The following is a 55563-nucleotide window of genomic DNA, read 5'->3' on the forward strand; positions in this document are numbered from 1 at the left end:
CCGCTCGTCGTGGATCACGTCGGCGAAGAACGGTCGCCACGGGGTCAGCACCATGACGTCGCCACCGAAGGCGGCCAGCGCAGCGGGCACCTCGGCGTACGTGCCGACCGCGATGACGTCGAGCCCGAGCTCCTTGGCCTCGGTGGCGAGCAGGTCGCGGCCGAGACCGTAGCCGTTGCCCTTGATGACCGGGACGATGCCGGGCGTGCTCTCGACGACGGCCCGCAGGCCGCGGCGCCAGCGCTCGGCATCGATGTCCAGCTCGAAGGTCACGTCATCGCCTCTTCATGTATTGGGTGAAGCCGAGGTGCAGGGCGCGGTTGAGCGGCAGGTCCCACTCGCCGACGTACTCGACGGCCTCGCCACCCGTGCCGACCTTGAACTGGATCAGTCCGACGTGCGGGTCGTCGGGGTCGAGCGTCTCGGTGATGCCACGCATGTCGTACGCCGTCGCGCCGGCGGCCATGGCGTCGCGCATCATCTGCCACTGGACCGCGTTGGAGCCGCGGACGTCACGCTTGGCCGTGGTCGAGGCGCCGTAGGAGTACCAGGCGTGCTGGCCGACGCGGACCATCGTGGTCGCCGCGACGAGGTCGCCCTCGTGGCGCGCGAGGTAGAGCACCAGGCGGTCGGGCTCCTCGGCGGTCAGCGCATCCCACATGCGCTCGAAGTACGACAGCGGCCGGGGCGTGAAGTGGTCGCGCTCGGCGGTCTCGGCATACACCTGGTGGAACTCCGCCAGGTCGCCACGCTGACCGCGTACGACCTCGACACCAGCCTTGGTGGCCTTCTTGATGTTGCGCCGCCACTGCTGGTTCATGCCGGCGAGGACGTCGGCCTCGGACCGGTCGGCCAGGGGGATCTGGAAGTTGAACTTCGGCTGGCCGGCGGAGAACCCGTTCTCGGTCGGGAGCTCCTTCCAGCCGAGCCCGGCCAGGGTCGTGGCGACCGCGAGGGCGTCGTCGTCGCGCACGTCCGCGGGTACGTCGGACAGTGTCGTCAGCACGGGATCGGCGATGGCCTGCTTGATCGTCGCGGCGTGCCAGCGGCGCGAGACGACCGGGGGGCCCATGCGGATGCCGAACGCGCGCTGCTGCTTGAGGTGCGCGGCGAGCGGCGTCAGCCAGCGGCCGAGGTCGGGGTCGGTCCAGTCGATGTCGGGACCCTCGGGCAGGTAGGCGAGGTAGCGCTTGACCCGCGGCAGCTGCCGGTAGAGCACGAGTGCGGCCCCCACCAGGGCGCCGCCGTCGAACCAGCCGATCGACTCGCCCCGCCACTCGTTCTTGACCGTTGCCCACGCGGGGGTCTGCAGGAAGCTCACCGACGCCCGGCTCCGGATGAAGTCGAGGTGCTCCGAGGAGCTGATGGGCCGGACACTGAGGGGCCCTGGGCGGGGAGCTGACGTCACCCGGCCACGCTACCAACCGGCGGTAAGTTAGGCTGACCTAAGTTTGTGCAGCCGACGAGGGGACCGACAGTGAAGACGTACGCCGCCACGGTGCTGGGCCGCCGCCGACTCTCCGCCCACCTGGTCACCGTGACACTCGGTGTCGAAGGCTTCGTGTCGACCGGCGTGCCGGACGAGTACGTGCGCGTGCTGATCCCGCCCGCAGGTGCCGAGCTGGCGATCCCGGAGATCGACGAGGACTGGAACGTCACGTTGCCCGAGGGCGGCGTCGAGCCGGAGTCGAGGGTCTACACGGTCTCGGACCATCGAGTCGTCGACGGCGAGACCCGCATCGACCTCGACATCGCCCTGCACGACGAGGGCGTCGGCTCGGACTGGGCGCGCACGTGCCGGCCGGGCGACCGGGTCGGGCTGATCGAGCCACACGGGCTGTATGCCGCCCCGGCCGGGGTGGGCTGGCAGCTGCTGGTCGCCGACATCACCGGAGTGCCGGCGGTGGCGCGGATCCTGCGCGGGCTGGAGCCGGACCAGCAGGCCGAGGTCGTCATCGTGCTCCGCGACGCCGGCGACGAGATCCCGCTCCCGAGTCCCGCCGACGTGGAGATCACCTGGCAGGTCGTCGGCCGCGAGACCGACATCTGCGACGCTCTCGCGGAGGCAGTGACGTCGCGTGAGCTGCCCGCCGACGATCGCTACGTCTGGCTCGCCGGCGAGGCACGGGCGAGCCGCGCGGTGCGCCGCCATCTGCGTCGTGGGCTGGGCTGGCCGCAGGCCGACTTCTACACGTGCGGCTACTGGCAGATCGAGGCGGAGAAGTGGAACGCCCGCTATGAGCAGGTCGCCGACGAGGTGCAGGCCAAGGCCAAGGAGGTCGAGCAGGAGGTCGGCGACGACCAGGGCGCGTACCTCGATGCCCTCGACGACATCTACGAGAGCGTCGGGCTCTAGGCAACGACCAGGAACTGGGGTTGCCTCGGGGTGACCAGCAGGGTCATGCCCGCTTCGGCGGGGGTGCGGTCGGCCTTGCGGTGGTTGCAGCGTACGCACGCGGCGACCGCGTTGTCCCACGTCAGCGTCCCGCCGCGGCTGCGCGGCACGATGTGGTCGACGGTCTCGGCGCGGCCACCGCAATAGGCGCACATCTTGTCGCGGGCCTTGATCGCGCTCTTGGTGCACAGGTTGGAGCGTCGATGCATCCACCGGGTGACGACGTAGCGGACGAGGCGCAGGACCTTGGGGACGGGAAACGGCCCGAACGAGCCGCCGGCCTCTTCCTCGATGACCGCGACCTCGCGCACCAGCATCTTGATCGCGTGCCGCATCGAGACGCGCTGCAGGGGCTCGTAGCTCGCGTTGAGCACCAGGACGTATGCATCCGCCATCGGCCGGCCCCTTTCTGAGCGAAAGCGTAGCCGTCGTCGCAGGCAAATGGTCCGAAGAAGTCGAATCTCAACTAGTGTCGACCACTCGGAATGCCCGCCGAACGAGAGTGGTTGCACGTGGGCATGCCACGCCGGTCAAGAAATGTCTGACCCGCATGTCGAAATGGTGACCACTCATTCGTCGTACAGGTGAGGGTGGTCGACCGGCCCCCAGCACATCGAACCGAAGGACCAGCCATGACCGCGCACACCGAGGGCACTCCCGAGGCGTCGACAGGCCCCGAGCTCGACGAGTTCGAGGCCGACTTCGGCCCAGCTCCTGACGACACCGTCGACGTGGAGAAGACCCCGCTCGTCATCAAGCTCCTGGTCGCCGCCACGTTCGTCGTGATCCTCAACGAGACGATCATGATCAACGCGATGCCTCGCCTGATGGCGGACTTCGAGGTGACGGCGCGCACGGCACAGTGGATCTCGTCGATCTTCATGCTGACGATGGCGGCAGTCATCCCCATCACGGGCTGGTTCCTGCAGCGCGTCACCACGCGCACCGCCTACACGATCGCGATGACGACCTTCGGGATCGGCACGATCATCTGCGGCACGGCGCCGATCTTCGAGCTGCTGCTCGTCGGGCGCGCGGTCCAGGCCGCCGGCACCGCGGTGATGATGCCGCTGCTCATGACGACGGTCATGACCGTCGTGCCCGAGCAGGCCCGAGGCCGCGTCATGGGCAACATGATGCTGGCGATCTCGGTCGCGCCGGCGATGGGTCCGGCGGTCTCCGGTCTCATCCTCAACCTCGGAACGTGGAGGTTGATCTTCGCGTTCATGCTGCCCATCGCCGTCATCGTCTCGGTGCTCAGCCTGCGCCACCTCAAGAACGTCGGCGAGACCAACCGTGCACCGGTCAGCTGGTTCAGCGTCGTCGTCGCGGCGCTCGGCTTCGGCGCGCTGGTCTACGGGCTCAGCGAGGTCGGCGCCCGCAGCGCCGGCCAGCTGACGCTGCTGATCGGCGTCGGCGCAGCCCTCGTCGCGTTGTTCACGTTCTGGCAGCTCCGCCTGCAGCGCGTCGGCAGCCCACTGCTCGACCTGCGCGCGTTCCAGCACCGCACGTTCACCGTGACCCTCGCGCTGATGTCGACCGCGTTCATGGCGTTCCTCGGCTCGATGATCCTGCTGCCGCTCTACCTGCAGGACCTGCGCGGGCTGTCGGCGATCCAGACCGGGCTGCTCGTGATGCCGGGCGGCCTGGCCATGGGACTGCTCGGCCCGCGCGTCGGGGCGCTCTACGACAAGGTCGGCGCACGGCCGCTGGTGATCCCCGGCTCCATCCTGATGGTCGTCGCGCTGTTCACGATGAGCCGCGTGATCGACGCCGACACCCCCTATGCGTTGTTGCTCGGCCTGCACATCCTGTTGATGGTCAGCCTGGCGTCGATCTTCACCCCGGTGTTCACCCTCGGTCTGGGCGCTCTGCCGCCAGAGCTCTACTCGCACGGCAGCTCGATCCTCGGCACGCTGCAGCAGGTGGCGGGTGCCGTCGGCACCGCGGCCCTCGTGGTCATCCTCGAGAACCGCTCCAAGAGCCTGGCGTCCGGCGGGTCGACGGCCCACGAGGCGTTCGTGGGAGGCCTGCAGTGGGCGTTCGTCGCCGGCGCGGTGTTCGGCGTGATCGTCATCGCGCTGTCGCTGCTCCTGCCGGCCAAGGCCGACCAGCCCGCGGGTCCGGCGCACTAGGACCACCGGCCCCGGCCGGGCGGACGGCCGGGGCCGAAACACGCCGTTAGCAAATCTGTCCTACGGTGGACGCGTGGACATCCCCGAGCTCTTCGACGGCTACGGCCCGGTCGTCGGGTTCGACGAAATGATGGGTCCAGATCTCGACGGGCTGGGCTTCTCCACTGTTCGCGAGAATTACGGGACCATCCATGCGTCGTTCGAGAAGATGGGCGCCGACGAGATCCGGCTGCGCGCCGACTCGCTCGCGTCGTCCTACCTCGAGCAGGGCGTCACGTTCGGCGTCGCGGGTGAGGAGCGGCCGTTCCCGCTCGACATCGTCCCGCGCCTGATCGAGGCCGCGGACTGGGAGCACGTGGAGCGCGGCGTACGCCAGCGGGTGCTCGCGCTCGAGGCGTTCCTCGCCGATGCCTACGGGCCCGGCGAGCTGTTCGCCGACGGCGTGGTGCCGCGGGCGACCGTCATGACCTCGCCGCACTTCCATCGCGTCGTCGCCGGGCTCGAGCCGGCCAACGGTGTGCGTGTGCACGTCGCCGGGGTCGACCTGATCCGTGACGGCAACGGTGACTTCCGCGTGCTCGAGGACAACGTCCGGGTGCCGTCCGGCGTCTCGTACGTCATGACAAACCGCCGGGCGTTGTCGGCCGCGCTGCCCGAGGTGTTCGCGGACCACCGCATCCGCCCGGTGTCGCAGTACTCCCAGCAGCTCCTCGCGGCCCTGCGCAAGGCCGCGCCCGCCGGCGTCAGCGACCCGACGGTCGTCGTGCTGACGCCCGGCGTCTACAACTCGGCCTACTTCGAGCACACGCTGCTCGCCCGCACCATGGGGGTCGAGCTCGTCGAGGGCCGTGACCTCGTGTGCCGGTCCGGCCGGGTCATGATGCGGACGACCAACGGCCTCGAGCCCGTCGACGTGATCTATCGCCGCATCGACGACGACTTCCTCGACCCCGTGCAGTTCCGTGCCGACTCCGCGCTCGGCGTCCCCGGCATCATCAACGCCGCCCGCGCCGGTCACGTCACGATCGCCAACGCGGTCGGCAACGGGGTCGCCGACGACAAGCTGCTCTACACGTACGTCCCGGACCTCATCCGCTACTACCTGTCGGAGGAGCCGATCCTGCGCAACGTCGACACCTGGCGCATGGGCGAGCCGGAGCAGCGCGAAGAGGTGCTGGACCGCCTCGACGAGCTCGTGCTCAAGCCGGTCGACGGGTCGGGCGGCAAGGGCATCGTGATCGGTCCGGCGGCGTCGCGCGAGGAGCTCGACGAGCTGCGCGGCAAGATCCTGCTCGACCCGCGCGCCTGGATCGCGCAGCCGGTGATCTCGCTGTCGACCGTGCCCACGCTCGTCGAGGACGGCGTACGCCCGAGGCACGTCGACCTGCGGCCGTTCGCGGTGCACGACGGCGACGACGTGTTCGTGCTGCCCGGCGGCCTGACGCGCGTCGCGCTTCCTGAGGGCGAGCTGATCGTCAACTCGAGCCGGGGCGGCGGGTCCAAGGACACCTGGGTCCTGGCCAGCCCGACCGACCCGGAGGACGAGGGCGAGGGCGCACCCGCAGCGAGCCGCGTCGCCGGCACGCCCCAGTCCGCGGGACCCGCGATCGACGGTGACCCGACCGACCTCCAGGTGCAGGTGCAGGAACAACAGCAGCAGCAGGCACACGAGGACGAGGGCTCGTCATGCTGAGCCGCATCGCGCAGTCGCTGTTCTGGATCGGCCGCTACCTCGAGCGCGCCGACGACACGGCCCGCATCCTCGACGTCCAGATGCAGGTCCTGATCGAGGACCCCGGCATGGACGAGCGCACGTCGTGCGAACAGCTGCTCTCGGTCATGGGCGTCGAGGAGTACGTCGGCAACCCCAACCGCTGGATGATCCTCGACCTGCTCGCCCACAACGCCGACTCACCCGTCTCGATCGCCGCGGCCATCGGTGCCGCCCGCGAGAGTGCCCGGCGTGCGCGCGAGACGCTCTCGACCGACATCTGGGCCGCGATCAACACGACGTGGCGCGGCCTGCCGACGGCTCGCGCGATGCGCTCGCCCGACATGTTCGCGTGGGTTCGCAACCGCACCGCCATGATCTCCGGCATCGCCGACTCGACGATGACGCGTGACGAGGGCTGGCAGTTCTACATGCTCGGCCGCAGCATCGAGCGGGTCGACATGACCGCCCGCTTGCTCTCGACCGCCGCGCTGGCGTCCGGCCCGCAGGTCGCCTGGCCCACGACGCTGCGCGCCTGCGGAGCGTACGAGTCGTTCATCCGCGCCTATCGCGGCATCGAGGCCGACCGTCAGGCCGCCGAGTTCCTGCTGCTCGACCGCTGGTTCCCCCGCTCGATCGTGTCGTCCCTGGCGCAGGCCGAGAAGGCGCTGACCAAGCTCGAGCGCAGCGGCCAACGTACGGGCTTCAGCGACGAGGCCCAGCGCCTGCTCGGCCGGGCGCGCACCGAGCTGGAGTACCGCCCCCTCGCCGACATCGTCTTCGACCTCCCGGTGGAGATGGAGCGGCTTCAGCGCAGCTGCGCCGCGGCCAGCGATGCCGTGACGGCGCGCTACTTCGCCGAGTACGAGGAGCACACCTGGAGCGGCGGGGTGGTGTTGTGAGCCCGACGCAGCAGAGCATGCAGATGCGGATCCGGCACACGACGGGCTATCACTACGAGCGCGGCGCGGCGGCGTCGTTCAACGAGGCCCGCATGACGCCGATGACGACGTCGGAGCAGTACGTCCTGCGCTCGCGGCTCGAGATCAGCCCGACGCCGTGGAGCTATGAGTACCGCGACTACTGGGGCACCACCGTGACGTCGTTCGAGGTGCACGACCCGCACACCGACCTCACCGTCGTGGCCACGTCGACGGTCGAGACCCAGGACGTACCGGTCAGGCCGCACGGTGTCTCGTGGGAGGACCTGCCGGCGGTGCAGGACGACTACTGCGAGTTCCTCGAGCTCTCGTCGTGGGTCGCGCCGTCGCCGGCTCTGCTCACCGATCTTGCCGACATCCGGGCGTCGGCCTCGACGCCGGGCGACTACGCCCTCGCCGCGGCTGGCTTCCTGCACGACCAGGTCGCGTACGTACGCGGCAGCACCGAGGTCACCACGACCGCAGCTGACGCGTGGGACAGCAAGAACGGCGTGTGCCAGGACTTCGCCCACCTGACGCTCGGCGTGCTGCGCGAGGCGCGCATCCCGGCGCGCTACGTCTCGGGCTACCTGCACCCGTCGCCGGACCCCGTGATCGGCGAGGCGACCGCAGGCGAGTCGCACGCCTGGATCGAGTGGTGGGACGGCGAGTGGGTCGGCTGGGACCCGACCAACGCGATCGCGCCCGGACCGCGCCACGTCGTGGTCGCCAAGGGTCGCGACTACGGCGACAGCCCGCCCCTGCGCGGCATCTTCTCGACGTCGGGCGGCTCCGAGCTGTTCGTGGCGGTCGAGATCACCCGCTTGCGCTGAGCGGTGGATCTGCCACATATTGCGCCGGTCGGTGGCGAGACCACCGAATGACGACGCATTCGGTGGAAGATCCACCGCCCAGGCTGGGAGCCGCGTGGTGTCAGGGCTAGGTTCGGTGCATGGCCATCCTGCACGCCACTGCCGACATCACGCCGACCAAGCCCGAGCTGCTCGCGACCTGGCTGCCGACGCAGCCCTGGTTCGCCGGCGACGCGTCGGCGCTGGAGCATCTCGGCGCCTACCGGTTCGACGACCCCGACGGCGAGGTCGGCATCGAGACGCATCTCGTACGTGCCGGGGGCGGTCCCGTCGTGCAGGTGCCGTGGACCTATCGCGGGGCGCCACTCGACGGTGCCGAGTCGTTCCTCGTCGGCACGATGGAGCACACGGTGCTCGGACCCCGTTGGATCTACGACGCGGTGGGTGACCCGGTCTACCGGTCAGTACTGGCGACGACGATCCTCACCGGCGGCAGTCAGGCCGAGCTCGTGCGCGACCTCGGTGACGGCCGCACCCAGATCGTCGAGCCGGGCGTCCGCGTCACAGGCAGTGGCGGCGTCGATGGCGCCGTCGACCTCGAGGTACGGCGCGTGCTCGAGGGCCCAGCGCCCGAGGGCGACGCCGTGCTGACCGGCACGTGGGCCGAGGCCACCGACCTCGTCGTGCTCGCGGTCGCCCGCCTCCGCTGATCAGCGCAGCGCGGGCCGCTCAGTCGGCGCGAGTCGCAACCGCTGCAGATCGCCACCGGGCAGGCCGTCGCCGCCGAGGGCGACCACCACCCGGTCGTCGCGCACGGGTAGCCGGAAGGTGTTGGGGCCCGGGTGGGTCAGCAGCACGTCGCCGCCGGCGGCATCGATCGCCGTGACGAGCGACGCCTCGTCGAGGTCGGACCCGACGGTCCAGACCCGGACGGCGAGCTCGCCGAACACCGACACCGGCAGGCCCGGCTTGCCCGGCCGAGGTCGCAGCATCAGCACGTCGTCCGAGTCGATCAGGTCGGCGTTGGTCTCCGCACCCCACGCCGCCCAGACCGGCCCGCCGTAGAACGCGGCCAGCGACTGCTCACGCTCTTCGAGCGACGGGAATCCGCGGAACCACACGAACCGGTCGGCATCGTCGAGGTCGACGAACGTGCCGAGGACGTGGATGCCGACGGCCTCCTGCGTGTCGAGGAACTCGCGCTCGAACCGCGCGATGAAGCCGTCGCGGGTGCCGGGCTTGAGCGTGTACTGGCGGAGCTCGAGGATCTCGTCGGCCATGTCCCGAACGTACGCCGTCGCGATGACACTTCACGGCGGGACTAGCGTTGGTGTCATGACCGACAGCGCCTCGTACGCCGATCCCGTTCCCGAGATCCACCGCCCCTACGTGGCCGCGGAGGATCGCTACACGCACTGGGACTATCGCCGGGTCGGCCGGTCGGGCCTGTTCCTGCCGCCGCTGTCGCTGGGACTGTGGTGGAACTTCGGCGACAACTTCCCGTTCGACAACCAGCGCGCCGTGCTGCGCCACGCGTTCGACCACGGCATCACGCACTTCGACCTGGCCAACAACTACGGCCCGCCCTACGGCTCGGCCGAGGAGAACTTCGGGCGCATGATGCGCACCGACTTCAAGGCGTACCGGAACGAGCTGATCCTCTCGACCAAGGCCGGCTACGACATGTGGCCGGGGCCCTACGGCAACTTCGGGTCGCGCACGTACCTCTTCGCGAGTCTCGACGAGTCGCTCCAGCGGATGTCGGTCGACCACGTCGACATCTTCTACTCCCACCGCGCCGATCCGGGCACACCGCTCGAGGAGACGATCGGCGCGCTCGACGCGATCGTCCGGCAGGGCAAGGCGCGCTACGCCGGCATCTCGTCGTACTCACCCGAGCGCACGTCCGAGGCGGTCGCGATCGCCAACGACCTCGGCACGCCGATCGTGATCCACCAGCCTTCCTACTCGATGATCAACCGCTGGATCGAGCAGGGTCTGACGACGGTCCTCGACGAGCACGGTGTCGGCTCGATCGGCTTCGGCTCGCTGGCCCAGGGCCTGTTGTCCGACCGGTACGTCGAGAGCGCCGACCCCGAGCGCTCCCAGAAGCGCGGCTCGTTCAACCAGTCGATGGCCAACGACGACAACCGCAAGCGGCTCAAGGGGCTCGCCGAGATCGCGAAGCAGCGCGGCCAGACCCTCGCCCAGATGGCGATCTCCTGGACCCTGCGCCCCGGCGGGGTCACCTCGGCGCTGATCGGCGTCTCGTCGGTCGAGCAGCTCGACGAGAACCTCCAGGCCGCCCAGCGAATCGACTTCACCGACGAGGAGCTCGCCGAGATCGACTCGTACGCGGGTGAGGCCGGCATCAACATCTGGGCGGCGAGCTCCCAGGTCTAGTGCCGCACGAGGTCACACGGGGGCGCGACACTGGGACCGTGCACCGCGACCCGATCCAGCGCCTGCTGGACAGCCCGCCCGATCTGCCGGTCCTGGGCGGGCTGCCGGCACTGACCGCAGCGCTGCGCGATCGTGCGGTCGCCGTCGTGCAGGCGCCTCCGGGCACCGGCAAGACGACGTTGGTGCCGCCGGCGGTGGCTGCGATGGTCGCCGGCGACGGTCTCGTCGTGGTGACCCAGCCGCGCCGCATCGCCGCCCGGGCGGCCGCGCGTAGGCTCGCGGGCCTCCTGGGTGAGCGGGTCGGAGAGACCGTGGGCCACACGGTTCGTGGCGACCGGGCTGTCGGGCCTGGTACGCGGATCGAGTTCGTCACGACCGGCGTCCTGCTGCGGCGCCTCCAACGCGATCCCGAGCTGCCGGGGGTCGCGGCGGTCATCCTCGACGAGGTGCACGAGCGCCAGCTCGACGCCGACCTGACGCTCGCCTTCCTGGCGGACGTACGCGCCACCGTGCGCGAGGACCTGATGCTGGTCGCGATGTCGGCGACGATCGAGGCCGAGCGCACCGCCGCGGCAATCGACGAGAGGCCCGCCCCGATCATCGACGTCCCGGGCGCCCTTCACCCGGTGACCGAGCACTGGGCGCCCCCGCCTCCGGGCGTGCTGCCGACCGACGAGCGTGGGGTCCCGCCACGCTTCCTCGACCATGTCGCCGCCACGGTGCGCCAGGCCTTGGCGGTCAACCCCGGCGACGTGCTGGTGTTCGTGCCCGGCGTCGGCGAGGTGGACGGGGTCATGCGCCGGTTGTCCGGTCTCGTGGACGTCGACGTCCTGGCGCTCCACGGCCGGCTTCCTGCCCGTGAGCAGGACCTCGCCCTCGCGCTGGGTCCTCGACGACGTGTCGTGGTGTCGACGGCGGTGGCTGAGTCGTCGCTGACGGTCCCGGGCGTACGCGTCGTGGTCGACGCCGGACTGTCCCGTGAACCCCGCACCGACCAGGTGCGCGGGCTCCCCGCCCTCGTGACGGTGCGGGTCAGCCGGTCCGCGGCCGAGCAACGAGCCGGTCGCGCGGGACGCGAGGCTCCCGGCGCGGTGCATCGATGCTGGTCCCGCGCCGATCATGGTCATCTGGACGCGCACCCGGCCCCGGAGATCGCGGTCGCCGACCTCACCGGCTTCTGCCTCGAGCTCGCCGCCTGGGGTGACGTCGAAGGTGCGAGCCTGGCGCTGCTCGACCAGCCACCGGCGGCGGCTGTCGAGACGGCTCGGCACACCTTGGGCGAGCTCGGTGCGATCGACGAGGCCGGTGCGATCACCGACCGGGGCCGCGCGATGACGCAGGTTCCGGCCGACCCCCGGTTGGCCCGCGCGTTGCTCGACGGCGCTGAGGCGGTGGGCGCGCGCCGCGCCGCAGAGGTCGTCGCCCTGCTCGCCGATGACGTACGCGCCCCCGGCGGCGACCTGGTGGCGGCGCTGCGCACGCTGCGGCGGGGCGGTCGGACCACGCGGTCGTGGTCGGAGACCGTGAAGCGGCTGGAGTCGCTGCTGCCGGAGCAGACACCCCGGACCGGGCTGACCGACGACCTCGCGGTGGGTACGGTCGTGGCCCTCGCGCACCCTGGACGCATCGCGCGGCGACGGGCGGGCGGCACGTCCTACCTCATGGTGTCGGGGACCGGCGCAACGTTCCGTGCCGCCGACCCGGCCCTCGCTGGCGTTCGGTGGATCGCGATCGCCGACGCCGAGCGACGGCCAGGTGCGCGTGATGCCACGATCCGCTCAGCCGCCCCTGTCGACGAGGACATCGCACTCGAGGCGGCGTCCGGCTCGTGGCACGAGGCCGACGAGGTCACGTGGAAGAACGGGCGGATCGTGGCCCGCCGGGTCATCCGTCTCGGTGCGATCGAGCTGTCCGCCGTCCCGCTGTCCGATCCGTCCCCGGAGGCTGTCGCGGCAGCCGTTGCCCAGGGACTTTCGCGAGAAGGCCTCGCCCTGCTGCCGTGGAGCGAGGCGGCCGTCGCGCTGCGCCGCCGGCTGGCCTTCCTCCACCACGCCGTCGGCGACCCGTGGCCCGACGTCGGCGACGACGCGCTGGTGACCGGCATCGATGCCTGGCTCGGATCCGACCTCGCCCGCGTACGCGGCGGCCGGGACCTTGCCCGTCTCGATGTCCTGGGAGCGTTGCGCCGGCTTCTCCCGTGGCCTGCCGCAGGCCGCCTCGACGAGCTGGCACCAGAACGGGTGACCGTGCCGACCGGCGCGGCAGTGCGGGTCGAGTACGGGACGTCCGGCACGGAGCAGCCTGTCCTCGCGCTGCGGCTCCAGGATGCGTTCGGCTGGACCGCGACGCCACGGATCGCCGACGGCCGGGTGCCGTTGCTGCTGCACCTGCTGACCCCGGCCCGCCGGCCGGCCGCCGTCACCGCCGACCTCGAGTCGTTCTGGGCGGGTCCCTATCGCCAGGTGCGCGCCGAGCTGCGCGGGCGCTATCCCAAGCACGCGTGGCCCGAGGACCCGGCTAGCTCGTCGGCGCGGCCTTGATGCGGCGGGTGAGCTCCTCGGGCGGGATCGGCGCGATGTCAGCGATCGTCGCCGGGCCGACCGACAGCTCACCGTCGTCGAGCGGCTCGCACCGGATGCCGCCGTGCCCACGCAGGGCCTGGTGCGCGCCGGGCGCATAGACCGTGTTCATCCAGGCGCACGGGTTGGCCGGCGTCATCGACCGGAACCGGATCGGCCCGTGACCGGCGTCGAGCGTGAAGGTCGTACGCGCGAGGGCGTCGACCTCGAGGCCGCGGGTGACCAGGTTGCGCCGGGCCAGGGCCGGGTCGAACGGCGTGTTGGCCGCCGGGAAGAGCCCGTCACCGGCGATCTCGCGCTCGAGCTGCTCGATGCTCTCGGCGGCGATCATCGTCATCGTGGCGAACGTGAACCGCGTGTTGAAGTAGCGGTCGCCGACGAGTCCCTTGTGGGCCCGCACCCGGACAGAGTCGACCAGCTCGTCCGCGATCTCGTACGGCTCGGTGCCATCGGCGGGCCGGCCCTCGTAGCGGCGCACCCGCGACACCAGCAGCGAGACGATCTCGAAGTCCACGACATCGACCGTACCCGGCCGATCAGCGGCCGTATGCTCGGGCGATGACTCACCCGAGCCTCGACATCGCGTTCCACGGAGACGTGGCAGAGATCGCCGCCGTCGCGGCCGAGGCGGAAGCCCGCGGGGTCGGTGGACTGTTCGTCGCCGAGGCGGCCCACGACCCCTACATCGCCCTCGCCCTGGCCGGCACCGCGACGAGCCGGATCCGCATCGGCAGCTCGGTCGCGATCGCGTTCGCGCGCTCGCCGATGTCGACCGCCTACTCGGCGTGGGACGTGCACCGGCTCAGCGGTGGCCGGCTCGTGCTGGGTCTCGGCACGCAGATCAAGCCGCACATCACGCGCCGCTTCGCGATGCCGTGGTCGAGTCCTGCGCCGCGGATGTCGGAGTACGTCGAGGCGTTGCGGGCGATCTTCGACAGCTGGCAGACCGGATCGAAGCTCGACTTCCAAGGTGACTTCTACGCGCACACGCTGATGCCGCCCCTCTTCAACCCCGGGCCGATCGACGGCGGGCCCCCACCGATCTGGCTGGCCGCAGTCGGCCCTCGGATGCTGGCCGCGGCGGGCGCGGTCGCCGACGGGCTGATCTGCCACCCGCTGCTGTCGCGCAGCTACCTCGACGAGGTGGTCGCACCGGCCGTGGCCGCGGGACGTACGGCCGGACAGCACGCGGGCGAGCCGTTCACGACCGCCGTGATGTGCATGGTCGCGACGGGTCGTACGGAGGAGGAGCTGGCGGTGGCGATCGCCGGCACGAAGCGGCAGATCGGGTTCTACTCCTCCACCCCGGCCTACCTGCCGGTGCTCGAGCATCACGGGTGGGGCGACCTGCACACCGAGGCGCACGCGTTGACCAAGAGCAACCGCTGGGCCGAGCTCGGCGACCTGGTCGACGACGAGGTGCTCGCGGCGTTCGCCGTGGTCGGCGACCTGAGGGCTGCGCGCGCGGAGTTCCGCTCCCGGTTCGCCGGCTCGGCGCAGCGGGTCATCACCTCGATCCCCTACGACGCCGACAACCTGCTCGCGCTCGACCTCGTCAGCGACTAGCCGCCATCCGGCGTTCGATGTGACGCCGGTCAGCAGCCGGCGGAGTGCAGGCGAGGGCGGACTCGTAGGCCGCCGCCGCTTGCTCGATGCGCCCGAGCCGAGCCAGCAGCTCGGCCCGGCAGGCGTGCCACAGGTGGAACCGCTCGAGACCGGACAGCTGGTCGAGCTCGTCGAGTCCGGCCGCAGCACCGTCCCGTTCGCCGACGGCGACGGCGCGGTTGAGCCGTACGACAGCGGTCGGCGTCAGCCGGAGCAGCGCGTCGTAGAGCGCGATGATGTCGGTCCAGTCGGTCTCGTCGTAGGTCCGCGCGGTGGCATGGCAGGCAGCGATCGCCGCCTCGAGCTCGAATCGCCCGGCCCGGTGACGCGACCGCCGCAGCGCGCCGTCGACCAGCGCCGCGCCCTCCGCGATGCGAGTGGCGTCCCACTGCGACCGGTCCTGGTCGGCGAGCAGCACGAGCTCCCCGGCGGAGTTCGTACGCGTCTCGCGCCGCGCGTCGTTCAGCAGCATCAACGCCAGCAGCCCTTGCAGCGAGGACTCGTCGGGCAGGAGCTCGACCAGCAGCCGGCCGAGCCGGATCGCCTCGTCGCACAGCTGCGGTCGTACGGGCTCGTCGCCGCCGGCGACGCCTGCCGTGAAGAGGAGGTAGACCGTCGTGGCGACCGCGGCGAGCCGCTCGGGCAGCTCGGCGTCGGGCGGGATCCGGTAGGGGATGCCCGCGACGGCGATCTTGTGCTTGGCCCGGGTGAGCCGGCGCGCCATCGCCCCTTCGGTCGTCAGCATGAGGCGGGCGGTGTCGGCGACGCTGAGCCCGCACAAGGTCGTCAGGCTGAGCGTCGTCTGGTTCGCCAACGACAGGGCGGGATGACAGCACGTGAACACCAGCCGGAGCTCGTCGTCGCGCACGACCGAGTCGGGCACGTCGCCGGGATCGTTCGTCAGATCCATCGCCCGCACCTCCTTGTCGCCTCGCGCCGCCTCGCGCCGGATCGCGTCGACGGCCTTGCGTCGGGCGACCGTGGTCAGCCAGGCACGGGGGTTGTCGGGGACGCCGTCACGTGGCCAGTGCTCCAGTGCCGAGATGGCCGCCTCCTGCACCGCGTCCTCGGCGACCGTCATGCTGCCGGTCGTACGGATGAGGGTCGCCAGCACACGGCGACCCTCATCGCGTACGAGATCGGCCAGGACCGACGACGCCTCGGGCACGGTCAGAACTGGATGACGGGCCGCAGCTCGACCCCACCGTCCCACGCGCCGGGGATCTGGGCGGCGATCGCCACAGCGCTGTCGAGGTCGTCGGCCTCGATCAGGTAGAAGCCGGACAGGACCTCGCGGGCCTCGACGAACGGGCCGTCGGTCGTCAGGACGTCGCCGCCACGGCCGCCCTCGACCTTGACGACCGTCGCGGTGGAGGTCGGGTGGAGCGCTGCTCCGCCGCGGATCGAGGCGGCCTGGTTCTCGCTGAACTCGGCGTACATCTTGGTCGTCTCGGCCTCTTCGGGTGAGGTCCAGTCGCCGTCGTGGCTGTAGATGAGAGCTGCGTACTGGGTCATGGCAGGGCCTTTCGGGTGTCGTACGTTCCCTGTGAACGTCTCACCCAGGGGACGACCGAAACAGCCCCGATCGGACACCTGATGATGTGATCTGGGTCACACCTTGTGGATGATGTTCTCCGCGTACTGCTCGAGGTGCTTGATCTTGGTCTCGAGCGGCTCGGTGTCGGGGCCCTTGATGTAGGGGATCCGGAAGCCGACGATGCAGTCCGTGACCCCCTTGTCCTCGAGCCGCTTGATCCCGTCGAGGTCGTACGCGTCGTAGGAGATGACGTGCACCTCGAAGTCGTCGCGGGTGTCGCCCTCGGCCTTGCGGATCTCGGCGAGGCGGTCGAGCAGCCGGTCGAGCTCCTCGCCGTCGCCGCCGGCGTGCATCCAGCCGTCACCCTTGACCACGGCGCGCCGCAGCGCCTTGTCGACGTGGCCACCGACGAGCAACGGGATCTTCTCGGTCGGCGCCGGGCACAGCTTGAGCTCGTCGATGTCGTAGAACTCGCCCTGGTAGCCGAAGAACTCCCCGGTGGTGAGCCCGCGCAGGATGTCCATGCACTCGTCCATCCGCTTGCCGCGCCGCGCCCAGTCGACCTGCAGGTTGGCGAAGTCCTCCGGCCACGGCGAGATGCCGACGCCGAGGCCGAGCCGGTTGCCGGAGAGGAAGGCGAGCGACGAGGCCTGCTTCGCCACCAGCACGGGCGGACGTACGGGCAGCTTGAGCACGAACGGGGTCAGGCGCAGCGTCGAGGTGACCGCGAAGAGGTGCGCGCAGAGGATCATCGCCTCGATGAACTCCTTGCCCTCGAGGAACTCCCGGTCGCCGGTGTCGGTGTAGGGATACTTCGAGTCGGACTCCTTGGGGTAGATCAAGGAGTCCGCGACGGTCATCGACGTGTAGCCGGCGGCCTCGGCGGCCTGGGCCAACGGGGCGTAGTAGTCCGCCTGGGTCATGGCCTCGGCATAGGTGAAACGCATGCCGCTCAGACTAGAACGTGTTCTCGTTTTGTGCCAGAGTGCTCGCGTGGACCTTCACGAGATGACCGACCGACTTGAGATCGCCGACGTGCTCACGCGCTACACGCGAGCCATCGACTCGCACGAGTGGGACCGGCTCGAAACGGTCTTCACCCCCGACGCCCAGATCGACTACACCGAGTCCGGGGGGATCGCCGGGGCCTACCCCGAGATCAAGCCGTGGCTCGCGGAGGTGCTGCCGGCGTTCTTCCGCACGATGATGCACACCCTCGGCCAGGTCGAGGTGGCCCTGCGCGGGGACGAGGCGGACGTGACGGCCTACTTCCACAACCCCATGACGATGGACGACGGGGCGGGCGGAGAGAAGGTCGTCGAGATCGGCGGGCTCTACCGCCACACGATGGTCCGTACGCCCGACGGCTGGCGCAGCCGCAAGCTCCACGAGCAGGTCGTCTGGAAGCGCGGCCTCTGAGCCCGAGGGACGATTCGCCTCGCGTGGCGGTGTTCCCGTAGACTTCTGCGGTTGCCAGTTGGCAGCCCACTCCTGCTACGGAGGCCCCGTAGCCGTTTAGTCCGAAGGAGACTGAATGTCATTGCGCCCGTACGAAGTCATGATCATCCTCGATCCTGATCTCGAAGAACGTACCGTCGCCCCCAGCCTGGACACGTACCTCAACGTCGTGCGCCAGGACGGCGGCTCAGTCGACAACGTCGACGTGTGGGGCAAGCGTCGCCTCGCCTACGAGATCAACAAGAAGAACGAGGGCATCTACGCCGTCGTCCAGCTCCAGGCGGAGCCGGCCACGGTCAAGGAGCTCGATCGTCAGCTCACGCTCAACGAGTCCGTTGTGCGTACGAAGGTCACACGTCCCGACGTGAAGTAGGCCCGACCCCGGACAGAGATGTCCACAAGGACCGCAGACAGCCCCTCGCGGGTGTCGCACCCCTGCGGTTCACTGGAGTCAGACACCCCAATCCGAAAGGCTGCGCCATGGCAGGCGAAACCGTCATCACCGTCATCGGCAACCTCACCGACGACCCGGAGCTCAAGTTCACTCCTTCGGGCGCCGCAGTTGCCAACTTCACCGTCGCGTCGACGCCTCGTACGTTCGACCGTCAGACGAATGAGTGGAAGGACGGCGATGCGCTGTTCATCCGTTGCGCCGCATGGCGCCAGCTGGCCGAGAACGTCGCGGAGTCACTGCAGAAGGGTCAGCGCGTCATCGTGACGGGCGCCCTCCGCATCCGCAACTTCGAGCGCCAGGACGGATCGAAGGGCACGAGCGTCGAGATCAACGTCGACGAGATCGGCCCCTCGCTGCGCTACGCCACGGCCAAGGTCACCAAGGCCAACCGCTCCGGCGGTGGCGACTTCGGTGGCGGCCAGGGCGGCCAGGGCGGCGGCAACGCCGGTGGCGGCGGGGCTGCGCAGAGCAACCCGTGGTCCACGCAGCCCGCGGCACAGGGTGGGTCTGACGCCTGGGGCGGCAACGCCGGCACGACCGACGAGCCCCCCTTCTAACCACACGTCAGCATCAAGTTCAGGAGCAACATGGCAAAGCCAGTCGTCCGGAAGCCGAAGAAGAAGAGCAACCCGCTCACTGCGGCCAAGGTCACCGAAATCAACTACAAGGACACCGCGCTGCTGCGCAAGTTCATCTCGGACCGCGGCAAGATCCGCGCGCGCCGGGTGACGGGTGTCTCCGTCCAGGAGCAGCGTCTCATCGCCAAGGCCATCAAGAACGCCCGCGAGATGGCCCTGCTGCCCTACACCTCGACCAGCCGCTAAGGAGGTTCTGATGAAGCTCATCCTCACCCACGAGGTCACCAACCTCGGAGCCCCCGGCGACATCGTCGAGGTCAAGGACGGCTACGGCCGCAACTTCCTGCTGCCCCGCAACTTCGCCATCCGTTGGTCGAAGGGTGCTGCCAAGCAGGTCGAGTCGATCCGCGCGGCGCGCGAAGCCCACGCCGTGCACGACCTCGAGGAGGCCCAGAGCATCAAGGGCAACCTCGAGGCCAACCCGATCAACGTCCCGGTTCGCGCCGGCGTCGGCGGCCGCCTCTTCGGCGCCGTCACGGTCTCCGACATCGCCGACGCGCTCGCTGCGTTCGGCGTCAAGGTCGACAAGCGTCGCATCGAGGTCGGCAACCCGATCAAGTCCCTCGGGGCCCACACGGTCTCCGTTCGCGTCCACCCCGACGTGAGCGCGCAGGTCAAGCTCAACGTGGTCGCTTCCAAGTAGTCCACCTCAGGCGGGTCAGGGTCGGGGGTTCCCTGGCCCGCCTCGGGTGGTCGGCGACCCCGATCATGCGAATCCCAGCGGCTCCCACCGCCCTCCTCCTTGCCGGAAGCCTCCTGCTGTCCGGCTGCTCGGTGCTGTCCGGCGACGACAAGCCGTCGACCTCGAGCTCCAGCGCCAGTCTTCGGTTGAAGAACACGGCGTGGAAGACGGCCGGCCGCGATGCCGTCGCCAACGGCGGCAACCTTCGGCTCGGCACCACTGCCGTTCCGCGCAACTTCAATCCCGAGCATCCGGACGCCGTCAACACCGACGCCGCGCGCATCCTCGCACCCACCGTGGGCTCGGCCATCCGGATCACGCCGGCGGGCGGCTGGCAGGTCGATCACGACTACGCCGAGTCGGTCGAGGTCGCCGACAGCGATCCGCTCACGATCAAGGTCCGGCTCAATCCTCGTGCGGTCTGGCAGGGAGGCACGTCGATCACGGCTGCCGACATGAAGGCCTACTGGAAGGCTCTCAACGGCTCCGACGAGGACTATCAGGTCGCGTCGACCGAGGGCTTCGACGACATCGAGTCGGTCGAGCAGGGCGACACGAAGTTCGACTACACCGTGACGTTCGCGACGCCAAATGCGGAGTGGCCGCTCTACATCTACCCGCACCTGGCCGCCAACGTCTCGTCCTCGCCCAAGTTGTTCAACACCGCGTTCCGCACCCGGGCGATCTCCTCCAACGGCCCGTTCGTCGTGGCCTCGATCGACACCGTCAAGGGCACGATCATCGAGAAGCCCAATCCGCGCTGGTGGGGCCAACGACCCAAGCTCTCGCAGATCACGTTCCAGGTCGCCAGCCCGGCCCTCCTGGCCAAGGCGTTCGCCGCCGGCGGGCTGGACGCGGTCGACCTCGACGCCAACACCTACGCCACCGTCAAGAAGACCAAGGACTCCACGATCCAGCGCGCCGCGGGCATCGAGTGGTCGCAGATCACCCTCAACGCCGGCCGCGGCCCGCTCAAGGATCCCGACGTACGCCGCGCCGTGGCTCATGCGATCAACCGCGAGAGCATCGCCCGACTGGCGTCGTCACCGCTGGCCGCGTCGCCGAGCCCGCTCGGCAGTGTCATCTTCGTGCCGGGGCAGCAGGGCTACGTCGACTCGTCGAAGAGCATCGCCTACTCCCCGGACAAGGCCGAGTCGCTGCTCTCCGAGGCTGGCTGGACCAAGGGCTCCGACGGTGTACGTGTCCGCGACGGCAAGCGGCTGACCCTCGACATGCCGGTGCCCGCCAAGACGCCGACCAACAGTCGCCGGGCCTCGCGGATCGCCCAGGACCTGAGCAAGGTCGGCATCGAGGTCAAGGTCAAGAACGTCCCGGCCGCCCAGTTCTACACCCGTTCGGTCATCCCGCTCGACTTCGACCTCGTGACGTTCGTCCGCCGGGGCTCGCCGTTCCCGATCGGCGCCGCGGAGCCGCTGTTCTATCCCGCCGACTCGGCGCAGAACTACACCGGCGTCACGGAGCAGCGCTTCGGCACCGGCTGGAAGACCGTCACCAGCACGCTCGATGACACCCTGCGGCTCAAGCGCGTCGCCAAGCTCGACGAGTGGGTGTTCGACAACCCGACGGTCATCCCCCTCGCGACGACCCCGATCGCGGTCGGCGTGCGCAACGGTCTCGTCAACTACGGTGCGGCCCAGTTCGAGCAGCCTGACTGGACGCTCGTCGGTTTCACCAAGAAGCGCTAGCGACGATCTCGGCCACGCGTCGGCCCACCGCCACCGTGGCGGGGTCGTCAGCCGGCACGAAGCGGTCGATCTCGGCGTCGTAGCGCGTCATCGCGATCGAGCCGTGGTCCGCGTCGACCTCGGTCCACGTGGTCGGCCAACCCGCCGCCCTAAGGCGGGCCTCGAGTCCGCGTACGAGCTGGGGTGTGGCGATCTCGTCGTGCGCCGCGCTCACGACGTGGACCGGCCCGGCGTGCGGGGCTGAGGGGAAGGGATCGGGCAGCGGCGCCCCGGTGAAGGGGTCCAAAGCCCGCGGGCCGTCCCCCGGTGACAGCAGGACGATGGCAGCGATGCCCACGCCGAGCGACGGCGCCCGCCTCACGAGGCCGACTGCCGCGGTGCCGCCGAGGGACCAGCCGGCCACCACGAGCCGGTCGGGATCGAGGCCGGCATCGTGCGCGACGCCGCGGGCGTGCTCGAGCGACGCCAGCAGATCCGAACGCCCGCCGTCGGGTGCGGCGGAGTCCCAGTCGGGCACGACGACGCGCAGTCCGTGGCCGGCGATCTCGCGGGCCAGGTCGGCGACGACCGCGCGGGAGTCCGTACCCCGGCCGTGCCACAGCAGCACAACGCCGGCCGCACCGTCGCCGTGCACGTCGAGTCGGCGGCCCGGGGCGTACTCGCGCGTGTCCATGTCGTCAGTCTGCCGAACGGGTCGCGCCGAGGACCAGCCACGCGGTGCCGCGCTGTCGTCGCCACAGCGTGACGAGCCGGGCCGCGATGAACCCGCCGTACGCGACCCACAGCCAGGTGAAGCCGGCGCCCGACCACCCGACGGCGAGCACCAACGGGGCGTACGCGGCCAGGACGACCAGGCCGGCCTGTGCGAGGTAGCGACCGTCGCCCGCGCCGATCAGGACGCCGTCCAGCACGAACACCACGCCCGACAGCGGTTGGATCAGGGCGACGACGAGCAGGGCGGGCACGAGAGCGTCCTGCACCGCGTGGTCGGACGTGAAGAGTCGCGGCAGCCACGGCGCCGTCGCGGCGAGCAGGACCCCGGCCAGCACCCCGGTCGCCACGCCCCAGCCGACCATGCGGGTGGTCAGGGCTCGGGTGCCGTCGGCGTCGCCGGCGCCCAGCGTGCGACCGGTCAGCGTCTGCCCGGCGATCGCGATGGCGTCGAGCCCGAACGCCAGGAACGTGACGACGGCACCGGCGACCTGGTTGGCGGCGAGCGGGACGTCACCCAGACCCGCGGCCACGAGCGTCGCGAGCACGAGGGAGGCGCGCAGGGTGACCGTACGGACCAGCAGCGGGACACCCACGCGCGCGGCGTCGACGATCTCGGACGTACGCGGGCGGGTCGGCGCGCGGGCCGCGCGGGCCCGGCGCACGACGACCGAGACCAGCCACCCGGCGGCCAGCCACTGCGCCAGCACCGTCCCGACCGCGGCGCCACGAATGCCCCAGTCGAATCCGTAGACGAAGGTCACGTTGAGCAGGACGTTGAGGACGTTGGCGACGATCGTCGCGATCAACGGCGTGCGGAGGTCGAGGACCCCGCGCATCGCACCGGTGGCCGCCAGGATCAGCAGCATCGCCGGCACCGCGAGCGCCGAGACGACCAGGTAGTCCTGAGCGAACCCGGACACCCGCCCGGAGCTCGAGAGCGCATCTGTCAAGGGCCCGCTCGCGATCGCGGTGACCGACCCGAGCGCGACACCGAGCCCGGCGGCCAGCCACAGGCTGCTCACGGCGAGGCCCAGTGCGGTCCGCTCATCGCCCGCGCCGTGGTGGCGAGCGACGATCGCGGTGCTCCCGTACGCGAGGAAGATGCACAGACCGACGACGGTGCCCAGCAGGACGGAGGCGGCGGCGAGACCGCCTAGCTCAGCGGTGCCGAGATGGCCGATGACCGCCGTGTCGGCCAGCAGCATGAGCGGCTCGGTGACGAGGGCGAAGAACGCCGGCACGGCGACCCGGAAGATCTGCCGGTCGATGTCACGCATCAGGGGCATCGCGGGCCTTCCTGGAGGTGACGGGAGAGTGTCGTGGGGTCAGCTGGACGGGTTTTGTCGACAAGTGTATGAACAGGCACCCGTGGATGACGAAGCGGCCAGAAGTATTTTGTCTCCACACGGGTGCACAGCCGTTTGCGCAGGTCAGAGCGTTGGAGACAGAGCAACGCGCGAGTTTGTCCACACCTTCGTCCACGGACTGTGCACATGGTTTCCGGCGTTTTCCACAGGTTGTCGGCGGTTGCGCACACCCCCTGTGGGGCGCTGTCTGTGATTGCTCCCCGTACGGGCCTACTGTGACGGGTCGGCACCATCCTCCAGGGCGTCTTCCGGAGTTATGGCAGTACCGACCGTTAACGTGAAGCACGGACGAAAGGGGACAGTTCTGTGAGCGTCACGGACCTCTATGAGGCTGCGCCAGGGCCGAGCGAGGACCCCGGCTCCGGACGCGTTCCGCCACAGGACCTGGCCGCCGAGCAGAGTGTGCTCGGAGCCATGCTGATGAGCAAGCAGGCCATCGACCCGGCCTCCGACATCCTCCAGGGTCGTGACTTCTACCGACCCGCCCACGAGCTGATCTTCGACACGATCGTCGACCTCGCCAACCGCGGCGAGCCGGCCGACGCGATCACGGTCGCCGCCGAGCTGCAGCGCCGCGGCGACGTGGGTCGCATCGGCGGCGCGCCCTACCTGCACACGCTGGTTGCCGGTGTCCCGATCGCGTCCAACGTCGACTTCTATGCCGACATCGTCCGCGAGAAGGCCGTGCTCCGGCGCCTCGTCGAGGTCGGGCAGCGCATCGCCCAGCTCGGCCAGGCCGGCCAGGGCGACGTCGCCGAGATCGTCGATCGCGCCCAGGCCGAGGTCCTCGACGTCGACGGCACGAGCCAGGCCGAGGACTACCAGTCGGTCGCCGAGCTGATGAGCCTCACGATCGACGAGATCGAGGAGATCCAGGGCCGCGACGGCCAGATGACCGGCGTGCCTTCGGGCTTCCCCGACCTCGACAAGCTCACGACCGGTTTCCGGTCCGGCCAGATGATCGTCGTCGCCGCCCGGCCCGGTGTCGGCAAGTCGACCCTCGGCCTCGACTTCTGCCGGTCGGCGTCGATCCGCCACGGCATCCCGACCGCGATCTTCTCGTTGGAGATGACGGGCGCCGAGATCGCGATGCGCATGCTCTCGGCCGAGGCGCGCGTCAGCATCTCCCACATGCGCGGCGGTGGCATGCACCAGCGCGACTGGGATGCCATCAGCAAGGCGATGCCGCGCGTGCAGAGTGCGCCCATCGTGATCGACGACAGCCCCAACATGACGATGCCTGAGATCCGGTCCAAGGCGCGCCGCATCAAGAAGCAGTACGGCCTCGGCATGATCGTGATCGACTACCTCCAGCTCATGACATCGGGCAAGCGGGTCGAGAACCGCCAGGTCGAGGTCTCGGAGTTCTCCCGTCACATCAAGTTGCTCGCCAAGGAGCTCGAGCTCCCGGTCGTCGCGATCAGCCAGCTCAACCGTGGGTCCGAGCAGCGCACCGACAAGACGCCGCAGCTGTCCGACCTGCGTGAGTCCGGCTCGATCGAGCAGGACGCCGACATCGTCCTGCTGCTCAACCGGCCCGACGCGCACGGCGCCGGTGAGTCGGAGCGGCCTGGCGAGGCCGACATCATCATCGCCAAGAACCGCTCCGGCCCGGTCAACAAGGTCGCGGTCAGCTTCCAGGGCCACTACTCGCGATTCACCCCGATGGCCCGCGACGCCGAACCCCCCGGTGCCGCCGCCGGCGACTTCTTTGGTTGAGCGAGCTGCCGCCTCGCATTCTCAATGCACAGAGCGTCGTGAACCGATGATCAACTGCCGTCGGCGCGATCCGAAGAGCGCGACCTGCAGCCATTGCATGAGGACCGCGAAGCGGTTTCCCCAACCCACCAGGAATGCCACGTGGACGCCGGCCCAGGCCAGTTTCGCCGGGAGGCCGCTCATTCGGACGCGACCCCGCTGGGCGACGGCGTCAGTCGGTGAGATCGTGGCCATCGTGCCGAGATCGCGATAGCGGAACGGCGCAGGCGGCGACGCACCGGCGAGGTCACTGGCGAGGACCGACGCGACGTATCGTCCCTCCTGCATCGCGGGCTCGGCGAGCCCGGGCAGGTCGTGGACGTTGGCCGCGTCGCCGATGGCGAAGAGGTCCGGATATCCCGGGACGCGGCACCGCGGGTCGACCTTGATGCGCCCCCTGCCGTCGACCGGTGCGCCCGTGGTCTCAGCCAGTCGGCGGGCGAGTGGATTCGTCGCCACACCTGCGGCCCACACGACGGTCCGAGCGGAGATGCGGCTCTCCGACCCGGCGCCGTTCGTCGGCCTGACGGTGATCCCCGCGGCATCGATCGTCTCGGCTGAGTGGCCGAGGATCCGCTCGACGCCCAGCTTTTCGAGCGCTGCCTCGCCGTGACGCTGAAGCGAGGGGGCGAACGAGCTCAGGACCGAGTCGCCCGCGTCCACCAGCACGATGCGCAGGTCGGCGGTGTCGAGCTCGTGGAACTCACGACGCAGCGTGCGGCGGGCGAGTGCGGAGAGCTGTCCAGCGAACTCGACGCCCGTCGGCCCGGCGCCGACCACGACGAATGTCAGGCACTCACCTCGGGTCGTGAGGTCCTCGCTCTGTGCGGCCAGCTCGAACGCGCCCAGAAGCCGTTCACGAAGGGTGATGGCGTCGACCAAGGTCTTCATCGGTACCGCGGCCTCGGCCCAGTCGTCGTGGCCGAAGAAGCTGGACTCGGCGCCCGCCGCCAGCACCAACCGGTCGTACTCGATGGTGCGATCCACGTCGTCCGGCCCGGTCAGCGTCACGCTCGAGCTGTGGGGATCGATGTCCGTCACGTCGCCGAGGACGACCCGGGCGTTGTCCTGACGCGCGAGCACCGTGCGCAGCGCCGGTGCGATGTCTCCGGCGGCGAGCAGGGCTGTCGAGACCTGATAGAGCAGAGGCTGGAACAGGTGGTGGTTGACCCGGTCTATGACCACCACCTCCGCATCGACGTCACGGAGCCCTTTGGCGACCTGCAACCCGCCGAACCCGCCACCGACGATCACGACGCGCGGACGCCTTCCTGTGGCTGACCGGTCGGCGGTGATCATCAGCGTCCCCCATCGAGCTCGACCACGACCTTGACGTCGTCGTCCTGACGATCGAACGCGCTGCCGATCTCGTCAAGCGTGAGCCGTCGGCTGATGAGACGGCTCAGCCAGGCTGGATCGGCGGCGGCGAGGGCGTCCGCCCCAGCCCGGTAGTGGCCGAGGTTCGCGTTGACCGAGCCGATGACGACATCGTTCTCCAGGACCATCTCGCGATTGAGGTCGGCGGCGTTGACCGGGATCGCATGCTTGCCCGAGGACACCCCGGTCAGACAGACGATGCCGTACCCGGAGGTGCCGGCCATGGAGCCGACGACCAGCTCGGCGACGCCGGTGGCCTCGATGATGATGTCCGGCGAGAGCTTCTCGGTCACCGCCCCGATGTCGCCGGAGTGGTACGTCGCACCGAGATCGTGGATGATCGACGGCTTCGGTCCCGCGGTCACCCGGTCGAGCAGATGCACGTCGAGTCCGCGTTGGACGCCGATCATGCCGGCAAGGAGACCGATCGGCCCGGCCCCTGTGATCAGGACGGTGCGGGGCTCGAACCACGAGCGCGAGCCGACCTTGTCGATCTGGTCCCACGCCTTGGCCACGACCGATGTCGGTTCCAGCAGCATGCCCACGTCCTCCAGCGCCGGATCGAGCTTGACCGCGTACTCGGCCTCGACCCGCCACCTCTCGCTGCCGTATCCGTCGATCTGCTTGATGCCCCGTTCGGTGTACCTGCCGTTGCGACACATGTCGAACTGGTCGTGCGCGCAAGCGCCGCACGGTTCGGGATCGGGTCGGCGCACCACCCCGACCACCAGGTCGCCCCTGGTGAAGTCGCTCGACGTGGGTGCCTCGCGCACGCGGCCCAGGGACTCGTGCCCGATGACGAGCCGGTCGCGACCGGACGGCGACCAGCCGTAGTCGCCGTCGACGATCTCATGATCCGTCCCGCAGATGCCGATGGCGATGCCGTCGACCAGGAGGTCGCCCGGGCCGGGTTCGGGCTCCGGGACGTCTTCGACCCGCAGCGACTGAGCAGTTCCCGGCTCGACCGTGAGTGCCTTCATGATGTCCCTTTCGTGTCGCGTGGAGGGCCCGCGGAATCGAGCCGAGTGGCGGCGTTGATCAGTCCGACATGGCTGTAGGCCTGAGGCGTGTTGCCGACCTGCCGCTTGACGGTGACGTCGTACTCCTCGCTCAGCAGACCCACGTCGTTGCGCAGGTTCAGGAGACGATCGAAGAGGGCACGCGCCTCGGACGTACGACCGATCCCGCCGAGGGCGTCGACCAGCCAGAACGTGCACGCGACGAACGTCGCCTCCTCACCTCCGAGTCCGTCGACGTTCCCGTCGGCGGCGGTGTCGTAGCGCAGGAGGAATCCGTCGCGAAGCAGCTCCTTCTGGACGGCGTCGACCGTGCCGATCACGCGGGGGTCGCCCCACGGGAGGAAGCCGACGCGAGGGATCAGCAGCAGCGCCGCATCGAGCCCCTTCGAGCCGTAGAACTGGGTGAAGGTGCCCCGATCGTGGTCGAAGCCCTTGGCGCAGACCTCGTCGTGGATCTCCTGCCTCACCGCCCGCCACCGCTCGACGGGGCCGTCGAGACCGAATCGTTCGACGGCCTGGACCGCGCGATCCAGGCCGACCCACGCCATCACCTTGGAGTGCACGAAGTTGCGGCGCGGTCCGCGCACCTCCCACAGGCCGTTGTCGGGATCGGCCCAGTGCTCCTCGAGGAACTCGATCAGCGCCACCTGCAGGTCCCAGGCCGCCTCTTCGGACGCGATTCCCGCTTCGCGAGAGACATGGAGCGCGTCGAGGACCTCGCCCCAGACGTCCAGCTGGAACTGCTTTGCCGCAGCGTTCCCGGTCCGCACGGGCCGGGATCCCTCATAGCCGTCGAGCCAGTCGAGTGTGGCCTCTGGTAGTCGGCGGCGTCCGTCCAAGGCGTACATGATCTGCAGCTTGTCGGGGTTGCCGGCGATCGCCCGGAGCAGCCACCCTCTCCAAGCCTGCGCCTCATCGACGTACCCGGCCGCGAGGAGCGCCTCGAGCACGAAGGTGGCGTCCCGCAGCCAGCAGAACCGGTAGTCCCAGTTGCGGGATCCACCGAGCTGCTCGGGCAGCGACGTGGTCGCGGCGGCCACGATGCCGCCGGTCGGCGCGTACGTGAGTGCCTTCAGCACGATCAGCGAGCGCCGCACCGCCTCGTCATCGGGCGCCTTGGTCGCCTGACCGATCCACTGGCGCCAGTAGTCCTCGGTGTCCTGCAGCGCCCTCTCGGGATCGGCGGTCCTCGGCCTGGTCTCGTGCGAGGGGTGATAGGTCAGGACGAACGGCACCCGTTCGCCCTCGGACACGGTGAAGTCCGCGTATGTGGTGAGGTCCTTGCCGGCGAGCGTCACCGGTGTCTTGAGCCATGCGGAGTCCGGCCCGGCAACGGCGGCCAGCATCCCGTCCGTGTGGCGCATCCACGGCACGATGCTGCCGTAGTCGAAGCGCAGCCGCAGCGCCATGTGCATCGGTACCGATCCGCTGATGCCCTCGACGATGCGGACGATGTCGGCGGCCTCACCGCGAGGCGGCATCGTGTCGATCAGCCGAACGCTGCCATGGCCGGTGCGCCAGACGGACTCGAGGATCAAGGTGTCCTCGCGGTAGGCGCGTTCCGTGCACTCACCCGCTCCTGCAGGCGCGATACGCCAGGATCCGGCGTCCGCACCGCCGAGCAGGGACGCGAAGCACGCCGGCGAGTCGAACGCAGGCAGGCAGAGCCAGTCGATCGATCCGTTGCGGCCGACCAGCGCGGCGGTCTGGAGGTCGCCGATCATGGCGTAGTCCTCGATCAAGCTCATCTGTGCACCTCTCGGCGGTCCGTCGGGGACGAAGACGTCCCGGGCCTCCCTTTCGACGTTAGGTCGAGACCTGTGTGGACACACGTCGAGCGGCACTCATCGCGAACAATCTCAGGCAGTCTTCATCGAGTGGCTTTCCACGAGGACCATCCTGGCCGGGTGGCCGCAAGCGGCTTCCGCCGATAGCGTCGGCAGGAGGTCAGCGGGGGCCGACGACGGAGGGAGACGCGGTGCCGATCTGGGTGCAAGCCGGCCTCTGGGGAACGTTCGCCGGCGGCGCGCTGGTCGTCGGTGCTGCCCTGGCGTGGAACCTGCGCATCCCACGTCTCGTGGTGGCCAGCGTCATGGCGTTCGGCTCCGGCGTCCTGATCTCTGCGTTGGCCTTCGATCTCGTCGACGAGGCGGAGTCGACCGGCGGCCTGACGCCGACCGTGCTCGGCTTCCTGGGCGGCGCCGTCGTCTACGTCCTCGCCAACGTCGCACTGGCCCGCCGAGGTGCGCGCCACCGCAAGCGTTCCGAGGACCAGCAGCCCTCGGAGGCCGATCAACAGGGCAGCGGAGCCGCGATCGCGGTCGGCGCGCTGCTGGACGGCATTCCCGAGTCGATCGTGCTGGGACTGTCGCTCCTGGGTGGCAACGGTGTCGGTGTTCCGGTGCTGGTCGCGATCTTCATCTCCAACCTCCCGGAAGGCCTGTCGAGCGCCGCCGGCATGAAACGCAGCGGCCGGAGCGCCACGTACGTCTTCGGGGTCTGGGGCGGGATCGCCGTGGCGAGTGGGCTCGCAGGTCTGCTGGGGTGCCTGCTGCTGCAGGACGCCGGGTCCGCGAGCATCGCAGCGATCACAGCGGTGGCGGCTGGCGCGATCCTGGCCATGATCGCCGACACGATGATCCCCGAGGCCTTCGAGCGCACGCACCTCTACACGGGACTCATCGCGACGATCGGATTCATGGTCTCGTTCGCGATCGAGCGCGCAGGCTGATCTCCGACGTCACTGGTACGAGATCAGCGACGGGTGCGGCCTGACCCGACGCCAGGTCTGCTGGGCGGTCAGCATGTGCGGGTCCTCGTCGATGAAGTTCTTCCAGCCCCAGAACACCCCGTCCGGTGCGCCACGACGCAGAGTCCTCCACGTGCCCTGCTTGGCGCCTTGCGGGCCGGAGCCGTCGACGTGGATCACGGTCGCGAGCTCCGCGTGACGGGTCTCGAGCCGGCTGCGGTGCTTGATCATCGACAGCGAGAACTGGTGCAGGACGAAGATCTTCTGCGGCAGGGCGTGGTGGCGGGTGAGCCGGGCCAGCCAGTCACCGACCCGGTTGATCTCGGCGACCTTGACCGAGCCGATCTGGCGCAGGTGCTTCTGCTTCTTCTTGAGCCGCCACTCCGGGTCCAGGGCCAGACCGACGTTGGGGCGCTCGAGGAGCGAGCGATAGCGCTTGGCCTGCTTGAGGAAGTTCGTACGCCCCGGCTGCAGGTCGAGGATGACGTAGACCCCGGCCTTCTCGGCGGCGTCGATCAGCGGCGTGAGGGTCTTGATCGACGCCTCCTGGGAGTAGTCCTTGTCCTTGCCGGCGCTGCCCGACGCGACGGTGGCGATGATCTCGAACGTGGGGACGAACTCGGCCTTGCTGACCCGGCGATACTTCCGGGCGAGGTGCTTCACGCGCTTGATCGACGCCTTGACGCCCTGCTCGCCGAGCACGCCGAGCGACGGCGCGCCGGGATAGCCGTACATCGCGGTGTAGTGCTTGCCCGGCAGGGCGAGGTAGCCACCGGTCGGCTGGACGACGTGTGAACGTACGACCTCGAGCGTGTAGGCGAAGTTGCGGACGAACGGCGTGCCGAGCGCGATGACCGGGGTGGTGGGCCGGTTCGCCAGCGTCTTGGCGACGGCGGGGTTACGCCGAGGGTCCGCGCTGCGGATCTGCAGGACGTCGGCACCGGCGTTGCGGGCGGTCGCGACGGCTGCGGCATTGGCGGCGAGGGACCGGGTCACGACGATCGCGTCGAGCCGGCGAGGGCTGCGAGCAGCAGTCGTGCCGCGCAGGTCGGCGATCGCCTCGGCCGCCTTAGCGGGATCGAGAGGCACCGCCTGGGCACCCTCGACCTCGAGGGTCTTGCCGAACGTCAGGACCTTTCGAGCGCCGAGCCGCTTGATCTCGGCCGGCGCCTGGGCGTCGTTGATGAGCACGGGTACGCCCAACGTCGTGGCCGACTCGATGGCGATCTTCTGGGCTCGACGGTCGTGCCGGTCGGCGAGCACCGCGACGGGCGACGAGGTGTACAACCGCCGGGAGACGCCGACCGCTGATCGTGCCGGAGTCGACGAACGCACGATGTCGAGCGACCTGGTCGGTGGGTGGATCTGCGTCGTCGTCGGGGCGTCGGCGACGAGCGGATCGCCGTCGTCCGCGTACGCGAAAGCGCCCGCGACCAACGCCACCAGGACGAGGCCGGCGACGATGACATACGGGTTGAGCCTGACGGATACGCTCATGCCCGTGACCTTACTGACCGCACTGGTGACCGAGTCGTCGAGCATCCCCGATTCCGGCCTGGGCGGCCTGGTCGCCGACATCATGGGCTCGATCGGCCTGGTGGGCGTCGGACTCGTGCTCGCGATCGAGACGATCCTGCCGTTCCTGCCGAGCGAGGTCGCCCTGCCGCTCGCCGGGTTCAGCGCCAAGCGTGGCGATTTCGGCCTGGTCGCGGTCATCGCCGCCGCCACGATCGGCTCGGTCGGCGGAGCCATGATCCTCTACTGGATCTCGCGCGTCTTCGGCCTCGAACGTACGCGTCACGTGCTGGCCAAGATCCCGCTCGTCACCGCCAAGGACATCGACAAGGGGGTGGCCTGGTTCGCCCGCAACGACGCAGCCGCGGTCTTCTTCGGCCGGATGGTTCCGGCGATCCGCAGCCTCGTGTCGATCCCCGCCGGCGTCGAGAAGATGTCCGTCTCCCGGTTCCTGATCTACACCACCGCCGGCAGCCTGATCTGGAACACGATCTGGATCAGCGCGGGCTACCAGCTCGGCGACAACTGGGAGAGCGTCGAGAAGTACGGCAACTACCTCAAGTACGCCCTGGTGGTGGCCGTCGTCGCCGCGGTCGCCTGGTTCGTCGTCCACAAGGTGCGCGCCCGCCGTACTCCCGCCTGAGCGGCAGCCGCTGGACCACCGTCCTACGCTGGACGGCATGAGTGAGTCACGCGAGAAGGAAGTCGTCGCCGCCGTCCATCCACAGCTGTTCATCGGCGGGCAGTGGCGCGACGCCGAGGATGGCGCGACGTTCCCGGTCGAGGACCCGTCGAACGGCGCGACCCTCGTCGAGGTTGCCGACGCGAGTGTCGCCGACGGCAAGGCCGCCCTCGACGCGGCCGTGGCAGCGCAGGGCGACTGGGCGGCGACCCCACCGCGCGATCGCGGGGAGATCCTCCGCAAGGCGTTCGAGATCATCACCGAGCGCGCCGATGAGCTGGCGCTCCTCATGACGCTCGAGATGGGCAAGCCGATCAAGGAGGCCAAGGCCGAGATCGCGTACGGCTCGGAGTTCTTCCGCTGGTTCTCCGAGGAGGCCGTACGCATCTCTGGCCGCTACTCCGTCGCCCCCAACGGCGCGACGCGCCTGCTGACGCTCAAGCAGCCGGTCGGTCCGTGTCTCATGATCACGCCGTGGAACTTCCCCCTGGCCATGGGTACCCGCAAGATCGGCCCGGCGATCGCCGCCGGGTGCACCATGGTGGTCAAGCCCGCCGCGCTCACGCCGCTGTCGATGCTGCGCCTCGCCGACATTCTCGCCGAGGTTGGGCTGCCCGACGGCGTGCTCAACATCGTGACGACCAAGAGCACCGGCAAGGTCATGGAGCCGCTGATCCGCGACCCGCGGTTGCGCAAGCTGACGTTCACCGGCTCGACCGAGGTCGGCCGCACCCTCGTCGAGCAGAGCGCCGAAGGGCTGCTGCGCGTCTCGATGGAGCTGGGCGGCAACGCGCCGTTCCTGGTGTTCGAGGACGCCGACATCGACAAGGCGGTCGAGGGCGCGATGCTCGCCAAGATGCGCAACATCGGTGAGGCATGCACGGCCGCCAACCGGTTCATCGTGCACGAGTCCGTCGCCGAGGAGTTCGGCACCAAGCTCACCGAGAAGATGCAGGCGCTGTCGGTCGGCCGCGGCACCGAGGACGGCATCGACGTCGGCCCGCTCGTCGAGGCCAAGCAGCGCGACAAGGTCGCCGAGCTCGTCGACGACGCGGTCGGCAAGGGCGCCACGGTGCTGACCGGCGGTTCTGCCCCCGACGGCGAGGGCTACTACTACGCGCCGACCGTGCTGTCGGACGTACCGCTCGAGGCGCGGCTCGCCAAGGAGGAGATCTTCGGCCCGGTCGCCCCGATCTTCACGTTCACCGAGGAGGCCGACGCGTTGCGCATGGCCAACGACACCGAGTTCGGGCTGGTGGCGTACGCCTTCACGTCCGACCTGTCGCGCGCTGTGCGGGTCTACGAAGGGCTCGAGACCGGCATGGTCGGCCTCAACCAAGGCATCGTCTCGAACCCGGCTGCCCCGTTCGGCGGGGTCAAGGCGTCGGGTTTCGGGCGCGAGGGTGGCGCGGAAGGCATCGAGGAGTATCTCGAGACCAAGTACGTCGGCATCGCCCTGTGATGCTGCGCGCGGTGGCACTCACGGTGGCCGCCGGTATGACCCTGGCGGCCTGCAGCGGCGGCAGCGACGCGAAAGCCGCCGACCCCAAGCCTTCCGCCTCGGCGACGACGCAGCCGACGGTGGACCCGAAGGAGCCGGCGTGCCGGTTCCTCACCGCTTCGGAGCGCGCCCAGCTCGCGGGCTCTCCGGTCGACACGGTGGTGGCGACCAGCGGCACCGCCGGCAGCAGTCAGTGTCGTTGGCAGTCGAGCTCGGCGCTGGTCCAGGTCACGACGCTGCCGGCCCAGGCCTGGGCCAAGACGCTTCCCGAGGTCGTCACGCAGCTGGAGTCGTCGGGTGACGTCAGGACCGCGACGGACAAGAAGGAGCTCGCCCGGGCCAAGAAGCTGCTGGCGGGCGCCACGTCGTTCACCGGCGAGCAGGCCTGCGCCGCGTTCACGACGTTGGCCGAGATCGGCGGCGCCAAGCGGGGCGCCACGACGACGATCACGTCCGTACCCATCACGCAGTCGCAGACCGGCGTCTCGGCCCAGATGTGCACGTCCGGCGAGATGACCTCGTTGATCTACTCGGTGCCGGACCTCAAGCAGACCAAGGCCGTCGAAGCGGCGGTGACCTCCGCGCTGGCGTCCGCCCAGAAGCGCGCCCTCGCCGCCCGGTGACGGTTTACCAAGAGGTCAGGGGATTCTGCGCCCTCCTCAAGGCAAGATGCCACTCCTCAGGGCGCGCGCGCCTTGGTGGGTGGCGGTTTGCCCTGACCTCTTGGTAAACCGCCAGCCGTCAGAACGAGACGTCGGCGCGGCGGTCGTCGGCGCCGGGCTTGTCGCAGTAGGTCTCGCCGCTCGTGAACCGCACGCCGTCGGTGAACCGGGCTTCGATCTGCCCCGACCCGAACTGCTCGACGTAGAGGCGCGAGTAGAGCCCGCCCAGCGCGAGCAGCTCGTCGTGCGTGCCCTGCTCGACGAGCTTGCCCTCCTCGAGGCCGAAGATGACGTCGGCGTTGTGGATCGTGGACAGCCGGTGCGCGATCGCGATGGTCGTACGGTTGTGGGTCGCCCGCTCGAGTGCGTCCTGCACGAGCCGCTCGGTCTCGGTGTCGAGGGCCGACGTCGCCTCGTCGAGGATCAGGATGCGCGGGTCCATCAGCAGGACCCGGGCGATCGCGAGCCGCTGCTTCTCGCCGCCGCTCAACCGGTAGCCGCGCTCGCCCGTGATGGTCTCGTAGCCGTCGGCGAACGACAGGATGCGGTCGTGGATGTTGGCGTCGCGCGCCGCCTGCTCGATCTCGTCGGCGGTGGCGTCGGGCTTGGCGTACGCGATGTTGTCGCGGATCGTGCCGTGAAACAGGTAGGGCTCCTGCGTCACCATGCCGACCGCCTCGGCGACCGAGCCCATCGTCAGGTCGCGCACGTCGGTGCCGTCGATCAGGACCGCGCCGGTCGTGACGTCGTAGAAGCGCGGGATCAGGTACGTCATGGTGGTCTTGCCCGAGCCTGACGGACCGACGATCGCGGCGAGCTGACCGGGTGCGACCCGCAGCGACACCCCGTCGAGCGCCCAGCCCTGCTCCGGCGCGGGCTCCGTGCGGTCGATGCGGACGCCGCTCTCGCCGAACCGGTCACCGGCGGGATCGCCAGACAGCCGGCGCGGTTCGGGATAGCGGAAGTGCACGTCGCGGAACTCGATCTCGCCGCGCAGGTCCTTGGGATTGAGCGCGACCGCTCCCGCGCGCTCGGTGATCGCGGGCTCGAGGTCGAGGTACTCGAACAGTCGCCGGAACAGCGCCAGTGAGGTCTGCACGTCGAGCGACACCCGCATGAGCTGCAGCAGCGGCATCTGCAGCCTGGCCTGCAGCGTCGTGAACGCGACGAGCGTGCCAGCAGTCAGGGCGGTGCCACCGTTGAGCATGTAGCCGGCGACAAGATAGATGAGTGCCGGCGTGATCGCGAAGAACGTCTGCACCGTGGCGAAGAACGTACGACCCGTCATCGCCTGCTCGACCTGGAGGCGGGTCTGGTTGCGGTTGGCCTCGCGGTAGCGCTCGACCTCGGAGTCGGCGCGGTTGAACACCTTGGACAGCAGGATGCCCGAGACGCTGAGCGCCTCCTCGGTGATCGCGGTCATCTCCGACAGCGACTCCTGGGTGCGGCGGGCGAGCTTCTGGCGCCGCTTGCCGACCTGCAGCTGGATCCAGACGAACAGCGGCATCACGACGAGGGTCAGGAGGGTCAGCTGCCACGACAGGATGATCATCGACACGAACGCCGCGATCACGGTGACGCTGTTCTGCAGGATCGAGGTCGCGGTGTCGGTCAGCACCGTACGCACGCCGGCGACGTCGTTGGCGAGCCGCGACTGGATCGCGCCGGTCTTGGTCGCGGTGAAGAACGCGAGCTCCATCTTCTGCAGGTGGGCGAACAGGCCGCTGCGCAGATCGGCCATCGCCGAGTTGCCGATCGTCGAGGTCAGCCAGTTCTGTCCGATGCCGATCAGCGCCGTGACGACGGGGATCGCGCACAACCCGCCGACGAGCCACGCGAGCAGGCTGAGGTCGACCCCGCTCCCGTCGGCGGGGAACAGGGCGTGGTCGAACACCGCCTTGGTGAAGAACGGGGCGACCGACGCCAGTGCGGCGGAGGTGACGACGGCCACCGCGACGTACGCCATCTTGGTCCGGTAGGGGCGCAGCATCTGCGCGATGCGGCCGAGGATCGGCCGGCCGGTGCCGATCTCGTCTTCGCTGAGGTGCGTGATGTTGGGGCCGGGCCGCATCATTCGTCGATCTTGGTGAGCAGCACCTCGGTGGAGTCGCCCTCGACCGGGACGAGCTCGGTCGTGCCCCACACGCCGACCTCCGTGCGCAGCATGGCCCAGATCAGCAGCGTGTCCGGCGCGGCGACGAGGGTGGGGTCGACGCTGAGCGTGAACTCAGCGGGCACGCCCGGGGCGTCGACCGCGGCGGCGGCGAGCACCTCGCCCTCGGTGTCGACGAGCTTGACCGTCGCGACGGCGCCAGGCGGCACGGCAATGCGCTCGCGGATCACGACGGTGCCGGTGACGGTGAGGACGTGTTCGAAAGCCATGTCTTGAATGCTATGCCTCGCCGGCAGATGTGCTGGTCGTCCGCATCTGCTCAGAGCGGTTCTGCCGGCGGTGAACAACCCTGTTGCGGCGCCACGCGGCGTGGTTGATTGGCGAGATGAGCACCGTACTCGTCCTCGGCGGCACCTCCTGGGTCGGCGGCCAGATCGCGCAGGACGCGATCGCCCGCGGCCACGACGTCACGTGCCTGGCACGTGGCGAGTCCGGCGGCGTGCCCGAGGGTGCCGCGTTCGTGCAGGCCGACCGGTCGGACCCCCAGGCGTACGACGAGGTCCGCGGGCAGCGGTGGGACTGCGTGATCGACGTGTCGCGCCAGCCCGGCCAGGTGCGCTCGGCGATCAGCGCGCTGGCCACGGACGCCACGCATTGGACGCTCGTCTCGACGGGGTCGGTGTACGCCGACCAGAGCGGACCGTTGACCGAGGAGTCACCGGTGCTCGAGCCGCTCGACGGTGGGACCGCCGAGCCGGAGCAGTACGGCGAGGGCAAGGTCGCGTGCGAGGACGCCGTCCGGCACCTGCACCGCCACCTGATCGTGCGGGCCGGACTGATCGGCGGGCCGGGCGACCGCTCGGACCGGCTCGGCCACTACGTCGCCCGGTTCGCGCTCGCGGGCGACGAACCGGTGCTGGTGCCGGCGGTCGCGGACCAGCCGATGCAGGTCATCGACGTCAGGGACCTGGCGTCGTGGATCGTGACGTGTGCCGAGACCGGTGCGACCGGCACGGTGCACGGGGCGGGTGAGCGTACGACCGTCGGCGATCTCGTCGCGTTGTCGGCGGAGGTCGCCGGGTTCACGGGCGACCAGGTGCTGGCGAGCGAGGCGTGGTTGCACGAGCACGACGTCGAGGAGTGGATGGGGCCGCGATCGCTGCCGCTCTGGCTCCCAGCCAGTCACCACGGCATGGGTCTGATGGACGACACCCGTGCCCTGGCGTACGGCCTGCGGCGCCGCCCCCTGGTCGACACCCTCCGCGCGACGCTCGACGACGAGCGGGCGCGGGGCCTCGACCGCGAACGCCGAGCCGGCCTCAGCCGACCCGACGAGCTCGACCTGATCGCGCAGCTTCGCGCCTGAGCCACCCGTTCGGGTGGTTGCCATGGCTCGCGCGGTCCGGGTGATTCAGGACCTTCGGCTCTATTCCTTGCCATTCGCCATGCGACATTGATCCTGGCGCGTAGCCTGCAAGGATGAACGCGAAGCCCGGTAGACCACGGACCTTGACGATCGACCAGATCATCGACGCGGTCCTGGCCGAGGGTCTTGGCACGTTCAGCATGCCGTCGATCGCGGGTCGGCTCGGTGTCGTGCACTCGGGCCTCTATCGCTACTTCACCGATCGCGAAGACCTCGTCGTGCAGGTCATGGACCGCATCGCCCGTCAGGCGCCGTGGCCGTCGACGGACCTGCCGTGGCGCGAGCACCTCGAGCAGATCGGCGAGATGTTCTGGACGCTCTGCGGACACTATCCGGGCTACGACCTCACCGCGCTGCGCTCCCGCAACGTGTCACCGGGCTTCCTCGAGATGGTCCTGCCGCACATCGAGGCGCTGCAACGTGAAGGGCTCGAGGTCACCGACGCCACCGCGGCGGTCGAGTTCGTCCGTGGCCTGGTGCTCACGTCGTCGATCGACGCCGCGCGGCTGCGCTACGTCGAGACCCGGGGCGACCTGCCGGAGCACGCCATCCCGGGCTTCGCCGATCCCGAGAAGTGGGCGGGCCGCGGCTGGTATCGCCGCCACCTCAGCACCTGGCTCGACGGACTCTCCCAACGCGTCGCCGTGCTCCAACCGAGCGCAGCTGGACGTACGGCCGTCTGACCCGCGTCATTCCTGAGCGAATGCCCCACCCTGACTGACTCCGGGTGGGGCATCGTCGTCGGCGCGCGCTGTCTGCTCAACGTCGCCGACACGTCAGGACTACCCGGGCGCCGAGGTGACATGCGTACGTTCGACCCATGGCTTGCGTAGTACCCCCTAGGGGTATATGGTCGTGCACAGAACACATACCCCCTGGGGGTACGGACGAGGAGCTCACGATGGCACACGACCACGAAGCACGCGGCTACGACGACAAGAAGGCCGACTACCTCAAGCGGCTCCGCCGCATCGAGGGGCAGGCCCGGGGCCTGCAGCGGATGGTCGAGGAGGACCAGTACTGCATCGACATCCTCACTCAGGTCTCGGCGATGACCAAGGCGCTCCAGTCCGTCTCGCTCGGCCTGCTCGACGACCACCTGAGCCATTGCGTCGTCGACGCCGCCCGCGCGGGTGGCGCCGAGTCCGAGGCCAAGATCCGTGAAGCCTCCGACGCCATCGCCCGCCTCGTCCGCAGCTGACCCCGAACCCACGAGAGGAACCATCATGACCACCAGCACCTACACCGTCGTCGGCATGACCTGCGAGCACTGCGTCCGCTCGGTCAGCGAAGAGGTCGGCGCGATCCCCGGCGTCCAGGACCTGACCGTAGACCTGGCGACCGGAGCCCTGTCCGTCACGACCGAGGCCGAGCCCGTGGCCGACGATGCCGTACGTGAGGCCGTCGCCGAGGCCGGCTACTCGCTGGCATGAACACCGGGGTGAAGGTCGGCGTGTTCGTCGCCGGCTTGTGCGTCGTCTTCGGCGCTGCGGCTGCGGTCGGCAACGCCGTCGGCCCGGTCGGCTCCGAGCCCGCCGCGATGGAGCACGGTGAGGACGACGCGATGACAGACATGCCCGGTATGTCCGAGGGTGGCGACGAGCCGCCCGGCGGACTCCAGGTCGCCCAGAACGGCTACCGGTTCGTGCTCGACGACCCCGATCAGGAGGCCGCCGACCCGGCCCTCGTGTCGTTCAGGATCCTCGCGCCGAACGGCAGGCCGCTGACCGACTACGCCACCCTGCACGACAAGAAGCTGCACTTCATCGTCGCCAAGCGTGACCTGTCCGGGTTCCAGCACGTGCATCCGACGCTCGACGAGCACGGCACGTGGACCGCGCGCGTCGCGCTCACCCCGGGCCCCTGGCGGGCGTTCGCCGACTTCGACCCGGCCGGCAAGGATCCTCAGCTCACGCTCGGCGCCGATCTGACCGTGGCCGGTGACTACGCCGCCACGCCGCTGCCGGCACCGTCGCGGACCGTGACGGTCGGCGACTACACCGTGACCCTCGACGGGGCTGCCAAGGCGGGGGCGTCCTCGAAGCTGACGCTGACGGTGGCCAAGGAGGGCGCGCCCGTCACCGACCTGCAGCCCTACCTCGCGGCATACGGTCACCTCGTCGCGCTGCGCGACGGCGACCTCGCCTATCTCCACGTCCACCCCGACGGTGAGCCCGGCGACGGCACGACCAAGCCCGGCCCGGGCATCACGTTCCACACCGAGTTCCCGTCCGAGGGCAGCTACCGGCTCTACCTCGACTTCAAGCACGGCGGTGTCGTCCGTACGGCTGAGTTCACCGTCGAGGCCGGCGCGTCGATGGACGACGATGCGTCCGATCACCACTCCGACTCCGAGCACGGGCACTGAGATGGCACTCACCGAACCCACCACGACGGACCGCATCGACCTCACGATCGGCGGCATGACCTGCGCCTCGTGCGCGATGCGTATCGAGAAGCGGCTCAACAAGCTCGACGGCGTGACCGCCTCGGTCAACTACGCGACCGAGAAGGCACGCGTCGACGCCTCGGGCCCGATCGACCCGGCACTGCTGATCGCCGAGGTCGAGAAGGCCGGCTACACCGCGCACCTGCCCCACCCGGCGCAGGACGACGAGCCGGAGGTCGACGACGACCCCTCCCGGCCCCTGCTCACCCGATTGCTGATCTCGATCGTCCTGACCGTCCCGGTCATCGCGATGGCCATGGTCCCGGCGCTGCAGTTCACCAGCTGGCAGTGGCTGTCGCTGACGCTCGCGGCACCGGTCGTGGTGTGGGGCGCCCTGCCGTTCCACGTCGCGGCCTGGACCAACCTGCGTCATGGCGCGGCGACGATGGACACGCTGATCTCGGTCGGCACGCTCGCCGCGTTCGGCTGGTCGATCTACGCCCTGTTCTGGGGCACGGCCGGCGAGCCCGGCATGAAGCATCCGTTCGAGCTGACGATCTCGCGCATGGACGGCAGCGGCAACATCTACTTCGAGGCCGCGGCCGGCGTCACGACGTTCATCCTCGCCGGGCGCTACTTCGAGGCGCGCTCCAAGCGACGGGCCGGCTCCGCACTGCGGGCGCTGCTCGCGCTCGGCGCCAAGGAGGTGTCGGTCGTACGCGATGGCGTCGAGGTGCGCGTGCCGACCGAGGACCTGCACGTCGGCGACCTCTTCGTCGTACGCCCTGGCGAGAAGATCGCCACCGACGGCGTGATCGAGGACGGCACCTCCGCAGTCGACGCGTCGATGGTGACTGGCGAGTCGGTGCCCGCCGAGGTCGTCGCCGGCGATGACGTCGTCGGCGGCACGGTCAACACGAGCGGCCGGCTGACGGTGCGCGCGACGCGCATCGGGGCCGAGACCCAGCTGGCGCAGATGGCGCAGATGGTCGAGGACGCGCAGAGCGGCAAGGCCCAGGCGCAGCGGCTCGCCGACTCGATCTCAGGCATCTTCGTCCCGATCGTGATCGCCCTGTCGGTCGGCACGCTCGGCTTCTGGCTCGGCACCGGTGAGGGTGCCACGGCGGCGTTCACCGCTGCCGTCGCGGTGCTGATCATCGCCTGCCCGTGCGCGCTGGGGCTGGCCACGCCGACCGCGTTGATGGTCGGCACGGGTCGCGGCGCCCAGCTCGGCATCCTGATCAAAGGCCCCGAGGTGCTCGAGTCGACCCGCGCGATCGACACCGTCGTGCTCGACAAGACCGGGACCGTCACGAGCGGCCGGATGACGCTGCACGACGTGATCGTCGCAGAGGGTGAGGACCGCGCCGAGGTGCTCCGCATCGCCGGCGCGCTCGAGGACGCCTCGGAGCACCCCATCGCCCGGGCGATCGCCGAGGCGGCTCGCCGTGAGGTCGGCTCGTTGCCGGCCGTCGAGGGCTTCAGCAACACCGAAGGGCTCGGCGTGCAGGGAGTCGTCGAGGGCCACGCCGTCGTGGTCGGCCGCGAGGCGTTCCTCGCCGACTGGTCGCAGCACCTGACGACCGACCTCGTGGGCCCCAAGGCTGACGCGGAGTCCCAAGGACGTACGCCCGTCGTCGTCGGCTGGGACGGTGCCGTGCGCGGCGTCCTGGTCGTCGCCGACACGATCAAGGAGTCGAGCGCCGAGGCGGTGCGCCAGATCCGCGAGCTCGGGCTGCGTCCCGTGCTGCTGACCGGCGACAACGAGCGGGCCGCCCGCAGCGTGGCTGCCGCGGTCGGGATCGACGAGGTCCACGCCGAGGTGCGGCCGGGCGACAAGGTCGACGTCGTCCGCAGGCTCCAGGCCGAAGGTCGCACCGTCGCCATGGTCGGCGACGGGGTCAACGACGCCGCCGCGTTGGCGCAGTCCGACCTCGGCCTCGCGATGGGCACCGGCACCGACGCCGCGATCGAGGCGGCAGACCTGACCCTCGTACGCGGTGACCTGCTGGCCGTGCCCGATGCGATCCGACTGTCCCGCAGGACCTTGGGCACGATCAAGGGCAACCTGTTCTGGGCGTTCGCCTACAACGTCGTCGGCATCCCGTTGGCGGCCGCCGGCCTGCTCAATCCCATGCTGGCCGGCGCCGCGATGGCGTTCTCGTCGGTGTTCGTCGTGTCCAACAGCCTGCGGCTGCGCGGCTTCAAGACCCTCAACTCGCAAGGAGCGTCATGAGCGACCACGAGCACCACGAGCACCACGAACACCACCACGACATGGCGATGACGGGTCGCGCGCTGACCCGCAGCGCGATCTCCGCGACGATCCACTGCCTCACCGGCTGTGCGATCGGCGAGGTCCTCGGCATGGTCATCGGCACGGCGTTCGGCCTGCACAACGTCACCACGATCATCCTGTCGATCGCCCTGGCGTTCTTCTTCGGCTACTCCCTGACGATCCGCCCGGTGCTCGCCGCGGGCATCCCGTTCGCCGGCGCGATCAAGGTCGCCCTCGCCGCCGACACGGTGTCGATCCTGACGATGGAGCTCATCGACAACACCGTGATCGTCGCGGTGCCCGGAGCGATGGACGCCGGGCTGGCGAGCCTCCTGTTCTGGGGCAGCCTCGCGTTCTCCCTCGTCGTCGCGTTCCTCGTGACGGTGCCGGTCAACCGCTGGCTGATCGGACGCGGCAAGGGCCACGCGGTGATGCACGACTACCACTGACCTACCCTCGAACGCATGACTCAGATCCCCGGCCTGGACGGCGTGCTCGGCGTCGAGCACCTCGAGGCGAGCGCCGACAAGGTCGTCGTACGCTTCACGATCGGCGAGCACCACCTGCAGCCGTTCGGCATCCCCCACGGCGGCGTCTATTGCGCGGTGCACGAATCCACCGCCAGCATCGCGGGACAGGTGTGGCTCGGCGACAAGGGCATCGTGGTCGGCACCAACAACTCGACCGACTTCCTCCGCCAGGCCAAGGTCGGCGACACCATCACGGTCACCGCGTCCCCGATCCACCGCGGCCGGAGCCAGCAGCTGTGGCACCTCGACTCGGTCGACCAGGACGGCCGGCTCATCGCCCAGGGCCAGGTGCGGCTCGCCAACCTGGACCAGCAGATGCCGCCCGAGGCGTTGGCCCGATTCACCGGGTCGCTCCCGCAGGGCTGACATGCCGCGCCGGGTGGTTCTCGACTGCGACACGGGGACCGACGACGCGATCGCCATCATGCTGGCCGCCGCTCGGCCGGAGCTCGACCTGGTGGCGGTCACCGCGGTCTGGGGCAACCATGCCGTCGAGCACACCGCCGACAACTCGCGGCGAGTCCTCGACCTGATCGGCCGCGGCGACATCCCCGTGTACGCCGGGCGCGGCGCACCGGTCGATCCACCGAAGGGCGCGCCGGCGTCGAAGGGCAGCCCCGAGGCGGACGTCCTCCCGCTCCCGCCGCCGACCCAGCAGGTCGAGTCCAGGGACGCCGTCGAGTGGCTCGTCGAGACCGCCCGCGCGTCGACCCAGCGCTTCACCCTCGTGCCGACCGGGTCGCTCTCGAACGTCGCCTCCGCGGTCGCGGCCGATCCGTCGTTCGTCGAGGCGGTCGACGAGCTCGTCGTGATGGGAGGCGTCATCGACCGCGACGGGCTGCTGCCCGACATCGAGACGAATGTCGGCAACGACCCAGAGGCCGCGCTGCGCGTGCTCGACGCCGGGTTCGATCGGCTGACCATGGTGCCGCTCGACGCGACCTATCGAGCGACGGTCACCGTCGAGCAGTGCGCGACCCTGCGCACGGTGAGCCGGGCCGGAGCGGTCGCCGCCGACTTCATCGAGCAGCGCATCGAGCGCTATCGCCGGCTGCCGGCGATGGCGGGCCGTGCTGCGGCGCCGGTGCACGACGCGCTGACGATCGCCCACCTCGTCGACTCGACGGTGGTCACGCTCCAGCGCGCGAGCGTACGGGTCCACACCGGCGACTCGCCGACCCGCGGGCGTACCGACATCACGGTCGGGACCGGAGACGTGCGGGTCGCGGTCGACGCAGACGCATCGCGCTTCTTCGACCTCCTGCACGAGTCGCTCGCCCAGCTGTGAGGCGGTGACCCAGGTCGTACGCGCGGTGCTGCGGTTCGACCCAGCCCACCGCGCTGGGGGTGGCGGTGACCCAGGTCGTACGCGCGGTGCTGCGGTTCGACCCAGCCCACCGCGCTGAGCCGATCTCACCAGATGTCCTCGTCGGCGGACGGGTCGCGGTCGCACGGTAGACTCGTCGCAGTCGGTCGCGACTGGCGTTGAGGTGGGTACCACCGGGGAGCGACTGCAGAAACCGGACATCGGGACCGTTCGCCTGGGCCCCACGTCAGCCGTGCATTGCTGACTGGAGGCAACCGAGATGATGATGACCATGACGACCACTGACCCCTTCCCCACGTCCTTGCTGGGCGACGAGGACGTACGCGTCCTGCTGCTCGAGAACATCCACGTCGACGGGGCGGACTTCCTGCGCGGCAAGGGCTACCAGGTCGAGACCCGCGACGGCGCGCTCGGCGAGGACGAGCTGATCGAGGCGATCCAGGGCGTGCACCTGCTCGGGATCCGCTCGACGACCTACATCACCGAGAAGGTCCTCGACGCCGCTCCCGACCTGATCGCGATCGGTGCGTTCTGCATCGGCACCAACCAGATCGACCTCAAGGCGACGACCGAGCGGGGCATCGCGGTGTTCAACGCGCCCTACTCCAACACCCGCAGCGTCGTCGAGCTCGCGATCGCCGAGATCATCTCGCTGGCCCGCCGGCTGCACGAGAAGTCGACCGACATGCACAACGGCGTCTGGAACAAGTCGGCCGCCGGCAGCCACGAGGTCCGCGGCCGCACGCTCGGCATCGTCGGCTACGGCAACATCGGCAGCCAGCTGTCGGTCATCGCCGAGGCGTTGGGCTTCAAGGTCGTGTTCTACGACATCGACGACAAGCTCGCGCTCGGCAACGCCAAGCGCTGCTCGACGATCGAGGAGCTGCTGCAGACCTCGGACGTCGTGACGCTGCACGTCGACGGTCGCCCCGGCAACGCCGGGCTGTTCGGCGCCGAGGAGATGGCGCAGATGAAGCCGCGCTCGCTGTTCCTCAACCTGTCCCGCGGCATCGCGGTCGACACCGCCGCACTGCGCCAGCACATCGAGTCGGGCCACATCGCCGGTGCCGCGCTCGACGTCTTCCCGGTCGAGCCCAAGCGTCAGGGCGACCCGTTCGAGTCCGACCTGCGCGGCCTGCCCAACGTGATCCTCACGCCGCACGTCGGCGGATCGACTGAGGAGGCGCAGCAGGACATCGGTCGTTTCGTCGCCTCCAAGCTGCGGTCGTACGCGTCGGCCGGCAGCACGTCGCTCAGCGTCAACCTGCCGGAGATCAACCTGCCGTCCGACGCGACGAAGCATCGCCTGGCTCTGGTGCACCGCAACCACCCGGGCGTCCTCGCGACGATCAACGGCCTCCTCGGTGAGCACGAGGTCAACATCGAGGCCCAGTCGCTGTCGACGCGCGGCGAGCTGGGCTACGTGCTCACCGACGTCGCGGCCGAGGTCGGCCCCGACGTGCTCAAGGAGCTTGCGGGCCTGCCCGAGACCGTACGGCTCCGCCAGCTCAGCTGATCCAGACGCATTGTCATGTTCGGGTGAGAAATCGCCCGTGACGGTGCCGATGTCGGTAGGTTGGGCTCGGCCTGCCCACCAAACCATGAAGGACACACCCATGACCGACCCCAACTTCCCTCCTGGAGCCCAGCCTGTCGGCGCCGGGTTCCACTTCGACCAGGCCAGCGGCCTCGTGCTGCCCGACGGGGTCGAGCTCGCCTCGCACGGTCGGCGCATCGGCGCCTACTTCCTCGCGATCCCGCTCATGCTCGTGACCCTCGTCATCGGCTACCTGATCTGGGGCCTGATCGCGTGGGGCAAGGGCACGTCGCCTGCGCTGCAGGTGCTCGGCATGAAGGTCTACCGTCCCGACCAGCGCCAGACCGCCACGTTCGGCCCGATGGCGCTGCGCAACATCGTCGGTGGGATCGCGCAGGGAATCCTCTCGGTCATCACGCTGCTGGTGTCGTTCATCCTGTTCCTGACGCGCCCCGACCGTCGCTCGCTACCCGACCTCATCGCGAGCACCGTCGTGGTGCACGACCCCAACAAGGTCCTCGGCTGACCTGCAAAGCCAAACGCCCCGATCCGCGACGCGGGTCGGGGCGTTCGCATGTGCCGCTACTCGAAGCTGAAGGGCGGGTACTCGTCGGTCAGCAGATACATGTACGCGTTGAGCCGGGTGGTCCAACGCGTGAGGCCGATGACGAAGTTGCGCAGCCCGGTCGGCCACGCGCCGGTGAACAGGACCGCGAACCAGGCAATGAGGTAGACGATGAACGCCACGAGCCCCAGCACCATCAGCACGATGAAGTGCGGAATGGCCAGCAGCAGGCGGAAGAAGATCGTCAGGCGGTTCCGGCCGTCGGTCTCGGGCCGGTAGTCGACCCGAACCCGTGGATCGTCGCCCGGGTCGGCCAGCGTTGTGGCGAACGAGAACGGCGGGTACTCCTCCTTGAGGAAGGAGGCGTAGACCTGGGCTCGGGTGTTGTAGCGCAGGCACATCGCGATGACGCCGAGGATGCCCTCGGGAACCTTCGCCGTGAAGACGCCGAGGATCCACGCCACGAAGGCCAGGATCTCGGCCACGACGCCGAGCACGTAGGCGATGATCAGGTGCGGGATGGCGAGGATGATGTTGCCGATGACGCGCCAACGGGCGATCTTGTCGGGCGGGTCGAACGTGAAGGTCGCGGGATAACCGCCAGCAGTGGGAGTGGTCATGAGTCCTCCGGTACGAGATGGACTGATTCGTTGTCAGAGTAGGGCACTGGCGCGACAGCCGCTCGCATGTGAGAGACGACCGGGAACGACCATTCCGCCCGCCATTTCACTGGTCAGGCCGGTGCGGTCGTCCCGTTGAGCGCGGCGAGCGTCTCGGCGCAGCCGGCCTCGAGCTTGACGGTGGCGAGGTCGTCGCCGCGCGTCGTGCCCCGGTTGATGATGGCGATGGGGATGCTGCGCTTGTGGGCGGCGCGTACGAAGCGCAGTCCGGACATCACCTGCAGCGACGAGCCGAGCACGACGAGCGCCTCCGCCTCGGCGACCAGGGCGTACGACCGCTCGACTCGCTCCTTGGGCACGTTCTCGCCGAAGAACACGACGTCGGGCTTGAGGTCTCCGCCGCACGTACGGCACTCCGCGACGCGGAAGTCCGCCGTGTCGTCGAGCACGACGTCGCCGTCGGGCGCCACCTCGCCGACCCGGGACTCGTAGCCGGGATTGAGCTGCGACAGTCGCGCATGCAGGTCGGATCGCGGGGTCACCTCGCGGCACTGCAGGCAGATGACCCGGTCGATGCGGCCGTGCAGGTCGATGACGTCGCGGTGGCCGGCTCGCTCGTGCAGCCCGTCGACGTTCTGCGTGATGAGCCCGGTGAGCCGGCCCTGCCGCTCGAGCTCGACCAGGGCGCGATGCGTGGCGTTGGGCTCGGCTCCGCGCATCCGGCTCCAGCCCACGTGGGCGCGGGCCCAGTAGCGCTGCCGACCTTCGGGCGTACGGACGAAGTCCTGGTACGTCATGGGGGTCCGCACCGGTGAGCCAGGCCCGCGGTAGTCGGGGATGCCCGAGTCGGTCGACACTCCGGCGCCCGTGAGCACGAGCCACCGTCGATCGCCGAGGACGTCCTGGACCGTGCGCTGTTCCACGCCGTCAAGCGTACGTTCCCGGTGCGTGCGGGTTCGAAGCCTTGTGCAGGTTCCGCAGAGCGAAAACCTGTCTTGCGCTTCAAAGGCCGGGCTGCGGGTAGTCCGGAGATGAAACAGGGTCGGCGTCCGCCGGCTGGGGGGAGATAGGAAACCGCTGTGATCATTCTCGGAGTCATTCTCTTGATCCTGGGAGCAGTGCTCAACGTCGCCATCCTCTACACGATCGGCATCATCTTGATCGTGGTCGGGGCGGTCCTGTGGCTGCTGGGTTCGATGGACCGCGGCATCGGCGGTCGAAGACACTTCTACTGACAAGACGGGGTCGTCACCTTCGGGTGGCGGCCCCGCCCCTTTGTGGTCAGCCGGCCAGCTCGACGAGCTTCCTGACGGTGTTGAGGTTGCGCGCCGTGCCGGGCACCTTGAGCGCGCGGCCGATCGAGTCGGCCTTCATCTCGGGCCGACCCGCCCCGTTGGCGTAGCGGATGTGCATCTCGGTGCCGATGACCTGCCACTGGTCGTCGCCGGTCTCGTACGTCTCGGCCTTCGCGATCGCTGCAGCGGTGGGCTTGCCGGCGAGGAACGAGACGTAGGAGTACTTCGGCTCCGTCACCTCGAACGGGTGCGCCTCGAGCGCCTTGCCGACCTGCGCCGGTGTGCGGGAGATGACGTCACGGAACCAGCCGTAGCGCTTCTCGATCGCCTGCTCGAGGGCCCGGTCGAAGTCGGCGCCCCGGCCCGGCACGTCAGCGATGAGATTGCCCGACGCGATGTAGGTCTGGACGTCGGTGGCTCCGAGATCGGTCGCGATCTCGCGCAGCTCGGCCATGGGCAGCTGGGTCCCACCGACGTTGACGGCGCGCAGCAGGACGATGCGGGTGCTCACCGGGCCAGTATGTCGCTCAGCGCCCCATCAGCACGAAGAACACGATCGTCGCGACCACCGTGAGGACGATCCCGCCGACCGTCCAGGGCCACACGATCGTGGCGCGCGCGGTTGCCACGACCATCGCGACCAGCGTCGCGATGACGAGCACCAGGAGCGCGATCCAGTAGCCGATCAGCACGCTGCCGAAGTAGTCGGAGTCGCACACTGCGGGCACTGTGCTGCTGGCGTTGCTGCCGCAGGAGTCCGTGGCGAAGACCGCGAAGATCGAGACGAGCCCCAGGACGAGCGTGCCGAGCAGCTGCAGCACGAACAGGACCCACGAGAGCGCCCGGTCGACCGTGCGCGCGGAGTGGTCCGGCCGCGGCGGCCCGTACGCCTGAGGGTGCGGCGGTGGCGTGCCGAACCCCTGCGGTGGAGGTTGCGGCGGTGGCGTGCCGAACGGGGGAAGCGGAGGTTCCGGTGGCATGCTCACGCCGGAACGCTAGCGCGTACGAGCAGGTGGTCGTGGGGTTTTGGCGTCAGTCGACGGTGTGGTTTACCAAGAGGTCAGGGCAGAGTGCCACTCCGCACGGCGCGCGCGCCCTGAGGTGTGGCGGTTTGCCTCGAGGCCTGACGGGGGCGTGAAAGTTTGCCGTGACCTCTTGGTAAACCGCCAGTGCGTCACAACCTCGCGGCAAGCTCCGTGGCCTGCTTGATGGCGCGCTTGGCGTCGAGCTCGGCGGCGACGTCGGCGCCGCCGATCACGTGCACCGGCTTGCCGAGCGCCTCGAGCGGCTCGATGAGATCGCGTACGGACTCCTGCCCCGTGCACAGGACGATCGTGTCGACGTCGAGGACCCGTGACTCCGAGGTGTCCTTGCCGGTCGCCACGGTGATGTGCAGGCCGTCGTCGTCGACCCGGTCGTACGTGACGCCCTTGACCATCTCGACGGCGGAGTCCTTGAGCGTCTGCCGGTGCACCCAGCCCGTCGTCTTGCCGAGCCCCTTGCCGAGCTCGCTGGTCTTGCGCTGCAGCAGCACGACCTCGCGCCGCGGCGGCGCCTTGAGCTTGGTGGCCAGCCCGCCGCGCTCGACCTCGGGATCCGTGACGCCCCAGCGCGCCATCCAGTGCTCGAGCGACTCGTCGGGATCGTGCAGCAGGAACTCTGACACGTCGAACCCGATGCCGCCGGCGCCCATCACGGCGACCCGACGGCCGACGGGAGCCTTGTTGCGGATCACGTCCTGGTAGTTGACGACCTTGGGATGGTCGACCCCCGGGATCGACGGGATGCGCGGCTCGACGCCGGTGGCCACGACGACCTCGTCGAAGCTCGCCAGCTCGTCGACCGTGGCCCGGGTGCCGAGGTGGACCTTGACCCCACCGAGCTCGAGACGCCGCGAGTAGTAGCGGATCGTCTCCTTGAACTCCTCCTTGCCGGGGATCTGCATCGCGAGCCGGAACTGGCCGCCGACCTCGGGCAGGGCCTCGAACAGCTCGACCGTGTGACCACGGCCCGACAGCTCGGTCGCCGCAGCCAGGCCGGCCGGGCCCGCACCGACGACGGCGATGCGCTTGGACGTACGTGTGGGGGACAGCACGAGCGAGGTCTCGTGACCGGCGCGCGGGTTGATCATGCAGCTCGCGCGCTTGTTCTTGAACGTGTGGTCGAGGCACGCCTGGTTGCACGCGATGCACGTGTTGATCTCGTCAGCGCGGTTCTCCGCAGCCTTGGCGACGAAGTACGGGTCGGACAGCAGCGGCCGCGCCATCGACACGAGGTCGGCCTGCCCGGAGGCGATGATCTCCTCGGCGATCTCGGGGGTGTTGATCCGGTTGGAGGCCACGACCGGCACCGAGACCTCGGGCCGCAGCTTGCCGGTGACCCACGAGAAGGCGCCTCGCGGCACCGACGTGACGATCGTGGGGATGCGGGCCTCGTGCCAGCCGATGCCGGTGTTGATGATCGAGACGCCGGCCGCCTCGACCTTCTTGGCCAGCGCGACGGTCTCCTCCCAGCTCTGGGCGTCGTCGACGAGGTCGAGCAGCGACATGCGGTACATGACGATGAAGTCCTCGCCGACCGCCTCACGTACGCGCTCGACGATCTCGACGGGGAAACGCATGCGGTGCTCGGCGCTGCCGCCCCACCGGTCCGTACGGTCGTTGGTCCGCGCCGTCAGGAACTGGTTGATCAGGTAGCCCTCGGACCCCATGATCTCGACACCGTCGTACCCGGCTCGTCGGGCGAGCCTGGCCGAGTTGGCGAAGTCCGTGATCGTCTGGTCGACCTCCTTGGTCGACATGGCCCTGGGCTTGCCGAAAGGCGTGATCGGCGACGGCTTGCTCGACGCAGCGCGCTTGAACGGGTGATAGCCGTAGCGGCCCGCGTGCAGCAGCTGCATCACGATCTTGCCGTCGTGCTCGTGCACCGCGTCGGTGACGATCCGGTGCTTGTCGGCCAGCTTCTTCGACGTCATCAGGGAGCCGACCGGCGACAGCCAGCCGTGCCAGTTGGGTGCGTAGCCGCCGGTGACCGACAGCGCGACGCCGCCCTTGGCGCGTTCGGCGAAGTAGGCCGCGAGCTCCGGGAGGTGCTTGGCGCGGTCCTCCATGCCGGTGTGCATCGAGCCCATGATCACGCGGTTGCGCAGGGTCGTGTGGCCGAGGTCGAGCGGCTCGAGCAGGTGCGGATAGGGACTGGTCATGAGCTGGCTCCTGAGGCCTCGGCGACGATCTGGTCGAACTGTGCGCCCATCGCGGTGGCGAGGGCGTTGGCGGCTGAGAGTGGGCGCACCATCACGGTGAGCTCACTGATCAAGCCGCTGTCGTTGGTACGGATGAGGTCGATCCCGTTGACGCTGACGCCGTCGACGACGGTCTCGAAGACCAGCGCGGAACCGCGGCCATCGTCATCGGCGAGCTCCCGGACGTACCGGAACTCGGTGAACACCCGGCCGACCCCGCGCAGGATCGCCGCGACGATCGGCCGGCCCTCGTACGGCTTGAAGGCGACGGGGCTGCGGAACACGACGTCGTCGGCAAGCAGGTCGCCGAGCGCGGCGAAGTCACCCGCCTCGACGGCAGCGCGGAACTGGTGCATCAGGACTCCTGTGATGGGATGGCGAGGTGATCTCCAAGCTGGCAGCCCGGTTCCTCATCGCCGCGGGCGTGTTCAACGTCGTGATCTGGCCGCGGTTCGCCAAGGCGATCGTCGACGACGACCGGGCGTGGGACGGCGAGCACTGGCACAGCGCCCCGACCGCGTTCTTCTGGGTGCATGCCGTGCTGATCACGACGGCGATCGTGATCGGGCTCGGCGTGCTGCTGGTCGGCGTACGCGCTCATCGCTCGGCCGCCCCGAAGGCCTGAAGGATCTCGTCGCACCAGGCGATGCCGCTCTGCTCCTGGATGAAGCCGCCGCGCAGCACGAGATAGGCGCCGAGCTCGTCGTCGGCGACCGTCGACGGATCGGGATAGTGCTTGGCGGCGCTGGCCTCGTAGTACGCCAGCTGTGTCACGTGTGCCGCGCGCCGGGTGCGTACGTCTGACAGGACCGCGTCGCGATCGCCGAAGTTCAGTCCGCGCAGCTTGACCGCGAATTCGCTGCGGTAGGCCTCGATCGGGGTCGGCGTCGACGACCAGCGCATGAGCTCGTCGCGGCCCTCACCGGTGATGGCATAGACCTTCTTGTCCGGCCGCCCCGACTGCTCGACGAGGTGGGCCTCGACCCACTTGTCGGACTCCATGCGGCCGAGCACCTTGTAGATCTGCTGGTGGCTCGCCTTCCAGAAGTGCCCGATCGACGCGTCGAACCGCCGGGCGAGGTCATAGCCCGACGCGGACTTCTCCGCGAGGGACACCAGGATCGCGTGCTCGAGCGCCATGCCGGAGACCGTACTATGCAACGAGTTGCAATGCAACAGGATGCGTATCAGGCCGGGAGGGACTCGTCCTGCCGCTGGTCGAATGCCATGCGGGCCCGGATGATCGCCTCCTGGTTGCCCTCGGTCCACCGCACGAGCGACTGGATCGTCTCGATCAGCCCGCAGCCGAGATCGGTCAACGCGTAGTCGACCCGCGGCGGGACGACGGGGTGGACGGTTCGCTCGATCAGCCCGTCGCGCTCGAGGTGGCGCAAGGTGACGGTCAGCATGCGTTGGCTGACCCCGTCGATCTCCCGCTTGAGCTCGGTGAACCGCAGCGTCCGATGACCGAGCAGTGAGATCACCATCAGCGACCACTTGTCGGCGATACGGTCGAGGATCTGCCTGACCTCGCAGCCCTCGCGGGTGTCCCACTGGAATGCATCGGTCTCCCCGGTTACGTCGCAGGAACCGGGTGACGTTGAAGTGCCTTCTTCCATAGTTCCCCATGGTCACGCAAGATGGGGTCAGTTACAAGAGGTAACCACGAAGGGGATGTCATGACCACGTCAACCCAGCCGCCGGCACCGGAGGTCAAGCGCCTCGATGCGCGAGGCATCGGCCTGTTGCTCGTCCTGAGCGGCGCGCTGTTCCTCGAGGGCGCCGACATCGCGATGCTCGCCGTGGCCCTGCCCTCGATCGGCGCCGAGTTCGACCTCTCCGCAGGCGGGCTGCAGTGGGTCATGAGTGCGTACGTGCTGGGCTACGGCGGCTTCCTCCTCCTCGGTGGTCGCGCCGCCGACCTGCTCGGCCGCCGCCGGATGTTCCTGCTCTCGCTCGCGGTGTTCGTGGTCTTCTCCGGCATCGGCGGTCTGGCCACCGAGTCCTGGATGCTCGTCGTCGCGCGCTTCGTCACCGGCGTGGCCGCTGCGTTCATGACGCCCGCAGGACTGTCGATCATCACGACCACGTACGCCGAGGGCGCCGCCCGCCAGAAGGCGCTGCTGGTCTACGGCGCGGCGGGCGCGGCCGGGTTCAGCCTCGGACTCGTGATGGGTGGGTTCCTGACCTTGGCCGACTGGCGCTGGGTCTTCTTCGCGCCGGTCATCATGTCGTCGGCGATCCTGGCAGCCGCCGTCCGCTTGATCCCGGTGGACCCCGTCGCGGCACGTCGTCGGGTCCGTGAGCTCGACCTGGCTGGTGCAGCCGCGCTGGCCACCGGTCTGCTCCTGTTCGTCCACACCCTCGAGCGGGCGTCGCACAGCCCCCTGCTCACGACGGTGGCCACGGGTCTCGCAGCAGCGGCCGCGCTCGCCGGGTTCGTGGCGATCGAGCGCCGGACGGCGGAGCCACTCGTACGACTCGGCATCCTGCGAACCGGGACGGTCGTGCGGATCAACGCCGTGGGCCTGCTGTTCATGGGCGCGTTCTTCAGCTTCCAGTTCGTCGTGGTGCTCTATCTGCAGGAGCTGCGCGGGTGGTCGACGCTCGAGACGAGCCTGACGCTCGTCATCATGGCGATCGACGGCATCCTGGCGCCGACGATCACCCCCTGGTTGGTGACCCGGTTCGGGCATGCCGCGGTCCTCGCGGCTGGTGTGGGCGCACAGCTCCTGGCCTTCGCGCTGTTCCTGCCGATGACCGCCGACTGGTCCTACGTCGCGATGCTCCCGAGCCTCGTCGCGATGGGCATCGCCTTCACGCTCGCCTACGGCACGCTCGCGATCGGAGCGACGGACGGCGTCGAGGAGTCAGAGCACGGCCTCGCCGGTGGTCTGCTCTACACGTCCTTCCAGATCGGCGGCGCGCTCGGGCTCGCCCTGGTCTCGGCCGTCCTCGTCGCAGTCTCGGACGGCGGGACGTACACGTTGGAGGACTACCGGGCCGCGCTCCTGGTGCCGCTCGGCGCAGCGGTGGTCGCGGTCGGCATCAGCCTCGTCCACGCCCTGGTGAGACCAGGATCAAGTGGCGTGGCCGGGTGATTCACGAGAGGCTGTGACCATTCGAGAGCCGGTGACCAGCAGGGGGCGCCGGTGTCCCAGGAGATGACCCATGAACCACCGCGTACGCACTCTTGCTCTCCTGGTCGCATCCGCCTTCGTCCTGGTCGGCTGCGGCTCGGGCAGTGACGACGGGGTCGCCGACCAGTCCGCGAGCAAGCTCCTGACGACCGCCAAGAAGCAGCTCGCCGACCAGGACTTCGTCACCGTCAAGGGCAAGGGCAGCGACAAGGAGGCCGGCCAGGAGATCGAGGTCGACCTCGCGTTCGCCAACAAGACCGCAGACGGCTCGGTCAAGGTCAGCGGCATGGAGCTCCAGCTGCTCAAGGCCGACGCCAAGACGTACTTCAAGGCCGACAAGGCGTTCTTCGAGTCCAGCGGCGCACCGGCCGAGGTCATGAACCTGATCGGCGACAAGTGGGTCCTGATCGATCCGGCCAACCAGAGCTTCGCCGAGCTCGGCGACTTCGTGTCGAAGGACAAGTTCTTCGACGGGCTGCTCGAGGCCGACAGCAAGGTCACGAAGGGCAAGGAGAAGAAGGTCAACGGCGTCGACTGCATCGCGCTCAAGGACAAGGAAGGCACGCTCTACCTCGACAAGTCGGACGGCAAGCCGATCAGCCTCGTCACGACCGACGACGGCAAGGGCACGCTCGACTTCACGTACGACAAGGTCGACGAGGCCAAGGCGCCCTCCTCGGACGAGGTCGTCGACCTGGCCAAGCTCGGCGCTTCCTGACGCGG

At 69.5% G+C, this 55563-nt stretch carries 59 protein-coding genes and 1 riboswitch (1 of these 60 running past the window's edge); of the genes, 35 read left to right on the plus strand and 24 right to left on the minus strand.

The genetic code is table 11. The features are described 5' to 3' along the window. Together ASC61_RS07110 and ASC61_RS07115 are read right to left on the minus strand one after the other, a co-directional pair. Positions 1-273, minus strand: partial view of an alanine racemase gene (locus ASC61_RS07110; protein ID WP_056210636.1) — the 5' end (the start) only. The gene continues 762 nt to the left of window position 1, outside the view; only the first 273 of its 1035 coding nucleotides appear in the window; it begins with the start codon at positions 271-273; its stop codon lies off the left edge, out of view. A gap of 1 nt (position 274) precedes the next feature. Next, a complete protein-coding gene (locus ASC61_RS07115; protein ID WP_056210637.1) occupies positions 275-1408 on the minus strand; it encodes a lipid II:glycine glycyltransferase FemX in 1134 nt (377 codons plus the stop codon). A 69-nt stretch (positions 1409-1477) separates the two neighbouring features. Here ASC61_RS07115 and ASC61_RS07120 point away from each other — a divergent pair, with 69 nt between their 5' ends. Further along, entirely contained in the window at positions 1478-2356 is an 879-nt protein-coding gene (locus ASC61_RS07120) for a siderophore-interacting protein (RefSeq protein ID WP_056210638.1), read from the plus strand. Here ASC61_RS07120 and ASC61_RS07125 read toward each other — a convergent pair. Continuing rightward, positions 2353-2790: an HNH endonuclease gene (locus ASC61_RS07125; protein WP_056210639.1), complete on the minus strand. Its 438-nt coding sequence runs from the start codon at positions 2788-2790 to the stop codon at positions 2353-2355. The two genes, ASC61_RS07120 and ASC61_RS07125, sit on opposite strands and share 4 nt — an antisense overlap. Positions 2791-3027: 237 nt before the next feature. On the opposite strand from ASC61_RS07125, the gene ASC61_RS07130 reads away from it, so the two are divergent. From ASC61_RS07130 to ASC61_RS07150, 5 genes are all read left to right on the plus strand, one after another. Next, positions 3028-4530 carry an MDR family MFS transporter gene (locus ASC61_RS07130; protein ID WP_082530515.1) on the plus strand — a complete coding sequence of 501 codons (1503 nt, stop codon included), beginning with the start codon at positions 3028-3030 and terminating at the stop codon, positions 4528-4530. Positions 4531-4603: 73 nt separating this feature from the next. Next, positions 4604-6223, plus strand: coding sequence for a circularly permuted type 2 ATP-grasp protein (locus ASC61_RS07135; protein WP_235503507.1), 1620 nt, complete (start codon positions 4604-4606; stop codon positions 6221-6223). Beyond that, the gene (locus ASC61_RS07140; RefSeq protein WP_056210640.1) at positions 6217-7143 is read left to right on the plus strand and encodes an alpha-E domain-containing protein; all 927 of its coding nucleotides are present in this window, start codon (positions 6217-6219) and stop codon (positions 7141-7143) included. Before ASC61_RS07135 ends, ASC61_RS07140 begins: the two co-directional genes overlap by 7 nt. Next, positions 7140-7994: a transglutaminase family protein gene (locus ASC61_RS07145; protein WP_200935399.1), complete on the plus strand. Its 855-nt coding sequence runs from the start codon at positions 7140-7142 to the stop codon at positions 7992-7994. Before ASC61_RS07140 ends, ASC61_RS07145 begins: the two co-directional genes overlap by 4 nt. Positions 7995-8113: 119 nt before the next feature. After that, positions 8114-8683: a CG0192-related protein gene (locus tag ASC61_RS07150; protein WP_056210641.1), complete on the plus strand. Its 570-nt coding sequence runs from the start codon at positions 8114-8116 to the stop codon at positions 8681-8683. Here ASC61_RS07150 and ASC61_RS07155 read toward each other — a convergent pair whose 3' ends face one another. Next, positions 8684-9253 carry an NIPSNAP family protein gene (locus ASC61_RS07155; protein ID WP_056210642.1) on the minus strand — a complete coding sequence of 190 codons (570 nt, stop codon included), beginning with the start codon at positions 9251-9253 and terminating at the stop codon, positions 8684-8686. Between the two features lie 55 nt (positions 9254-9308). Between ASC61_RS07155 and ASC61_RS07160 the strand changes: the two genes are divergently transcribed. Further along, positions 9309-10376, plus strand: a complete 1068-nt coding sequence (locus ASC61_RS07160; protein WP_056210643.1) for an aldo/keto reductase — start codon at positions 9309-9311, stop codon at positions 10374-10376. A gap of 38 nt (positions 10377-10414) precedes the next feature. Beyond that, the gene (gene hrpB, locus ASC61_RS07165) at positions 10415-12916 is read left to right on the plus strand and encodes an ATP-dependent helicase HrpB (protein ID WP_157439407.1); all 2502 of its coding nucleotides are present in this window, start codon (positions 10415-10417) and stop codon (positions 12914-12916) included. On the opposite strand, the gene ASC61_RS07170 is transcribed toward hrpB, so the two are convergent. Beyond that, positions 12894-13469: an MOSC domain-containing protein gene (locus tag ASC61_RS07170; protein ID WP_082530516.1), complete on the minus strand. Its 576-nt coding sequence runs from the start codon at positions 13467-13469 to the stop codon at positions 12894-12896. The two genes, hrpB and ASC61_RS07170, sit on opposite strands and share 23 nt — an antisense overlap. A gap of 44 nt (positions 13470-13513) precedes the next feature. Here ASC61_RS07170 and ASC61_RS07175 point away from each other — a divergent pair, with 44 nt between their 5' ends. Beyond that, positions 13514-14521, plus strand: a complete 1008-nt coding sequence (locus ASC61_RS07175) for a TIGR03617 family F420-dependent LLM class oxidoreductase (RefSeq protein WP_056210644.1) — start codon at positions 13514-13516, stop codon at positions 14519-14521. On the opposite strand, the gene ASC61_RS07180 is transcribed toward ASC61_RS07175, so the two are convergent. The 3 genes from ASC61_RS07180 to ASC61_RS07190 all read right to left on the minus strand — a co-directional run bounded on the left by ASC61_RS07180 (position 14511) and on the right by ASC61_RS07190 (position 17044). Then, positions 14511-15728 carry an RNA polymerase sigma factor gene (locus tag ASC61_RS07180; protein ID WP_056210645.1) on the minus strand — a complete coding sequence of 406 codons (1218 nt, stop codon included), beginning with the start codon at positions 15726-15728 and terminating at the stop codon, positions 14511-14513. The two genes, ASC61_RS07175 and ASC61_RS07180, sit on opposite strands and share 11 nt — an antisense overlap. A gap of 2 nt (positions 15729-15730) precedes the next feature. Next, positions 15731-16075: a YciI family protein gene (locus tag ASC61_RS07185; protein WP_056210646.1), complete on the minus strand. Its 345-nt coding sequence runs from the start codon at positions 16073-16075 to the stop codon at positions 15731-15733. Between the two features lie 96 nt (positions 16076-16171). Beyond that, positions 16172-17044: a TIGR03619 family F420-dependent LLM class oxidoreductase gene (locus ASC61_RS07190; RefSeq protein WP_056210647.1), complete on the minus strand. Its 873-nt coding sequence runs from the start codon at positions 17042-17044 to the stop codon at positions 16172-16174. A 61-nt stretch (positions 17045-17105) separates the two neighbouring features. Here ASC61_RS07190 and ASC61_RS07195 point away from each other — a divergent pair, with 61 nt between their 5' ends. The 6 genes from ASC61_RS07195 (at position 17106) to ASC61_RS07220 (ending at position 21035) form a co-directional block, all read left to right on the plus strand. Next, positions 17106-17516, plus strand: a complete 411-nt coding sequence (locus ASC61_RS07195) for a nuclear transport factor 2 family protein (protein ID WP_235503508.1) — start codon at positions 17106-17108, stop codon at positions 17514-17516. A 121-nt stretch (positions 17517-17637) separates the two neighbouring features. Beyond that, the gene (rpsF, locus tag ASC61_RS07200; RefSeq protein ID WP_056215410.1) at positions 17638-17928 is read left to right on the plus strand and encodes a 30S ribosomal protein S6; all 291 of its coding nucleotides are present in this window, start codon (positions 17638-17640) and stop codon (positions 17926-17928) included. 107 nt (positions 17929-18035) lie between these two features. Further along, positions 18036-18566 (plus strand): single-stranded DNA-binding protein, encoded by a 531-nt coding sequence (locus ASC61_RS07205; RefSeq protein ID WP_056210649.1) that lies wholly within the window; start codon positions 18036-18038, stop codon positions 18564-18566. A gap of 30 nt (positions 18567-18596) precedes the next feature. Next, complete coding sequence (gene rpsR / locus ASC61_RS07210; RefSeq protein WP_056210650.1) at positions 18597-18833, plus strand: 30S ribosomal protein S18; 237 nt, start codon at positions 18597-18599, stop codon at positions 18831-18833. Between the two features lie 10 nt (positions 18834-18843). After that, the gene (gene rplI / locus ASC61_RS07215; protein WP_056210651.1) at positions 18844-19290 is read left to right on the plus strand and encodes a 50S ribosomal protein L9; all 447 of its coding nucleotides are present in this window, start codon (positions 18844-18846) and stop codon (positions 19288-19290) included. Between the two features lie 65 nt (positions 19291-19355). Further along, a complete protein-coding gene (locus ASC61_RS07220; RefSeq protein ID WP_056210652.1) occupies positions 19356-21035 on the plus strand; it encodes an ABC transporter family substrate-binding protein in 1680 nt (559 codons plus the stop codon). Here ASC61_RS07220 and ASC61_RS07225 read toward each other — a convergent pair. Together ASC61_RS07225 and ASC61_RS07230 are read right to left on the minus strand one after the other, a co-directional pair. After that, positions 21019-21708, minus strand: coding sequence for an alpha/beta hydrolase (locus ASC61_RS07225; RefSeq protein ID WP_056210653.1), 690 nt, complete (start codon positions 21706-21708; stop codon positions 21019-21021). The two genes, ASC61_RS07220 and ASC61_RS07225, sit on opposite strands and share 17 nt — an antisense overlap. A gap of 4 nt (positions 21709-21712) precedes the next feature. Then, positions 21713-23035 (minus strand): MATE family efflux transporter, encoded by a 1323-nt coding sequence (locus tag ASC61_RS07230; RefSeq protein WP_056210654.1) that lies wholly within the window; start codon positions 23033-23035, stop codon positions 21713-21715. A 387-nt stretch (positions 23036-23422) separates the two neighbouring features. On the opposite strand from ASC61_RS07230, the gene dnaB reads away from it, so the two are divergent. Next, entirely contained in the window at positions 23423-24835 is a 1413-nt protein-coding gene (gene dnaB / locus ASC61_RS07235) for a replicative DNA helicase (protein ID WP_056210655.1), read from the plus strand. A gap of 21 nt (positions 24836-24856) precedes the next feature. Here dnaB and ASC61_RS07240 read toward each other — a convergent pair whose 3' ends face one another. Genes ASC61_RS07240 through ASC61_RS07250 form a run of 3 tightly spaced genes read right to left on the minus strand, consistent with a single transcriptional unit; the run spans position 24857 to position 29018 of the window. Further along, the gene (locus ASC61_RS07240) at positions 24857-26173 is read right to left on the minus strand and encodes an NAD(P)/FAD-dependent oxidoreductase (RefSeq protein WP_056210656.1); all 1317 of its coding nucleotides are present in this window, start codon (positions 26171-26173) and stop codon (positions 24857-24859) included. Next, positions 26173-27231, minus strand: coding sequence for a glucose 1-dehydrogenase (locus tag ASC61_RS07245; RefSeq protein WP_056210657.1), 1059 nt, complete (start codon positions 27229-27231; stop codon positions 26173-26175). The genes ASC61_RS07240 and ASC61_RS07245 overlap by 1 nt, the downstream gene beginning before the upstream one ends. Then, positions 27228-29018: a glycoside hydrolase family 15 protein gene (locus tag ASC61_RS07250; RefSeq protein WP_056210658.1), complete on the minus strand. Its 1791-nt coding sequence runs from the start codon at positions 29016-29018 to the stop codon at positions 27228-27230. Before ASC61_RS07250 ends, ASC61_RS07245 begins: the two co-directional genes overlap by 4 nt. A gap of 230 nt (positions 29019-29248) precedes the next feature. Here ASC61_RS07250 and ASC61_RS07255 point away from each other — a divergent pair, with 230 nt between their 5' ends. Next, positions 29249-30001: a ZIP family metal transporter gene (locus ASC61_RS07255; RefSeq protein ID WP_056210659.1), complete on the plus strand. Its 753-nt coding sequence runs from the start codon at positions 29249-29251 to the stop codon at positions 29999-30001. Positions 30002-30010: 9 nt separating this feature from the next. Here ASC61_RS07255 and ASC61_RS07260 read toward each other — a convergent pair whose 3' ends face one another. Next, positions 30011-31516 carry a hypothetical protein gene (locus ASC61_RS07260; RefSeq protein WP_157439408.1) on the minus strand — a complete coding sequence of 502 codons (1506 nt, stop codon included), beginning with the start codon at positions 31514-31516 and terminating at the stop codon, positions 30011-30013. 4 nt (positions 31517-31520) lie between these two features. On the opposite strand from ASC61_RS07260, the gene ASC61_RS07265 reads away from it, so the two are divergent. From ASC61_RS07265 to ASC61_RS07275, 3 genes are read left to right on the plus strand one after another with little or no spacing between them, the layout of a single operon-like run. Next, a complete protein-coding gene (locus ASC61_RS07265; RefSeq protein WP_200935400.1) occupies positions 31521-32177 on the plus strand; it encodes a DedA family protein in 657 nt (218 codons plus the stop codon). A 37-nt stretch (positions 32178-32214) separates the two neighbouring features. Next, positions 32215-33678, plus strand: coding sequence for an NAD-dependent succinate-semialdehyde dehydrogenase (locus ASC61_RS07270; protein WP_056210662.1), 1464 nt, complete (start codon positions 32215-32217; stop codon positions 33676-33678). Positions 33679-33689: 11 nt separating this feature from the next. Next, positions 33690-34340, plus strand: a complete 651-nt coding sequence (locus ASC61_RS07275; RefSeq protein WP_157439409.1) for a hypothetical protein — start codon at positions 33690-33692, stop codon at positions 34338-34340. 118 nt (positions 34341-34458) lie between these two features. On the opposite strand, the gene ASC61_RS07280 is transcribed toward ASC61_RS07275, so the two are convergent. Beyond that, on the minus strand, positions 34459-36453 hold the full coding sequence (locus ASC61_RS07280) for an ABC transporter ATP-binding protein (RefSeq protein ID WP_235503509.1): 1995 nt from the start codon (positions 36451-36453) through the stop codon (positions 34459-34461). Continuing rightward, on the minus strand, positions 36450-36761 hold the full coding sequence (locus ASC61_RS07285; protein WP_056210665.1) for a YbaY family lipoprotein: 312 nt from the start codon (positions 36759-36761) through the stop codon (positions 36450-36452). Before ASC61_RS07285 ends, ASC61_RS07280 begins: the two co-directional genes overlap by 4 nt. Before the next feature lie 116 nt (positions 36762-36877). Between ASC61_RS07285 and ASC61_RS07290 the strand changes: the two genes are divergently transcribed. The 11 genes from ASC61_RS07290 to ASC61_RS07340 all read left to right on the plus strand — a co-directional run bounded on the left by ASC61_RS07290 (position 36878) and on the right by ASC61_RS07340 (position 46505). Beyond that, positions 36878-37858, plus strand: a complete 981-nt coding sequence (locus ASC61_RS07290) for an NAD-dependent epimerase/dehydratase family protein (protein WP_056210666.1) — start codon at positions 36878-36880, stop codon at positions 37856-37858. Between the two features lie 113 nt (positions 37859-37971). Further along, positions 37972-38601, plus strand: a complete 630-nt coding sequence (locus ASC61_RS07295) for a TetR/AcrR family transcriptional regulator (RefSeq protein WP_082530517.1) — start codon at positions 37972-37974, stop codon at positions 38599-38601. Positions 38602-38819: 218 nt separating this feature from the next. Continuing rightward, on the plus strand, positions 38820-39119 hold the full coding sequence (locus ASC61_RS07300; RefSeq protein WP_056210668.1) for a metal-sensitive transcriptional regulator: 300 nt from the start codon (positions 38820-38822) through the stop codon (positions 39117-39119). A gap of 25 nt (positions 39120-39144) precedes the next feature. Further along, positions 39145-39351 (plus strand): heavy-metal-associated domain-containing protein, encoded by a 207-nt coding sequence (locus ASC61_RS07305; RefSeq protein WP_056210669.1) that lies wholly within the window; start codon positions 39145-39147, stop codon positions 39349-39351. After that, positions 39348-40286: a hypothetical protein gene (locus ASC61_RS07310; protein WP_056210670.1), complete on the plus strand. Its 939-nt coding sequence runs from the start codon at positions 39348-39350 to the stop codon at positions 40284-40286. The genes ASC61_RS07305 and ASC61_RS07310 overlap by 4 nt, the downstream gene beginning before the upstream one ends. A gap of 1 nt (position 40287) precedes the next feature. Then, a complete protein-coding gene (locus ASC61_RS07315) occupies positions 40288-42543 on the plus strand; it encodes a heavy metal translocating P-type ATPase (protein ID WP_056215413.1) in 2256 nt (751 codons plus the stop codon). Next, positions 42540-43034 carry a DUF4396 domain-containing protein gene (locus ASC61_RS07320; RefSeq protein ID WP_082530518.1) on the plus strand — a complete coding sequence of 165 codons (495 nt, stop codon included), beginning with the start codon at positions 42540-42542 and terminating at the stop codon, positions 43032-43034. Before ASC61_RS07315 ends, ASC61_RS07320 begins: the two co-directional genes overlap by 4 nt. A gap of 15 nt (positions 43035-43049) precedes the next feature. Next, a complete protein-coding gene (locus ASC61_RS07325; protein WP_056210671.1) occupies positions 43050-43481 on the plus strand; it encodes a PaaI family thioesterase in 432 nt (143 codons plus the stop codon). Between the two features lies 1 nt (position 43482). After that, positions 43483-44403: a nucleoside hydrolase gene (locus ASC61_RS07330; RefSeq protein WP_056210672.1), complete on the plus strand. Its 921-nt coding sequence runs from the start codon at positions 43483-43485 to the stop codon at positions 44401-44403. A 177-nt stretch (positions 44404-44580) separates the two neighbouring features. Next, positions 44581-44669, plus strand: a riboswitch (ZMP/ZTP riboswitch). 44 nt (positions 44670-44713) lie between these two features. Then, a complete protein-coding gene (gene serA / locus ASC61_RS07335) occupies positions 44714-45958 on the plus strand; it encodes a phosphoglycerate dehydrogenase (RefSeq protein WP_056215419.1) in 1245 nt (414 codons plus the stop codon). A 100-nt stretch (positions 45959-46058) separates the two neighbouring features. Next, a complete protein-coding gene (locus ASC61_RS07340; RefSeq protein WP_056210673.1) occupies positions 46059-46505 on the plus strand; it encodes an RDD family protein in 447 nt (148 codons plus the stop codon). A gap of 56 nt (positions 46506-46561) precedes the next feature. Here ASC61_RS07340 and ASC61_RS07345 read toward each other — a convergent pair whose 3' ends face one another. Then, on the minus strand, positions 46562-47164 hold the full coding sequence (locus ASC61_RS07345) for a DUF4389 domain-containing protein (protein WP_056210674.1): 603 nt from the start codon (positions 47162-47164) through the stop codon (positions 46562-46564). A 113-nt stretch (positions 47165-47277) separates the two neighbouring features. Then, positions 47278-48087 carry an NAD-dependent protein deacetylase gene (locus ASC61_RS07350; RefSeq protein ID WP_056210675.1) on the minus strand — a complete coding sequence of 270 codons (810 nt, stop codon included), beginning with the start codon at positions 48085-48087 and terminating at the stop codon, positions 47278-47280. A 156-nt stretch (positions 48088-48243) separates the two neighbouring features. Here ASC61_RS07350 and ASC61_RS20055 point away from each other — a divergent pair, with 156 nt between their 5' ends. Continuing rightward, positions 48244-48399, plus strand: a complete 156-nt coding sequence (locus ASC61_RS20055) for a DUF6131 family protein (RefSeq protein WP_200935401.1) — start codon at positions 48244-48246, stop codon at positions 48397-48399. Between the two features lie 46 nt (positions 48400-48445). Here the strand turns inward: ASC61_RS20055 and ASC61_RS07355 are convergent, their stop codons facing one another. The 4 genes from ASC61_RS07355 to ASC61_RS07370 form a co-directional block, all read right to left on the minus strand. Then, the gene (locus tag ASC61_RS07355) at positions 48446-48970 is read right to left on the minus strand and encodes a DUF1697 domain-containing protein (RefSeq protein ID WP_056210676.1); all 525 of its coding nucleotides are present in this window, start codon (positions 48968-48970) and stop codon (positions 48446-48448) included. Between the two features lie 16 nt (positions 48971-48986). Beyond that, complete coding sequence (locus ASC61_RS19680) at positions 48987-49439, minus strand: DUF6264 family protein (protein ID WP_235503610.1); 453 nt, start codon at positions 49437-49439, stop codon at positions 48987-48989. A 194-nt stretch (positions 49440-49633) separates the two neighbouring features. Then, a complete protein-coding gene (locus ASC61_RS07365) occupies positions 49634-51661 on the minus strand; it encodes an NADPH-dependent 2,4-dienoyl-CoA reductase (RefSeq protein ID WP_056210678.1) in 2028 nt (675 codons plus the stop codon). Further along, entirely contained in the window at positions 51658-52056 is a 399-nt protein-coding gene (locus ASC61_RS07370; RefSeq protein WP_056210679.1) for a nuclear transport factor 2 family protein, read from the minus strand. The genes ASC61_RS07365 and ASC61_RS07370 overlap by 4 nt, the downstream gene beginning before the upstream one ends. A 26-nt stretch (positions 52057-52082) precedes the next feature. Here ASC61_RS07370 and ASC61_RS07375 point away from each other — a divergent pair, with 26 nt between their 5' ends. Then, positions 52083-52325, plus strand: coding sequence for an SCO4848 family membrane protein (locus ASC61_RS07375; protein WP_056210680.1), 243 nt, complete (start codon positions 52083-52085; stop codon positions 52323-52325). On the opposite strand, the gene ASC61_RS07380 is transcribed toward ASC61_RS07375, so the two are convergent. Continuing rightward, positions 52298-52840 carry a PadR family transcriptional regulator gene (locus tag ASC61_RS07380; RefSeq protein ID WP_056210681.1) on the minus strand — a complete coding sequence of 181 codons (543 nt, stop codon included), beginning with the start codon at positions 52838-52840 and terminating at the stop codon, positions 52298-52300. The genes ASC61_RS07375 and ASC61_RS07380 overlap by 28 nt on opposite strands. Before the next feature lie 47 nt (positions 52841-52887). After that, positions 52888-53319 (minus strand): winged helix-turn-helix transcriptional regulator, encoded by a 432-nt coding sequence (locus ASC61_RS07385; RefSeq protein ID WP_056210682.1) that lies wholly within the window; start codon positions 53317-53319, stop codon positions 52888-52890. Positions 53320-53379: 60 nt separating this feature from the next. Here ASC61_RS07385 and ASC61_RS07390 point away from each other — a divergent pair, with 60 nt between their 5' ends. Together ASC61_RS07390 and ASC61_RS07395 are read left to right on the plus strand one after the other, a co-directional pair. Then, positions 53380-54801, plus strand: a complete 1422-nt coding sequence (locus tag ASC61_RS07390) for an MFS transporter (protein ID WP_056210683.1) — start codon at positions 53380-53382, stop codon at positions 54799-54801. 70 nt (positions 54802-54871) lie between these two features. After that, positions 54872-55558: a hypothetical protein gene (locus ASC61_RS07395; RefSeq protein ID WP_056210684.1), complete on the plus strand. Its 687-nt coding sequence runs from the start codon at positions 54872-54874 to the stop codon at positions 55556-55558. Positions 55559-55563 lie beyond the last annotated feature (5 nt).

It is taken from the genome of Aeromicrobium sp. Root344 (genome assembly GCF_001425755.1).
GTDB lineage: Bacteria > Actinomycetota > Actinomycetes > Propionibacteriales > Nocardioidaceae > Aeromicrobium.

Coding starts and splice junctions, on each gene's coding strand:
- ASC61_RS07125 (WP_056210639.1), bottom strand. CDS start 2,790: ATGGCGGATGCATACGTCCTGGTGCTCAACGCGAGCTACGAGCCCCTG.
- ASC61_RS07130 (WP_082530515.1), top strand. CDS start 3,028: ATGACCGCGCACACCGAGGGCACTCCCGAGGCGTCGACAGGCCCCGAG.
- ASC61_RS07140 (WP_056210640.1), top strand. CDS start 6,217: ATGCTGAGCCGCATCGCGCAGTCGCTGTTCTGGATCGGCCGCTACCTC.
- ASC61_RS07150 (WP_056210641.1), top strand. CDS start 8,114: ATGGCCATCCTGCACGCCACTGCCGACATCACGCCGACCAAGCCCGAG.
- ASC61_RS07155 (WP_056210642.1), bottom strand. CDS start 9,253: ATGGCCGACGAGATCCTCGAGCTCCGCCAGTACACGCTCAAGCCCGGC.
- ASC61_RS07160 (WP_056210643.1), top strand. CDS start 9,309: ATGACCGACAGCGCCTCGTACGCCGATCCCGTTCCCGAGATCCACCGC.
- ASC61_RS07175 (WP_056210644.1), top strand. CDS start 13,514: ATGACTCACCCGAGCCTCGACATCGCGTTCCACGGAGACGTGGCAGAG.
- ASC61_RS07185 (WP_056210646.1), bottom strand. CDS start 16,075: ATGACCCAGTACGCAGCTCTCATCTACAGCCACGACGGCGACTGGACC.
- ASC61_RS07190 (WP_056210647.1), bottom strand. CDS start 17,044: ATGCGTTTCACCTATGCCGAGGCCATGACCCAGGCGGACTACTACGCC.
- ASC61_RS07195 (WP_235503508.1), top strand. CDS start 17,106: ATGACCGACCGACTTGAGATCGCCGACGTGCTCACGCGCTACACGCGA.
- ASC61_RS07205 (WP_056210649.1), top strand. CDS start 18,036: ATGGCAGGCGAAACCGTCATCACCGTCATCGGCAACCTCACCGACGAC.
- rpsR (WP_056210650.1), top strand. CDS start 18,597: ATGGCAAAGCCAGTCGTCCGGAAGCCGAAGAAGAAGAGCAACCCGCTC.
- rplI (WP_056210651.1), top strand. CDS start 18,844: ATGAAGCTCATCCTCACCCACGAGGTCACCAACCTCGGAGCCCCCGGC.
- ASC61_RS07220 (WP_056210652.1), top strand. CDS start 19,356: ATGCGAATCCCAGCGGCTCCCACCGCCCTCCTCCTTGCCGGAAGCCTC.
- ASC61_RS07225 (WP_056210653.1), bottom strand. CDS start 21,708: ATGGACACGCGCGAGTACGCCCCGGGCCGCCGACTCGACGTGCACGGC.
- ASC61_RS07230 (WP_056210654.1), bottom strand. CDS start 23,035: ATGCCCCTGATGCGTGACATCGACCGGCAGATCTTCCGGGTCGCCGTG.
- ASC61_RS07240 (WP_056210656.1), bottom strand. CDS start 26,173: ATGATCACCGCCGACCGGTCAGCCACAGGAAGGCGTCCGCGCGTCGTG.
- ASC61_RS07245 (WP_056210657.1), bottom strand. CDS start 27,231: ATGAAGGCACTCACGGTCGAGCCGGGAACTGCTCAGTCGCTGCGGGTC.
- ASC61_RS07250 (WP_056210658.1), bottom strand. CDS start 29,018: ATGAGCTTGATCGAGGACTACGCCATGATCGGCGACCTCCAGACCGCC.
- ASC61_RS07260 (WP_157439408.1), bottom strand. CDS start 31,516: ATGAGCGTATCCGTCAGGCTCAACCCGTATGTCATCGTCGCCGGCCTC.
- ASC61_RS07270 (WP_056210662.1), top strand. CDS start 32,215: ATGAGTGAGTCACGCGAGAAGGAAGTCGTCGCCGCCGTCCATCCACAG.
- ASC61_RS07280 (WP_235503509.1), bottom strand. CDS start 36,453: ATGATGCGGCCCGGCCCCAACATCACGCACCTCAGCGAAGACGAGATC.
- ASC61_RS07285 (WP_056210665.1), bottom strand. CDS start 36,761: ATGGCTTTCGAACACGTCCTCACCGTCACCGGCACCGTCGTGATCCGC.
- ASC61_RS07290 (WP_056210666.1), top strand. CDS start 36,878: ATGAGCACCGTACTCGTCCTCGGCGGCACCTCCTGGGTCGGCGGCCAG.
- ASC61_RS07295 (WP_082530517.1), top strand. CDS start 37,972: ATGAACGCGAAGCCCGGTAGACCACGGACCTTGACGATCGACCAGATC.
- ASC61_RS07300 (WP_056210668.1), top strand. CDS start 38,820: ATGGCACACGACCACGAAGCACGCGGCTACGACGACAAGAAGGCCGAC.
- ASC61_RS07305 (WP_056210669.1), top strand. CDS start 39,145: ATGACCACCAGCACCTACACCGTCGTCGGCATGACCTGCGAGCACTGC.
- ASC61_RS07310 (WP_056210670.1), top strand. CDS start 39,348: ATGAACACCGGGGTGAAGGTCGGCGTGTTCGTCGCCGGCTTGTGCGTC.
- ASC61_RS07315 (WP_056215413.1), top strand. CDS start 40,288: ATGGCACTCACCGAACCCACCACGACGGACCGCATCGACCTCACGATC.
- ASC61_RS07320 (WP_082530518.1), top strand. CDS start 42,540: ATGAGCGACCACGAGCACCACGAGCACCACGAACACCACCACGACATG.
- ASC61_RS07325 (WP_056210671.1), top strand. CDS start 43,050: ATGACTCAGATCCCCGGCCTGGACGGCGTGCTCGGCGTCGAGCACCTC.
- ASC61_RS07330 (WP_056210672.1), top strand. CDS start 43,483: ATGCCGCGCCGGGTGGTTCTCGACTGCGACACGGGGACCGACGACGCG.
- serA (WP_056215419.1), top strand. CDS start 44,714: ATGACGACCACTGACCCCTTCCCCACGTCCTTGCTGGGCGACGAGGAC.
- ASC61_RS07340 (WP_056210673.1), top strand. CDS start 46,059: ATGACCGACCCCAACTTCCCTCCTGGAGCCCAGCCTGTCGGCGCCGGG.
- ASC61_RS07345 (WP_056210674.1), bottom strand. CDS start 47,164: ATGACCACTCCCACTGCTGGCGGTTATCCCGCGACCTTCACGTTCGAC.
- ASC61_RS19680 (WP_235503610.1), bottom strand. CDS start 49,439: ATGCCACCGGAACCTCCGCTTCCCCCGTTCGGCACGCCACCGCCGCAA.
- ASC61_RS07365 (WP_056210678.1), bottom strand. CDS start 51,661: ATGACCAGTCCCTATCCGCACCTGCTCGAGCCGCTCGACCTCGGCCAC.
- ASC61_RS07370 (WP_056210679.1), bottom strand. CDS start 52,056: ATGCACCAGTTCCGCGCTGCCGTCGAGGCGGGTGACTTCGCCGCGCTC.
- ASC61_RS07380 (WP_056210681.1), bottom strand. CDS start 52,840: ATGGCGCTCGAGCACGCGATCCTGGTGTCCCTCGCGGAGAAGTCCGCG.
- ASC61_RS07385 (WP_056210682.1), bottom strand. CDS start 53,319: ATGGAAGAAGGCACTTCAACGTCACCCGGTTCCTGCGACGTAACCGGG.
- ASC61_RS07390 (WP_056210683.1), top strand. CDS start 53,380: ATGACCACGTCAACCCAGCCGCCGGCACCGGAGGTCAAGCGCCTCGAT.
- ASC61_RS07395 (WP_056210684.1), top strand. CDS start 54,872: ATGAACCACCGCGTACGCACTCTTGCTCTCCTGGTCGCATCCGCCTTC.